We start from the raw sequence: 43,329 nt of genomic DNA, 5'->3' as shown, positions 1-43,329 counted from the left end.
TCCGCACGGATGGACATCAGGCCGGGCATCTCGTGCTCGGCCAGCTGGATCTCCTTGCGCCCGAACGGCGCCAGGGAAAGGTCGGCAACCTTGAAGTCACCGGTGATGTCGGTCGACATGCGTCTGCTCCTCGCTGATGGGGTGGGGCATGGCCAAGGTCCTCAGGGTGCGTCACAGCACGGCGGGCCGCACGGGTGCGCGGCAACGCCGGATCGGCCGTCCGCGGTGGGACCGGCTCCCTGCTGCTCGGCACATACCGTCGGAGGACCTCTCTCCCTCGACCGGCGCGCACCCTCGCGGGCACGGGACCACCGATCGACCGCCATCAGCAGCGACGTTCTGGCTCTGGTGACGAATCTACACCGGCGGCCCCGCGCACCGGCCCGGTACGACCGGATTCGGCCGCCGCACCCCGGCTCGAAGGAGCCTGTGCGTGCCGGGTTCAGTGCGCGCCCGGCACCGGACCGCCGGGGGTGGCGTACGGGTCGTCGCCCGCGGCCTCCTTCTCGGCGCTGTAGATGTCCGGCTCCAGGTAGATGACGCGGGCGATCGAGACGGCCCGCCGGACGCGCACCTCGGCGGCGTCGATCGCGGCGGCCACCTGCGCCGCGGTGTCCTCCGCGTTGACCGCGATCTTCGCGGCGACCAGCAGCTCCTCCGGGCCGAGGTGCATGGTGCGCATGTGGATGACGCGGGTGACGGTGTCGTGGTCGACCAGGGCGTCGCGGATCTCGGCCACCACCTCGGGGTGGGCGGACTCGCCGATCAGCAGCGACCTCGTCTCCAGCACCAGCACGATCGCGATGGCGATCAGCAGCACACCGATGGACAGGGTGCCGATGCCGTCCCAGACGCCGTCCCCGGTGATCGCGGTCAGGCCGACGCCGAACAGCGCCAGCACCAGGCCGATCAGCGCGCCGGTGTCCTCCAGCAGGACGACCGGCAGCTCCGGCGCCTTGGCCCGGCGGATGTAGGCGGGCCAGCCGTGCACGCCCTTGTCCTTGACGGCCTCGCGGTAGGCGGTGAAGAAGGACCAGGCCTCCAGGCCGATGGCCAGGAGCAGCACGCCGACCGGCCAGTACCAGTTGTCCAGCTCGTGCGGGTGGGCGATCTTCTCGTAGCCCTCGTAGAGGGCGAACATGCCGCCGACGCTGAACAGCACGATCGAGACCAGGAAGGCGTAGATGTAGCGCTCGCGCCCGTAGCCGAACGGGTGCTCCGGGGTGGCCCTGCGCTGCGAGCGCTTGCCGCCGACCAGCAGCAGCACCTGGTTGCCCGAGTCGGCCAGCGAGTGGACGCCCTCGGCCAGCATCGAGGACGAGCCGGAGAACGCGAAGGCCACGAACTTGCCGACCGCGATGCCCAGGTTCGCGGACAGGGCCGCGACCAGGGCCTTGGTACCGCCTTCGGTGCTCATGCTCGGGTGGGTCCCTCCGCCGGGGGCCGTTCAGCCCGCGCTCAGTCGTTGTCGAGCGCATACGGTACCGGGCCTCCGCCCCCGGGCTCAGGACTGCGCTGCCGCGAGCCCCAGGTACACGGCGGCGAAGTCGGTCAGCGCGACCAGGTCTGCGAGCGCATGCAGCGGGTCGGGCCGGGCGCTGGCGTACTCGGTGAGCCGGACGCCGTGGGCGGCGGCCAGCCGGTGCGCCCGGGCGGCGCCGAAGCTGCGCGGGCCCTCGTCCTCGGCCGGCACCTCGGCCGGGCCCGTCTCCTCGTCGGGCGGCCCGCCCGAGGTGCCGGGGACGTGCCGCAGCAGCAGCACCTGGAGGTGCAGCGGGTCCGGCTCGTCGACCCGGTCGCGGAAGAAGTCCTCGGGGTCGGCGCCCGCGCCGAGCTGCCCGGTGAACATGCCGCGGTGCGCGGTGAGCACCTGCGGCAGCTGCCCGGCCAACGCCGGACGGCCGGCCCGCTCGGCCAGCTGGGCGGCGAACCGGGCGGCGACCGCCCCGGCCACCGGGCCCTCGGCCCAGAGCAGCGGGACGGTGCCGGCCAGCCGGGCGGCCAGGCCCTTGGCCGGGTTGGTGTACGCGGCGGCGTCCGGCCGGCAGCGGACGGCGGCCGCGTCCAGCAGGTCGGCGGTGGCGGCGGGCGCGTCGTACGGGAGCTGGGTGACGCCGAGCTTCTGGGTGAGCGCGAGCAGCGGGGTGAGGTGGGCCCAGAGCGCGGCCGGGTCCTCGGCCGGCAGGTCGGGCTCGGCGGCCGGGCCGGGCGGCGGCGTGCCGTCGTCGGGCAGGTTCGGCGGGACGTACGGCAGCGGCAGCGCGCGCACCTGGAGGGCGGCCTCGGCGAGCGGGCTGCCGGCCGGGGCGGTGACCACGATGGCGCAGCCGCGGGCGTACGCCTGCTCGGCGAGCGCGATCAGGCCCTGCTCCCCTCCGTCGGCGGAGCTGACGACCAGCAGGTCGAGCGGCCCGGCCCAGCCGGGGAGCTGCCAGGCCAGTCCGGCGGTGAAGACGGGCGGGGCGGCGGCCCGGTCGGTGCGCGGGACGTACGTGGCGTCGGTGGGCCCCAGCGGGGAGACCAGGACGGCGGTGCCGGCCAGGACGGCGAGGATCTCGGCCGCCGTCAGAGCACTGCCGTGGCCGGCGACCAGCACCGCGCGCGGGCGCCCGTCGGGACGCAGCCGGTCGAGGCCGGCCGTGTCGGCGAGCCGCAGCGCGGTGCGCACCCGGGCACCGGCACCGGCCAGGGCGAGCAGGGCGCGGTCGTGGTCGGCGCGCTGGAGGGCGGCCGGGTCGTCGAGCAGGGTGTCGTCGAGCATGCGGCGGGCCTCCGGCTGCTGGCTGGGCGCTGAGGGCTGCGGGGTCGGGGTGCGGGTGCGGGTGTCCGGCCCAAGGATCAGGCCGGGCGGCGGGCCTCGTCCACCAGCAGCACCGGAATGCCGTCGCGGACGGGGTAGGCCAGGCCGCAGCTCTCGGCGGTGCAGACCAGCTCGGGGTGGTCCTCGGTGCCGCCCTCGGTGAGCGCGGCCCGGCACTGCGGGCAGACCAGGATCTCCAGCAGGAAGGATTCGAGCTTCATGGCGTTCGGGCTCCCAGTCTCGGGTGGCGGGGTCGGAGGGTGGCACGGCGGTGCCCCGGCCGAGAGGAAACCCTACCGGCCGGGGCACCACGGGCGTGCGTCAGGCGCGTGCGCGAGGTCGCGTACGTCCGGGCCGCGCCCGGACCGCGTCCGTCAGGCGCGGACGATGGCGAGGACGCCGTCGCGCAGCTCGGCCATCCTCGCCGGGTCCTTGGCCTCGACGTTGAGGCGCAGCAGCGGCTCGGTGTTGGAGGCGCGCAGGTTGAACCACCAGTCCGGACCGGCCACGGTGAGGCCGTCGAGCTCGTCCACCGTGGTGCCCTCCAGGCCGGCGTAGGCGGCGCGGACGGCGGCGGAGCGGTCGGCCTGGTCGGCGACGGTGCTGTTGATCTCGCCGGAGGCGGCGTACCGGTCGTACTCGGCGGTGAGCGCCGAGAGGGTGCCCGGCTGCCCGCCGAGGGCGGCCAGCACGTGCAGGGCGGCCAGCATGCCGGTGTCGGCGCGCCAGAAGTCGCGGAAGTAGTAGTGCGCGGAGTGCTCGCCGCCGAAGACCGCGTCGGTCTCGGCCATCTCCTGCTTGATGAAGGAGTGGCCGACCCGGGTGCGGACGGGCTTGCCGCCGAGCTCGCGGACCACCTCGGGGACGGTCCAGGAGGTGATCAGGTTGTGGATGATGGTCGGCTCGTCCTCGCCGGCGGCCCGGGCGCGGGCGATCTCGCGGGCGGCGACCAGCGCGGTGATCGCGGACGGGGAGACCGGCTCGCCGCGCTCGTCGACGACGAAGCAGCGGTCGGCGTCACCGTCGAAGGCGAGACCGATGTCGGCGCCGACCTCGCGCACCTTGGCCTGGAGGTCGACCAGGTTCTTGGGGTCGAGCGGGTTGGCCTCGTGGTTGGGGAAGGTGCCGTCCAGCTCGAAGTACATCGGGACGAGCTCGATCGGCAGGCCGTCGAAGACGGTCGGCACGGTGTGGCCGCCCATGCCGTTGCCGGCGTCGACGGCGACCTTGAGCGGGCGGATCGCGGTGAGGTCGACCAGGCCGAGCAGGTGGTCGGCGTAGCCGCGCAGGGTGTCCTGGGCGGACAGCCCGCCGGGCTTGACGTCGAGCGCCGGGACGGTGACGGTGTCGTCCTCGCCGGTCCAGGACTCGACCAGCTCGCGGATCTCGGAGAGGCCGGTGTCCTGGCCGACCGGGGCGGCGCCGGCCCGGCAGAGCTTGATGCCGTTGTACTGGGCCGGGTTGTGGCTGGCGGTGAACATCGCGCCGGGCAGGTCGAGCTTGCCGCTGGCGTAGTACAGCTGGTCGGTCGAGCAGAGGCCGATCTCGACCACATCGGCGCCGTACGCGGCGGCGCCCTCGGCGAAGGCCCGGCTGAGCGACGGGGAGGAGGGCCGCATGTCGTGGCCGACCACGATCGCGGACGCTCCGGTGACCTGCACGAACGCGGCGCCGAAGGCGCGCGCGAGGCTCTCGTCCCACTGGTCCGGGACCACGCCTCGTACGTCGTACGCCTTCACGAGCTGCTTGAGGTCGCGCACTGCGGCTCCACCCTGGTTCTCTGTCTGATCGGCGGGCTGGTCGCCCATGGTCACGATACGTCCGAGTACGGCACCGGTCGGTGCCCGGACAGGGGGGCAGCGTACCGGGAGGCGGCGGACGGCCGGTCCGCGGCAGGGGTGGGGCGGGGTTCGAGCGGGTGGGGCGGGCCCGGGCGGGGCTGAGCGTCGGGGCTGAGTCGTCGGGCTCAGTTGTCGGGCGAGCGCAGCACCCGCAGGTGCCCGCGGCGGCCGGCCTCGGTCGACTCGCCCTCGGGGCCGCGGCCCTGACGGGGGGTCTGCGGGCGGGCGGCCTCGCGGACGGCGTTGGCGAGCGCTTCGAGGTCGTCGCTGCTGCGGCGCAGCGGGCCGGCCTCGGCGGCGAGCCGGACGACCTCCCAGCCGCGCGGGGCGGTGAGGCGTTCGGCGTGCTCGGCGCACAGGTCGTAGCAGTGCGGCTCGGCGTAGGTCGCGAGGGGGCCGAGGACGGCGGTGGAGTCCGCGTAGACGTACGTCAGCGTCGCGACGGCCGGTCGGCCGCACGCGGTCCGCGAACAACGACGTACAGAGCTCACGAGGGTGGACGGTACAGCACTCCTCGCCGGGGAGCGAAGACCGCCTGTCCGGAGGGTGTGCCGTGTCGCGCTCGGCGCGCCTTCGACACCCCCCTCGCCGCGGTCGGCGGGCGCGTCGCGCAAGGCGCACCCCCGGTGATCTGCTCGGTCCGCTCGCTCATGCGCGCCCCCTCCGCCCCGGGCGATTCGGCGCCGGGGTGGTCCACTTCCGACCGTCCAAGGACTACCCTCGGCAGTGATATGGACAGCTCTGCACCGCAGTCATCGACGGGACCTTCGCGCCGTCCCCGGCACCGCGACCGGCACGGCCGGGGTCTGCGCGGCCCGCTGGCGCCTCCGCAGGTGCCGATCTCGCTCACCCGCTCCGAGTTGTTCGACGACTACGTGCGCGAGTCGGTGGAGCGTCTCGAACGGCGCTGGCCGCAGCTGATCGAGGTGGAGTTCGCCGTCCAGGAGGTGCCGCTGCACGAAGCGGACGGCCCGGACGCGGACGGCGGGGTGCCGCTGGGCCGGGTGTCGCCGGGGCAGCAGGGGCGCAAGAGCCAGATCGTGGTGTACCGGCGGCCGGTGGAGATCCGGGCGAAGTCGCGGGAGGACCGCGCGGCGCTGGTGCACGAGGTCCTGATCGAGCAGGTGGCGGAGCTGCTGGGGCTGTCGCCGGACGCCATCGACCCCCGCTACGACGAGGACTGACGCGGCGACGCGCAGGTGTGACGACGAAGGGGCGGTACCCGGAAGCCCGGGTACCGCCCCTTCGTCGTCGGCGGGTCAGCGCAGCACGACGCCCGGGTCCTGGGAGGCCTGCGGGACCTTGACGCTGCTGCGGTCGTCGCGCAGCGCCTGGACGGTGAACATCGGAACGTCCTTCGCGGGGATCGCGAGCATCCGGGCAGCCATGACCGGCCCGCCGGAGACGGTCTCCACGGTGAGCGCGAAGCTGCCGTTCAGCCCGCCGGGCTCGGGCGCCGGGATGGCGACCGTGCCGCCGGCCGGCAGCTGGACGTCCTTGCTGACCGGGGTTCCGCCGCCGGTGCCGGCCGAGGAGGTGACCTTGACCGTGGCGGCCTCGCCGGCGGAGGTGAGGAACAGCGTGCTGGCGCCTCCGCCCCGGTTGTCGGCCACGGTGGCGCGGGCGCCGACCGGGACGGTGCCGGCCAGCCAGGCCGCGTCGGACTTGCCGTTCTGGCCCGCGCGGTCGATCCGCAGGCCGGCCACGACCGGGGTGGGGTGCTTGGTGTCGCTGGGCGACAGCCGCAGGCCGGCCACCTCGTCGCGGGTGATCTTGCCGAGGTCGACGGCGGCCACCATGCCGGCCTTGACGTGGATCGACTCGTTGCCGGCCGGGGTGAACCAGCCGTTCTTGCCGGAGAGCTCGATCTTCAGGTCGGCGTCGTCCTCCGGCGGCGCCCAGACCACCAGGCGGGCGCCGGCGGTGTCGGCGGGCAGCCCGGGGAGCACCTGGGTGGCCGCCGGGTCCGCCGAGGCGGGCACCCAGTCGGCGCCCTTGCTGCCGTCGGCCGCGTGCAGGGCGGCGCCGACCCGGCCGGTGCGGGCCACCACGTGCACGGCGAGGTCGGCGACCTGGCCCTTGCTGATGGTCGGCAGCAGGACGGACTGCGAGCTGCCGGCGGCAACGGTGATGCTGTTGGCCGCGTCGTTCTCGATCAGGCCCTTGTCGCCGTACAGCTTGATGTCGACGACGGCGGCGGTGGCCTCGGGGTTGACGAGGCTGACGTAGTCGGTGCGGTCGCCGGCCGTGCTGGCGCCGGCGAACCAGAAGCTGGTGCCGGCCGGGGTGCAGGTGATGCCGGACAGGCCCAACCCGCGCTGCTCGGTGACGGTGGTGGTCTGGGTGACGGTGAAACCGGGCGCGAGGGCGCCGTTGGCGACCGCGCCGGCGCCGGGCGCGGTGTCGCCGTTGGCCGCGGGGCCGGTGACCGGGGTGCCGGGCTTGGCCAGGGACAGCCGGGCGTCGGAGGGTGCGCCGCCCTTGTCGGGGGCGGGCGCGCCGGACGCGGACGGCGCCGGGGCCGGGGGCGCGGCGGCGGACGGCGGCGCCGAGGGCGCCGCGGTCGGCGGGGTGGCGGGGGCGGCCGCGTCGGTGATCCAGCCGGCCCCGGTGGCCGCTCCGTCCGCGCCGGCCGTGCCGCCGGGCGGGGTGTAGGCGGTGAGGCTGGTGGAGCCGGTCAGGCCCTGGAGCGGCTGCGGGCATACCGCGGCCGTCCGCTCGACCTGCGCCGAGCTGGCGACGCCGCCCCGGTCGGCACCGGCCGGTGCGGCCGGCGGGCGCAGCTCGGCGATGCCGAACACCACGGCGAGCACGGCCGCGGCGGCCAGCAGCGACTGGGTGGTCCTCGTCCCGCCGGACGACCGGGGGGCGCCGTCGGGCCCGGGTGCCGCCGGGCCTGCGGAGAACCCGGCGGCGTCCGCCGGCACGGCGCCGGCCTGGTCCTGCGGCTTCTTCTTGAACGCGGGCTTCTTCATCGCGGGTCAGCTCCCCGATCCGTGGTGGTGCGGGTACCGGCCCGGCCCGTGGGGATGGTCGGGATCCTGCGGGTCGTGCGGGGCATTGGGGTCGTAGTAGACCTCGCCCTGCGGCTGCCCCGGCACCCAGGGCTGCTGACCGTCCTGCTGGTAGGGGTCGTAGCCGTACTGCTGGTCCTGCGGGTACTGCTCGTAACCGGGCTGGCCGCCCTGCTGCGGGTAGGCCTGCTGCTGCGGGTAGCCGTCGGGGCCGTACCCCTGGCCGCCGTAGGGCGCGGCCACCGGCTGCTGGGCGGTGTACGGGTCGTAGCTGTACGGGTCGGCCTGCTGGTAGCCCTGGTACGGGTCGGCGTACGGCTCGCTCTCCTGGACGGCGGCGGCCGCCCGGACCGCCTCGACCGGCGGGTCGCCGGCGGGCTGCGCCGGGATCGCGCCCGGCCGCCCCTCGTACACGCCGCCGTCCCCGTCGCCGCCCTCGCCGCCCTCGCGTTCGGCCATCCGGCGGGCCCGGCGGCTGCCGGGGGCGGGCGCCTGCGCCTGGGCGGCGGCGGCCAGCGCGGCGGCGGCGACCACCTCCTCGGGCAGGTCGTCGTCCTTGTGGCTGCGGCGGCCGGGCAGGGCCAGCACCAGGAGGGTCAGGCCGAGCAGCAGCTGCGCCCAGATCCAGCCGGTGTGCAGGAAGCCGCCCTCGCGGGTGACGACCAGCTTGCCGCCGCCGGCCGGGAGCTTGAAGCCCTGTGCCCAGCCGTCGACGGTGGTGGTCTCCAGCGCGGTGCCGTCCAGAGTGGCCTTCCACTCCGGGGCGGCGGCCTCGGCGAGGCGGAGCACCCGGCCCTCGGGGCCGGCCGGGACGGTGGCGTCGAGGTCGCGCTCGCCGGAGGGGACCACGACCGCCGTGGCGCCGGGGGCGGTGATCAGGGCACGGGCCGCCGGGGCGCCGTTGACCTGCCAGAGTGCGGCGCCGTCGTCCTGGTTGGCCTTGACCAGGCCGGGGGTGGTGTCCAGGACGTCCTTGAAGGCGGCGATCGCCGGCCGGTCCACCAGCACGTAGGCGATGCCGTAGCCGGTGAGCGCGCCGGCCTGGTCGGCGCCGGAGCCGGCCAGCAGGCTGCCGACCACCTTGTTCAGGCCCGCGATGGTCCCGGTCTCCGGGTCCACCGTGGACTCGGCCTGGCCGAGTGTCAGCCCGGCGCCGCGCACCAGGGTGTAGCGGACGGAGCCGCCCTTCGGGTCACCGGTGACGACGAGGGTGCGGGCACGGTCGGTGGTGCCGGCCTCCTCGGCGATGAACGCGGGCACCTGGGCGGCCTGCGACCGGTGCAGCGGGCCGTCGGCGCCGGTGACGGCCCACCAGAGGCCGGTGCCCAGCGGGGCGAGCACGGCGGCGGCCACCACCAGGGCGGCGACCGGCTGGCGCCAGCCGAAGGCGATGCCGGCCACGCGGGCGTTGGCGCCGTCGGCGCCGATCGCGGCGGCGGCGAGCAGGGCGATACCGGCGAGCAGGGAGGCCGGGCCGGCCCAGGCGGGCACGGCCGGGCCGCCGGAGGCGGGGGTCACCGAGGTACCGGCCACGGCGACCGCGAAGACCATGGAGGCCCCGGCGGCGCCCCAGGCGGCGAGCACCGCGCGGCGGCGGTCGGCGCGCAGCAGGGCGGCCAGCGCGGCGAGCACCACGCCTGCCGAGAGCCAGACCGGCGGCACCCCGGCACCGCCCGGGTTGACCAGCACCAGGCCGAGCGCGCTCGCGTCGCCGCCGTGCAGGCCGGGCAGGCCGGCCTCCAGCAGCAGCCGCTGCGGGTGCGACAGCACCTGCAGCGACCAGGGCGCGAGCACCAGCACGGGCACCGCGAGGATCACCAGGACGCGCAGCCCGAGCAGGCGCAGCGCCTGCGCGCCGGAGCCGAACGCCCCGCCGCGCACCACCGCGGCGGCCAGCACGGCCAGGCAGAGCGGTACGGCCAGCGCCCAGACCAGCGGGACGAACGCGGTGGCCAGGGTGAGCAGGAGGACGGCCATCCAGACGGGCCGCCAGCCGGGCCGGGCGCCCTTGGCGGCGCTCTCGGCGCGGATGCCGAGGCCGGCGGAGATGGCGGCCGCGCGGGCCAGCGGCGGCAGCAGCACGGCCAGCACGGCGGTGCCGATCCGGCCCTGGGCGAGCGCGCCGGTGGCGGCGGGCAGCAGCGCGTAGGTGGCGCTGGCCCAGGCGCGGACGAGCTTGGAGTCGAGCAGCGGCCGGGAGACCAGGTAGGCGCTGACGGCGGCGAGCGGCACCGAGAGGACGACCAGCAGGGTGACCGCGAGGTCGGCGTGGTCGAACAGCATCCAGGAGAGCACCGACAGCATGCCGAGGTACGGCGGCGCGGCGGCGGTGGAGCCGGTGCCGACGGGGTGCCAGGCGTCCGCGTACATCGACCAGAGGCCGCCGGCACCGCCGGTGGCGGGCAGCAGCGCGCCGCCGAAGAGCTCGCCGCCGCCGAGCAGGCCGCGGCAGGCGACCAGGGCGAAGACCAGCAGGGCGGCGAAGAGCACCGGTGCCGGGCGCCGGGCCAGCTTCTTGATCAGCGCGAACTGCTCGACGACCAGGTCCTCGGTGTCCTCGTCGCCCGGCCCGGCCTCGACCGAGCCGTGGCGGCCGGCCCCGGAGTCGTCGGCGCCCCCTATGCCGAGGGAGCTGATCACACCCTCGACGGCGAGCCGGGCGGTCGCGCCCGGCGCGGGGAAGAGCGTCCGGTCGTCCAGCGCGTCGGCGGCCCGCAGCCGGGCCCGTCGTTTGCGGGCGGCCAGCAGCCGCGGCAGCCGGACCAGTTCGTGGCTCAGGCCGGCCAGTTCGTCGAAGGCCTGCTTCGGGTCCTTGCCGAGCAGGTTGGTGACGACCCGCAGCAGGGTCCCGAGCACCAGCCGGAGCAGGACGTAGGGGAAGAGCAGGCCCTTGGAGTTGGCGAGGAGGGTGAAGACGGCGCCGGCCTTGTCCACCCGGTGCGGGTGGGTGGGGCCGCAGTCGATGACGCGGCGCTCGCGGCTGGCCGCCTCGGCGTGCCGCAGCACCGCGTCGGGGGCGATGACGACGCGGTGGCCGGCGGCGTTGACCCGCCAGCAGAAGTCGGTGTCGTCGCGCATCAGCGGCAGCGCCTTGTCGAAGCCGCCGAGCTCCTCGAAGACGTCGCGGCGCACCAGCATGCCGGCGGTGGAGACGGCGAGCACCGGACGGACCTGGTCGTGCTGGCCCTGGTCCTGCTCGCGGCGGTCCAGGCCGGTCCAGCGGCGGCCGGAGCGGGCGATGCTGACGCCGACCTCGAGCAGCTGGCGGCGGTCGTACCAGCTGCGCAGCTTGGGGCCGACGACGGCGGCGCTGGGGGTGGAGTCGGCGACCTGGAGCAGCCGGCGCAGCGCATCGGTCTGCGGTTCGCAGTCGTCGTGCAGGAGCCAGAGCCACTCGACCGGCTGGGTCTCGCGGGGGCCGCCGCGGCCGAGGTCGTCCTCGTGGCCGAGCGGGTCGCCGAAGTCGTCCCAGCCGCCGGTGACCGGGTCGTACCCGGAGGGGTCGAGCCGGTACGGCAGGTCCTCGGGCCGCAGCGGCGGGCTGTTGAAGACGGCCTCGCCGACGGCGGTGCCGAAGCCGGCCCGGCGGCCGAGAATGATCGGGCCGCCGTCCGGCATCCCGTCGGCGTGGCCGAAGTCGTCGAGCGCCTTGGCGAGCAGCTGCGGGGAGTTGTCGGTGGAGCCGGTGTCGACGGCGAGCACCCGCTGGACCTGGCGGTCCTGGCCGAGCAGGCCGGCCAGGGCCTGCGGCAGCCAGCGGGCGCCGTCGTGCGAGACGATCACGGCGGTGACCAGGTGACGCGGATAGGCGGGCGGCCTGGCAGCGGTGAAGCCGCTCTGGTGGCTGTAGACGGTCATCGAGTGCGCGGGCCCCAGTTCTCGGTGGACACAGCCGGTGAACGGCAACCGGATGGCGCACCACACTAACGGCTCCGGATGGCGCCTTTGTCCGCGGTGTCCATGGAGAGGCTGTGGACGGCGGACGCCGGGGACGCCTGTACGGGCCCGGGAACACGAAAGCGCCCCACCACCGCGGTGAGGCGCCCGTAACAGCTGTGTGGTTGTCGGAGGGTCAGCAGGGTCAGGGGCCGACCCGCTCAGACCGCGCTCTTCTTGAGCCGACGGCGCTCACGCTCGGAGAGGCCGCCCCAGATACCGAACCGCTCGTCGTTGGCGAGGGCGTACTCCAGGCACTCGGAGCGGACCTCACAGGCGAGGCAGACCTTCTTGGCCTCGCGGGTGGAGCCGCCCTTCTCCGGGAAGAAGGACTCGGGGTCGGTCTGGGCGCACAGCGCGCGCTCCTGCCAGCCGAGTTCCTCTTCTTCCTCCTCGATGCCGTCACCGATCAACAGCTCAAAGAGCTCGCTCATGTGGCGCGCCTCCTCTGCCCCTATTTGGCGTCCCCGTGGTTGCCGTTGCCTCGTGCGGCTGACGACACGAGTGAAATTACAGTTGCGTCACTCTGGCCCAGTCAAGCCGAGCTCTGGTATTGGGGCCAGGATTCACTCCCCGGCACCAAGCCGTTACGAATAGTGTACATATTCGGACACATCAGACTTAATGCCCGGATGGCATCGAACCATTCGCAACCTGCCGCCGAGTGACGCGCAGTCACCGTCACAGGCCGGTCATCGGCGTGCCTTCCCGGCGATCTTCCCATCGAAACATAGAGGGTGATTTATCACCCCATCGGGTACTTCATGACCTAACCCGCCCGAATGCCCCAGCTCCGGGCTTGACACCGGCCTCCCGCATGCGGTCTCCTTTCCCCCATGTCAGAGTTGGCCAGCACCCGGAGCGGTTCCACGCTTCGCCCTGCCGCGAACTCTTGTTGTCGCCTCTGTTCCTGCTGTATCTAGGCGCCCGCGTCCCACCGCGCGCCGCCCAGGAAGCACAGAGGCCGCCCGCGATTCCCGCCCCAGGACATCCCGGATCCGGCTGATCCCCCGACGAACCAGCCGTACTCCGAGGACGACCCCGTGCGAATGACCCGCATCCGCAAGCGGAACCGCGACCGCAACAAGCCGGCCCACCGTGGCCTCGCCCCGACCGCCCCTCCCTCCGCACCCGCCCGCGCCGTTCACCCCGCGCAGACCGTGCACCCCGGTCAGGCGTGGGCCGACGGCCTGAGCGACGTCTCCATCGCCGGCGACCCGCTCGCCTTCCCGCACCTGGCCCGCACCGACCTGCCCAGCCACCCCACCACCGTCGCCGGCTACGCCCGACTGGTCCGCGAGATCGCCGCCGACCGCGCAGGATGGGAGCCGCTGGTCCGCTACGACGCGCTCACCCGCTGGTACTCCCGCCTGGAGACCGGCCCCGGCTACGAGGTCTGGCTGCTCAGCTGGCTGCCCGGCCAGAGCAGCGGGTTCCACGACCACGGCGTCTCCTCCGGGGTGATGACCGTCGTCCAGGGCGAGCTGATCGAGCGCTCCCTCACCCACGCGGGCGAAGGCGCCCGCACCCTCAGGCCCGGCGGGCAGCGGGTCTTCTCCTCCGGTTACCTGCACGAGGTGGTCAACGGCGCGCTGGAGCCCGCCGTCTCCATCCACCTCTACACGCCGGGCCTGACCGAGATGAACCAGTACGGCGGCACCGCCGTCCCCGAGCAGCACCCGCAGGAGCAGGCCGAGGCCCGCTGACGGCGGGCGCGCCGGCGGTCGGTCGAGGGTCGGGCTGACGACCTGTCGGGCCGTGGCAGGATGGGCGCATGCGCATCGTGGCACTGGCAGGCGGGATCGGCGGAGCGCGTTTCCTGCGCGGACTCCGGGAGGCCATCGGTCCGGAGGACGAGATCACCGTCATCGGCAACACCGGTGACGACATCCACCTCTACGGTCTGAAGGTCTGCCCCGACCTCGACACCGTCATGTACACCCTCGGCGGCGGCATCCACGAGGAGCAGGGCTGGGGCCGGACCGACGAGACCTGGTCGATCAAGGCCGAGATGAAGGAGTACGGCGTCGGGCCCGAGTGGTTCGGGCTCGGCGACCGCGACTTCGCCACCCACCTCGTCCGCAGCCAGATGCTCACCGCCGGGTACACCCTCAGCCAGGTCACCGAGGCGCTCTGCGTGCGCTGGAAGCCGGGCGTCCGGCTGCTGCCGATGAGCGACGACCGGGTCGAGACACACGTGAAGATCACGGACGGGGACGGGACCCGGGCCGTCCACTTCCAGGAGTACTGGGTCCGGCTGCACGCCGCCGTCGACGCCGAGGCGATCATCCCGGTCGGCGCGGACACCGCCAAGCCCGCGCCCGGCGTGCTGGAGGCCATCGCCGCCGCCGACGTGATCCTCTTCCCGCCGTCCAACCCGGTCGTCTCGATCGGCACCATCCTCGCCGTCCCCGGCATCCGGGCCGCGGTCGCCGCCGCCTCCGCACCGGTGGTCGGGCTCTCCCCGATCATCGGCGGGGCGCCGGTGCGCGGCATGGCCGACAAGGTGCTCGCCGCCGTCGGCGTCGAGGCCACCGCGGAGGCCGTCGCGCTGGACTACGGCTCCGCGCTGCTGGACGGCTGGCTGGTGGACACCGCCGACGAGGCCGCGGTCGCCGCCGTCGAGGCCGGCGGGATCGCCTGCCGCGCCGTCCCGCTGCTGATGACGGACGTCGACACCACCGCCGAGATGGCCCGGGCCGCGCTGGCGCTCGCCGAGCAGGTCCGCGCGTGAGCGTTCGGGGCACGAGCCCTGCGTCCGGCGAGGCGGGCGCATGAGCCTGCACATCCTGCCGGTCGAGGGGCTGCCCGAGATCGACGCCGGTGCCGACCTCGCCGGGCTCATCGCCAAGGCCGCCACGTACGAGGACGGCGACATCCTGCTCGTCACCTCGAAGATCGTCAGCAAGGCGGAGGGCCGGCTGCTGCACGCCGCCGACCGCGAGGCCGCGATCGACGCCGAGACCGTCCGGGTGGTCGCCCGGCGCGGCCCGGCCCGGATCGTCGAGAACCGCAACGGCCTGGTGATGGCCGCCGCCGGCGTCGACGCCTCCAACACCGCCCCCGGCACCGTGCTGCTGCTGCCCGAGGACCCGGACGCCTCCGCCCGCGCCCTTCGGGCACACCTCCAGCAGCTCACCGGCCGCCGGCTCGCCGTCGTCGTCACCGACACCTTCGGCCGGCCCTGGCGCAACGGGCTCACCGACGTCGCCATCGGCGCCGCCGGGCTGCCCGTCCTGGAGGACCACCGGGGCCGCACCGACTCCCACGGCAACGAGCTGGCCCTCACCGTCACCGCGACGGCCGACGAACTCGCCGCCGCCGCCGACCTGGTGAAGGGCAAGGCCACCGGCACCCCGGTCGCCGTGGTCCGCGGCCTCGGCCACCTGGTCACCGCCGAGGACGGCGAGGGCACCCGGCCGCTGATCCGCCCCGCCGCCGACGACATGTTCCGGCTCGGCACCTCCGAGGCGCTGCGGCAGGCCGTCACCCTGCGGCGCACCATCCGCGCCTTCGGCCCCGAACCGGTCGACCCCGGCGCCGTCCGCCGCGCCGTCGCCGCCGCCGTCACCGCGCCCGCCCCGCACCACACGACGCCCTGGCGGTTCGTGCTGCTGGAGTCGCCGGAGACCCGGACGGTGCTGCTGGACGCGATGCTCGCCGCCTGGCAGCGCGACCTGCGCGAACTCGACGGCTGGGACGACGCCAGGATCGCCCGCCGCACCGCCCGGGGCGACGTCCTGCGCGCCGCGCCGTACCTGGTGGTCCCCTGCCTGGTGATGGACGGCTCGCACGACTACCCCGACCGGCGCCGGGCCACCGCCGAACGCGAGATGTTCACCGTCGCCATCGGCGCGGCCGTGCAGAACCTCCTGGTCGCCCTCACCGGCGAGGGCTACGGCTCCGCCTGGGTCTCCTCCACCATGTTCTGCCGCGACACCGTCCGCGAGGCCCTCGACCTCCCCGCCGGATGGGACCCGATGGGCGCCATCGCCGTCGGCCGCCCGGCCGAACCCCCGCGCGAGCGCCCCGACCGCAGCGCGGACGCCTTCATCGAGGTGCGGTAGGGGCAGGAGCCGGAGCGCGTCCCGGCGGTCGCTCATCTCCCCCGGTGGTCGTTGGGGGTGAGGCGGGGGCCGTAGCGGGGGGCGTGGGTGCCGGTGGCGAGGAGGAGACGGCAGAGGCGGTGGCGATGGGGCCGGTAGGGCTCCAGCAGCGCGAGCATCTGGGCGTCGTCGCTGCGGGGCCGGCCGGCCAGGGCCCAGCCGACCAGGTTGGGCAGGTGGTAGTCGCCGACCGAGACCGCGTCCGGGTCGCCGTTGCTGCGCTGGAGGGTCTCGGCGGCCGTCCAGATCCCGATGCCCGGCACCGCGGTGAGGCGGGCGAAGGCCTCGGTGTGGTCCATCGCGGCGGCCTCCTCCAGCCGCGGGGCCAGCCGGACCGCGCGCACGACCGTCGCCGAGCGCTTCGGGTCCACGCCGGCGCGGTGCCACTCCCAGCTGGGGACGAGCGCCCACTCGCGGGCCGACGGCGCCACCCGCATGCCCTCGGCCGGACCGGGTGCCGGCGTGCCGAAGTCGCGCAGCAGCGTCCGCCAGGCGCGGTACGCCTCGCTGGTGGTGACCTTCTGCTCCAGGATCGCCGGCACCAGTGACTCCATCACCAGCCCCGTCCGGGCCAGCCGGACCCCGGCCACCCGCCGCTGGGCGTCGCGCAGCGGGCCGGGCGGGAGCACCAGGCCGGCCGGGTCGTCCTCCGCGCCGAGCAGGACCGGCAGCTTGTCCAGCAGCCACTCCGCGCCCGGGCCCCAGGCGTTCGCCTCGACCGTGCCCTCGGCGGGGCGGGCCAGCACGCGCAGGGTGCCGATGCCGGCCGGGGTGCGGGAGGCCCGCCAGAGCGCGCCGTCGCCGGTCGTCCGGTACGCCGGGTCGGCGGGGCCGCGGCGCAGCGGCAGCAGGGTGCGGGCCGCGTCCAGGGGGAAGCCGGGGCGCCAGCGGCGTACCGCGCCTTCGCTCGTCGCCGCGGGGGCTGTCACCGCCGTGCACCTCCTTCGCTCTCCGCCGACCATGGGGTTATGAACGATACGCGGCTGCCGGAGCTGTCCCCCGCGGACGAGGGCGCCGTCCGGGCGCTCTACCACCGGGTGCTGGAGGGCTGGAACCTGCGGGACGGCGCGGCCTTCGCCGGGCCGTTCGCCGAGGACGGCGAGGTGATCGGGTTCGACGGCACCCGGCACAGCGGCCGCTCGGTGATCGCCGCCGAGCTGGGGCGGATCTTCGCGGACCACGTCACTCCCGAGTACGTCGCCAAGGTCCGGCGGATCCGGGGGCTGGGGCCGGGGGTGGCCCAGCTGGACGCCGTCGCGGGGCTGGTGCCGGACGACGCCGAGGACCTCGATCCGGCGCTGAACGCCCTGCAGACGGTGATCGCGGTCAACGCGGGGACGGGCTGGCGGATCGCGCTGCTGCAGAACACCCCGGCCCGGTACGACCTGCGGCCGGACCTCGCGCGGGCGCTCACCGCGGAGCTGCGGACGCTGATCGGACGCGGGCCGGGGCCGGTGTAGGGCGCGGAGCCGCCGACGGGCCGGGGTCAGTGCGCCTGGAGGTACACGGCGTGGGAGCGGATGGTGGGGAGGAGGGGGTAGAGGGCGGAGCCGGGGCACTCGGTGGCGAAGGCGTCGCGGTGGCCGGAGATGGCGTCGAAGGTGACCACCGTGTCCTTGGGGTAGAGACTGCCGTCGGAGGTGGAGGTCAGCTCGGTGGTGCCGGCCGGGTCCTGGCCGGTGAGGCCGAGTTTCCAGGCGGCCGTCCGGGCGAGGCCGTCGAGCAGGGCCAGCGGGGGGAGGTCGGTGACGTAGGTGCCGATCGCGGCGACGCCCGCCGAGTCGGTGTTGAAGCCGAGGGTGTGCGCGCCGTGCACCGGCAGCTCGGCGCCGCCGGCCCGGCCCTCGTAGACGGTGCCGCAGCGGTCGACCAGGAAGTTGTAGCCGATGTCCCGCCAGCCGTTGGTCTGCACGTGGTACTGGTAGATGCCCCTGATCACCCGGGGCGCGTCCGCGCAGTCGTACGCGGTGGCGCTGGCGGTGTGGTGGACGAAGACCGCCCGGACCGGGCCGGTGTACTCGAAGTCCGGGTCCCGCAGGGACTCGTCGGCGCCCCAGCCGGCCCGGGTGACGATGGCGGGCCCCGGGGCCTGGTGCCCGTCCGACGGCCTGGCGGGCAGCGTCCGGGCCGTGGCGGGGGCGGCGCCCTCGCCGGGGTCGACCAGTTCGACCCGCAGGCCGGCCGGCAGTCCGCCGGGGCCGGGGGTGACCTCGACGGCGACACCGTCGCTGCGCCCGGTCCAGAGCGGGGCCGTCGCGCCGTGCGGCCCGGCGTCCGTCGAGGCCGTGTCCGGCCCGTCCTCGCCGTCCGCCTCCAGGGTGTGCCAGCCGGTCCAGATCCCGGTGGCGGCGTCCCTGGTGCGGACCCGGACGGAGCCGCCCGCGAGCGCGCCGGCCGGGCCGTCCCAGCCGACCCCGAGCAGCTCGAACGGGCGGGTGGTGCTCGGGGGCATGGCCCTGCCGCCCGGCAGCGGCAGGGCGGTGACGGAGCCGCCGCCGGCCGAGGTGCGGTACCGCGGGGCCGGGCCGGCCGGGGCACCGGTGGCGGCCGGCTGGAGGAGTAGCACGGCGGTGCAGCCGGCGAGGACGGCGGCGGGGAGGGCCGCCGGGAGAGAGATGCGCATAAACGGATGTTCACGGTAAATCTCCGTGCCCGCCACGCCGCCCCGCACCCTCCCGGGCACCCCTCCCGGTCGCCCACCCGAAGGCCGTAGGCTGGGGCGCACCATGACTGCGCCTTTCGCTGCCGATGCCCGAACCCCCGTCGAGCTGCTGCACGCATACCTGCGAGGTGGCACTCCTTCAGTCGATCCCGCGGCCCCGCTGGTCACCTTCTACGACGACGCCACCGGCGAACGGGTGGAGCTCTCCGCCCGGACCTTCGACAACTGGGTGGCCAAGACCGCCAACCTCCTCCAGGACGAGCTGAACGCCGGCCCGGGCGACCGCGCCGCGCTGCTGCTGCCCGCCCACTGGCAGAGCGCCGTCTGGCTGCTGGCCTGCTGGTCGGTCGGGGTGGCGGCGGTCCCCGGCGGCGAGCCCGCCGACGCCGACCTGGTGGTCAGCGGCCCGGACGGCCTGGAGTCCGCCCAGGCCTGCGAGGGCGAGCGGGTGGCCCTCGCGCTGCGCCCGCTCGGCGGCCGCTTCCCGCAGCGCCCGGACGGCTTCCTGGACTACGCCGCCGAGGTGCCCGGCCAGGGCGACCGGTTCGCGCCGTACTCCCCCGTCACGCCGGACGCGCCCGCGCTGGAGACCGGGGTGGACGGCCTGCCGCTGAAGCTGACCGGTGACCAGACCGTGCAGCTGGCCCGGGAGGGTGCCGACCGGCTCGGCATCAAGACCGGCGACCGGGTGCTCTCGACCCTCTCGTTCGACGACTGGTCGGGCCTGGAGGCCGGCCTGCTGGCGCCGCTGGCGGCCGGCGCGTCGGTGGTGCTCTGCCGCAACTCGGAGGGCCTCAGCGCCGAGCAGTGGGAGAAGCGGACCGAATCCGAACGGGTGACACTGCGCCTCGGGTAACTCCCGGTCCCGGCCCGGCGGGTAGGGATCCCTGCCATGGCCGAGGACGACACCGAGCACCCCCCGACCGACAACCCCCCTCCCCGGGACGCCGCCGAGGCCCCGGACACCCCGACCGCACCCGGACGACGGCGCCGGCGGTGGCTGATGATCACCGCCGGCGTCCTCGCCTTCCTGCTGGTCGCCTGCGGCGCGCTGCTCTGGATCGCCTACCGCAAGCTCGACGGGAACATCCAGACCGACTCCACCACCGACCGGCTGCTGGCCCGGCTGGAGGCCGAACGGCCCAGCCGCACCTCCGGGGCCAAGGGCGCCGAGAACATCCTGCTGATCGGCAGCGACGACCGCACCGGCACCAACGCCTCGTACGGCGAGGCCGGCGGCCAGCGCTCGGACACCACGATCCTGCTGCACCTGGCGGCGGACCGGAGGCACGCGACGGCGGTCTCCATCCCCCGCGACGTCATGGTCACCGTCCCCGCCTGCGAGAAGCCGGACGGCACCCGGAGCCGGCCCGCGCTGCTGCAGTTCAACGCGGCCTTCGAGACCGGCGGCCCGGCCTGCTCGATCCGGACCGTGGAGCAGCTGAGCGGCATCCGGATCGACCACTACGTGATCCTCGACTTCACCGGGTTCAAGTCCATGGTCGACGCCGTCGACGGGGTCGAGGTGTGCGTACCGCAGGCGATCCACGACAAGGACGCCAAGCTGGACCTCCCGGCCGGGCGGCAGACCCTGCACGGCGAGCAGGCGCTCGGCTACGTCCGGGCCCGGGAGACCCTCGGCGACGGCAGCGACACCCAGCGGATGGGCCGTCAGCAGCAGTTCCTGGCCGCGCTGATCCGCAAGGTGCAGTCGCAGGGCGTGCTGCTCAACCCGGCCCGGCTCTGGCCGGTGCTGGACGCGGCGACCTCCTCGGTCAAGGCCGACGGCGGGCTCTCCTCGCTGGGCGCGCTCTACGACCTGACCCAGGACCTGCGCGGGATCCCCTCCTCCGACGTGGTGTTCCTGACCGCGCCGCGCCGCCCGTACCGCTTCGACTCGGACCGGGACGAGTTCGTGCAGCCGCAGACCACGCAGCTGTTCACGGCGCTGCGCGACGACCGTCCGGTCGCCGTCCGCCCGCCGGGGTCCGCCGCTCCGACCACGGCGGGACCGAGCGCGGCGGCAGCGAGCGCGCGGCCGAGCGCAGGGCCGAGCACGGGACCTACTTCGACATCGAGCGCGACCGCCGCGCCGAGTGCGACTGCCGGGGCGACAGCGCCGGCCGGGGCGGACCGGGCTGCCGGGGCGTCACCCTCCGCCACGGCGCCGCCCTCCTTCGAGGGGCGCACCGCCGACGTGGACTCCTGCGCGATCCATTGACCGCGGACCGGGTCACCCTTTTGTGTACAGATCATGAGGCTGCCAGGCATTCCCCGGGAATTCCCAGGCACCTGATTGCCTGGTGAATTGGGGGTTCCGGACATGGCGGAGATCACATCAGGAACAATTCCCCCATGCGGCTCGTCTAGTGTGTCCGGGTCGGTGCGCGGCACGCGCGCCTTCCCGTGCAGACCGGTCGGAGGGAGGGAACCCCCGTGCAGCAGAGCAGGCAGGAGGTCGACCCCGCCGACCAGTGGGTGCTCGACCCCGGCACCGGGCAGTACCGGCTCGACCCGGGCGCGGGCACCCCCGCTCAGCGCCGCCGGACGGCCGCCCCCGACCCGGGTTCCGCGGCCGCCGCACCGGAAGCCGCCACCGAGCCCGGTCACCCCGGCGGCCGGGCCGGACACCGCCGTAGGGGCGCGGCCAGGCGCAACCGGCGGCGCCGGGCACTGAAGTGGACGGCCGGGGTCGGCGCGCTGGTCCTGGTGGCCGGCTGCGGCGGCGCCTACTACGCGTACCAGCACTTCAACGACAACATCACCGCCGTCAAGGTGCAGCTGGGCAGCGAGGAGGAGCGGCCCAAGCCGGCCGGTGACGCGCTGAACATCCTGGTGATCGGCACCGACAGCCGGGAGGGCCTGGGCCGCGAGTACGGCGACGAGGGCAGTGCCGGCCACGCCGACACCACCCTGCTCTTCCACGTCGCCAAGGACCGCAGCAACGCGACCGTGATCAGCATTCCGCGCGATCTGATGGTGCCGGTCCCGGAGTGCGACACCGATACCGGAAAGAAGATCCCCGGCTCGGCACGGGCGATGTTCAACGAGAGCCTCGGGCAGGAGGGCCGCGATCCGGGCTGCACCTGGAAGACCGTCGAGAAGATGACGGGTATCCGGGTCGACCATTTCGTCATGGTCAACTTCGATGCCGTGAAGACGCTCTCCACCGCCGTCGGCGGAGTCGAGGTGTGCGCGGCCAAGGACATCAACGACCCGGACTCCCACCTGAAGATGACCAAGGGCCGGCACGTGGTGCAGGGCGACGAGGCGCTGGCCTTCGTCCGCACCCGGCACGCCGTCGGCCTGGGCGGGGACCTCACCCGGATCCCGCTCCAGCAGCAGTTCATCAGCTCGATGATCCGCTCGGTCAAGAGCAGCGACACCCTGACCAGCCCGACCAAGCTGTGGAAGCTCGCCGACGCCGCCACCAAGGCGCTCACCGTGGACTCCGGCATCGGCAGCGTCGACAAGCTGAAGGACCTGGCGCTGGACGTCAGCAAGGTCGACACCAAGAACATCACCTTCGCCACCGTGCCGGTGCTGGACGACCCGAAGGACGAGAACCGGCTGGTGCTGAAGCAGCCGGACGCCGGGCAGGTGTTCTCGCTGGTCGCGAACGACCGCTCGCTGACCGAGACGGCGGCCCCTGCCGCCCCGGCCACCCCCGGGGCCACCGCCCCGGAGGCCGCGGCGGCCCCGGCACCCTCGCCGACGGCCACCACCCCCGCGGTGGACACCAAGGACGTCCGGGTGATGGTGCGCAACGGCAGCGGGACGCCCGGGCAGGCGCAGCAGGCCGTCGACAGGCTCCAGGCGAAGAGCTTCTCCAAGGCCGCGACCGCCGCCAACGCACCTGCCACGCCCACCACTTCGGTCGCGTACCCGGCCGGGAAGGCCGCCGAGGCCGCCGCGCTGGCCGCCGCCCTCGGCCTGCCGGCCGATGCGGTCAGGGAGAACCCGAAGGCGGGTGCCAGGGACGCTCTGGTCCTGGTGCTCGGCAAGGACGTGCTGGCGGCGCCGGCCACCCCGAGCGCCGCGCCGACCGAGGCGCCCAAGGACCTCCAGCGCGTCCAGGCGGACGACACCGACGTCTGCGCCAAGTAGCGGCCGGGACGTCTCCAGGTCCTGGCCGGTCGGTCGCGCGCCCGGCAGGACCGGCCGGCCGAGACCTAGAGCGGCGCGAGGGTGCCGTCGGTCTCGCGGTACCGCTCGCCGGTGCGGGGGCAGCGCCAGTGGTCCGGGCCGTCCGGCTCCAGCGGCTCGCCGGCCCGGCCGACCCACTTGATCCGGCGGGCCGGGACGCCGGCCACCAGGGCGAAGTCCGGGACGTCGCGGTGCACCACGGCGCCTGCGGCGACCAGCGCCCAGCGGCCGACCGTCACTCCGGCGACGAGGACGGCGCGGCCGCCGACCGAGCAGCCCTCGCGGAGCGTCACCCCGCGGGCGTGCCAGTCGTCGCCGCGCTTCAGCTTCCCGTCGACGTCGACGGAGCGCGGGTAGAGGTCGTTGGTGAGCACGGCCGCCGGGCCGACGAACACGCCGTCCTCGACCACGGCGGGCTCGTACACCAGCGCGTGGTTCTGCAGCTTGACGCGGTCCCCGATCCGCACGCCCGGGCCGACGTAGGCGCCGCGGCCGATGATGCAGTCGGCGCCGACCACGGCGTCCTCCCGCACCTGGGCGAGGTGCCAGACGGTCGTCCCGCAGCCGAGCACCGCCCGGTCGTCCACGTCCGCGGTCGGCTCGACGCGGGCACCGGCGACGGGCCCGCCCTCAACTGTCCCCATGGCGCCCGACGATAGCGCCGGCGCAGGGGGCACGAGGGCGGGTCGGCGGGATTGGCCGGATCGGGTCAGCCGACCTCGGCCACGATGTCGGTGGCGGCCGGGGCGCGGCTGCCGATCACCCGGCGCGCCAGCGAGCGCGGCGAGGTGAGGAAGCCGAAGCCCCAGCTGAGGTGCATGGTCGCGAAGGCGACCGGCAGCAGTGCCTTGGCCTTCGCCGGGAGGCCGCGGCCCACGACCACCGCGCCGCCGAGGATGCCCAGCAGGTAGGCGGCGGGCACCGCGAGGAAGGCCGGGTGGACGGCCGCGCCGAGCACCAGCCCGAGGGTGACGCCCAGGAAGGCGGCCGGCGGGGCGAGGTAGCGGAAGTTGACCGAGCCCCGGTGGTAGCGGGTGACCACCCGGCGCCAACGCCCGTAGTCCTTGTACTGCTTGGCCAGCGCCCGCACGGTGGGGCGCGGGCGGTAGGTGACCCGCAGCTGCGGGGTGAACCAGACCAGGCCGCCGTCCTGGCGGATGCGGTAGTTGAGCTCCCAGTCCTGGGCGCGGACGAACTCCTCGTTGTAGCCGCCGAGCCTCTCCAGCACCTCGCGCCGGAACACCCCGAGGTAGACGGTGTCCGCCGGGCCGGCCAGGCCGCCGGTGTGGAAGGCCGCGTTGCCGACACCGATCTTGGAGGTCATCGCGGCGGCGACCGCGTTCTCCCAGTCGGTCTCGCCCTCGGCGTGCATGATGCCGCCGACGTTGGCGGCCTCCATGTCGCCGAGCAGCCGGACCGCCGTGGTGATGTAGCCGGGGGTCAGCAGGCCGTGACCGTCCACGCGGACCACTATCGGGTGGCTGGACCCCCGGATCGCCGCGTTCAGACCGGCGGGCGTGCGGCCGGTGGGGTTCTCCACGGTACGGACCCGCGGGTCCTCGGCGGTCAGCTCGGCGGCGATCTGCGCGGTGCGGTCGGTGGACGGGCCGAGGGCGATCACCACCTCCATCGGCCCGGCGTAGTCCTGTTCCAGGATGTGCCGGACGGCCGTACGCAGGTGTCGTTCCTCGTTGAGCACCGGCATGATCACGGAGACCGCCGGCAGCTCCTCAGCAGCCTTGGTGTTCATCGGGGCCAACCGTACCGGTGCCGAAGGGTCGCCGTCTTGTCCCGGTTCGGGTACCTCCGCACACCCTTCACCGGAGGAACGTTTCATCGACGAGGCCCACCGTACTCCTCACCCCCGGCGCGCCCTCACCCAGCCCGGAGCGGGCCGCCCCTACCATCCGAGAGATGCCCGTCTCCCCCCTGCACGCCCCGCCCGGGCGGCGCCGCGCCTGGCCCCGCCGGCTGGCCGCCGGCATCGCCTTCAGCATCCTCGCCACCTCCTGCGGCGGCTGGGCGGTGCTGCACGGCCTCCGCTCGATCGACCGGGTCAACGCCTTCAGCGGCGACCAGGCCCGGCCCGCCGACGACGGCTCCACCACCTTCCTGGTGGTCGGCACCGACGAACGGGACGGCATCCCCGAGAGGACCCTCAAGGACGTGCTGCACGCCGGGGGCGAGTCGTGCCACTGCACCGACACCATGATGATCGTCCAGCTCGCCGGGGACGGAGCCCGGGCCAGCGTGGTCAGCATCCCCCGTGACTCGTACGTGGACATCCCCGCCCACCGGGACCAGATCACCCGCAAGGAGGTCCCGGCCGCCAAGGGCAAGATCAACGCGGCGTACGGGATGGGCGGGCCGCGTCTCACCGTCGCCACCGTCGAGCAGAACACCGGGTTGCGGATCGACCACTACCTCCAGGTCGACTTCGCCGGGTTCGTCTCCGCCGTGGACGCCGTCGGCGGGGTGAAGGTCTGCACCGCCAAGCCGCTCAAGGACGAGTACTCCGGCCTCGACCTGCCGGCCGGCACCAGCACCCTGGACGGCGCCGGGGCGCTCAAGTACGTCCGCGCCCGGCATGTGGACGCCAGCTCCGACCTGGGGCGGATGCACCGGCAGCAGAAGCTCGTCGCCCAGCTGCTGCACCAGGTCACCAGTGGCGGCACCCTGCTCAACCCGGTCCGGCTGGCCCGGGTGACCGACAGCCTGCTCGGCTCGGTCAAGGCCGACAAGGACCTCACCGCGGACGACCTGATCACCCTGGCCACCCGGATGAAGGAGCTGTCGACGGGCCGGGCGGACTTCGCGACGGTGCCGCTGGCGCAGGTCGACCACCCGGTGAGCGGGTGGGGCTCGACGGTGCTCTGGGACCAGGCCGGGGCGCGGGCCCTGTTCGACGCGGTGCGGGCCGGGCGGCCGCTGGGGGACGGGACGGCGGGGACGTCGCCCTCGGCGGTTCCGGCTCCGGCGCCGGCCGGGGCTGCCGGTCCGACGCCGGCCGGGGCCGCCGGTCCGGCCGCTGCCACCGCAACCGCCGTCGCGCCGGAGCAGGTGCACGTCCAGGTGTTCAACGCGGCCGGGGTCGTCGGGCTCGGCGCGCGAGTCGACGGCGACCTGCGACGGGCCGGCTTCGCCACCACCGGCGCGCCGTCCAACGCCCCCGCCGGGACGGCGCCCGGCCGGACGGTGGTCCGGTACGACCCGCGCCGGGCCGAGTCGGCGCGGACGCTGGCGGCCGCCCTGCCGGGCGCGGAGCTGGCGACCGTTCCGGGGCTCGGGCCCACCCTGCAGGTGTTCGCGGGCGCGGACTACCCGGCGGCCCCGGGTGCGTCGGCGAGCGCTGGTCCGAGCGGGGGGCCTGGCCCGTCCGGTCCGCCCGCGCCTCCGCCGCCCCCGGCCTCTTCGCCGGCTCCGGGCTCTCCGGCCGCCACGGCGGCGCCTTCCGTGCCGGTGACGGCCGAGCGGGCGACGGACATCATCTGTCCCTAGGCCCTGATCTTCCGGACAGGACCCGGCCGGCGCGGGTACGCGGCAGGGGCCGGGTGCTGTCGCGCACCCGGCCCCTGCCGTCCCCCGGTCCCCCGATCCGGGGGGTCAGTCCGTCGCGATCGCCGCGAGGACGTTCATCCGCCCGGCCCGGAAGGCCGGGACGAGGGCGGCGACCAGGCCGATGACCACCGAGGCGACCAGCGTGACCACGATCGTGCCGGTCGGCACGGCCAGCGTCGCCAGGCCCTGCTCCTTGAGGACCTGCTGCCCGGTGATTCCCCAGGCCAGGCCGAGGCCGGTACCGAGGATCGCGCCGAACAGGGCGATCACCACGGACTCCAACCGGATCATCCGGCGCAGCTGGCGACGGGAGAGCCCGATCGCCCGGAGCAGGCCGATCTCGCGGGTCCGCTCGACCACCGAGAGCGCCAGGGTGTTGATCACACCGAGCACCGCGACCACGATCGCCAGGCCGAGCAGGCCGTAGATCATGTAGAGCAGGGTGTTGATCTGCTGCTGGACGAGGTCCTTGTAACCGGCTTGGTCCCGAACCTTGAGCTGCGGGTAGTCCTTGAGCGACTCCTCCAGCGCGGCGAGCGTCTTGGCGACGTCGGCGCCGGCCGCGGCCTTGCCGTAGATCTGCTCGTCGAGCGGCATCTCGGCCGCCGGAATGGCCTTGGCCACGGTGTCGATGCCCACGAACGTGGCGCCGTTGAAGAGCGAGTCGCCCTTGGACATCACCACCCCGACCGGCACGGACTGGGCCCGCCCCTGGCCGTAGTCCAGCTTGACCGTGTCGCCGACCTTGAGGCCGTAGTCCTTGGCGAGGTCCTCGCCGACCGCCAGCGAGCCCTGGTTCAGCGAGCCGGCCGCGCCGGACTTGACCGGGAGCCGGAAGTCGTCGGTGAAGTCCGCCGAGACCGCGGAGATGCCCGTGGTCACCGTCCGGCCGTCCGGCACGGTGATCTTCACCCCCCGCAGTTCCTTCTGCTCGGTGACGTGCGCCACGCCCGGGGTCTTCTTCGCCGCCTGGACCATCGCCTCGCCGATGATGCCCTGGCTGCTGGAGATGACGTAATCAGCACCGACCGACTTGTCGATCTGCTCGTTGGTCGACTTGACCATCGAGGAGGTGAAGACGGAGGCGCCGATCACCAGCGCCAGCCCGATCATCAGCGCGGCCGCCGTGGCCCCCGTACGACGCGGGTTGCGCATCGCGTTGCGCTGGGCCAGCCTGCCGGACGGGCCGAACAGGGCCGGCAGCACGGCGCCGAGCCCCCGGACCACCGTGGTGGCCAGCAGCGGGCCGAGGACGACGAAGCCGATCAGGGTGAGCAGCACGCCGAGGCCCAGGTACTGGCCGCCGGTGGCGGCCTTGCCGGCCTTGGCCGCCAGCACCAGCAGGCCGCCACCACCGGCGGTCAGCACGAGTCCGACGACGGTGCGGACCACGTTGGAGCGGGCCTCGGCCGGGGTGCCGTGGTCACGCAGGGCCGCGATCGGAGCGATCTTGCTGGCCCGGCGTGCGGGGATCCAGGCGGCCAGCACGGTGATCACGATGCCGACCGCGTACGCGGCGACCGGCACGTTCAGCCCGATCTGCAGATCGGTCGCGCTGAGGTTCATCCCGACGGCCTTCATCAGCTGGATGAGGCCGGTCGCCAGGCCGAGGCCGGCGCCGAGGCCCAGCGTCGAACCGAGCAGGCCGAGGATCAGCGCCTCCACCAGCACCGAGCGGTTGACCTGCTTGCGGCTGCCGCCGATGGCGCGCAGCAGGCCGATCTCACGGGTGCGCTGGGCGACCAGCATGGAGAAGGTGTTGATGATCAGGAAGCCGCCGACCAGCAGCGAGATACCGGCGAAGCCGAGCATCGCGTACTTCATGAAGTTGAGGAAGGAACCGACGCTCTTGTTGTTCTCCTCCTTCTGCTCGGCCGCGGTCTTCACCTGGTAGCCGGCGCCCAGCTTGCCGAGCGCGTCGGCCTTGAGCTGGTCGTTGGAGCGGCTGCCGTCGCCGAAGACCTCGACCGACGTGAACTCGGCCTTCCCGAGGAGGTCCTGCTGCGCCGTCGGGGTGTCCAGGAAGGCGAGCGCCGCACCCGGGTTGGTGGTCTTGAAGGTGGCGATTCCGGCGAGGGTGAAGTCGTGGTTGCCGTTGGTGGCGGTGATGACGCGCACCTTGGCACCGAGGCCGAGCTTCGCCTTCTTCGCCGTGTCGGCGTCCAGCACGATCTGGTCGCCGCCCTGCGGCACGTGGCCGCTGGTGATCTCGACCGAGTTGCGCGGGGTGTCGGTCCAGTTGCCGGTCAGTGTCGGGGCGCCGCCGGTCGGGCCGATCTGCTTGTTGGTGAGCGGGTCGACCAGCACGGCGCTGCCGACGAAGACCTGGCCGAGAGCCTGCTTGACCCCGGGCGTGGCCGCGGCCTTCTGGATCACGTCGGCCGGCACGGTGGCGACCCTGCCGGCCGGCTGGTCCGGCTCGTCACCGTCGGCCTTGGCCGGCTGGACGGATATGTCGGAGGCGGTCGAGGCGAAGAGCCTGTCGAAGGTGCTGGTGGCGGTGTTGGAGAACACCAGGGTGCCGGACACGAACGCGACCGACAGCACGACCGCGATCAGCGAGAGCACCATCCGCCCCTTGTGGGCGAAGAAGGTTCTCAGTGACGTCTTGAGCAGCATGAGTCTGTATCCCGCCCGATCAGCTGGTGCGCTTGCCGTCGAAACGGCGCATGCGTTCGAGGACGGAGTCGGCGGTGGGGGCGTGCATCTCGTCGACGATCACGCCGTCGGCGAGGAAGAGCACGCGGTCCGCGTAGCCGGCGGCGACCGGGTCGTGGGTGACCATGACGATGGTCTGGCCGAGCTCGTCGACCGAGCGGCGCAGGAAGGTCAGCACCTCGGCGCCGGAGCGCGAGTCGAGGTTGCCGGTGGGCTCGTCCCCGAAGATGATCTCGGGGCGGGCGGCCAGCGCCCGGGCCACCGCGACGCGCTGCTGCTGTCCGCCGGAGAGCTGGGCCGGGCGGTGCTTGAGCCGGTCGGCCAGCCCCACCGTCTCGACCACCTGGTTCAGCCAGGCGGTGTCCGGCTTGCGGCCGGCGATGTCCATCGGGAGCGTGATGTTCTCCAGCGCGTTCAGCGTCGGGAGCAGGTTGAACGCCTGGAAGATGAAGCCGATCTTGTCCCGGCGCAGCTTGGTGAGCTGCTTGTCCTTGAGGCCGGTGATCTCGGTGTCACCGATCCGGATCCGGCCCTCGGACACGGTGTCCAGGCCGGCCAGGCAGTGCATCAGGGTCGACTTGCCCGAACCCGAGGGGCCCATGATCGCGGTGAAGCGGCCGCGCTGGATGTCCACGTCCACCGCGTCCAGCGCGGTGACCCTGGTCTCGCCGGTGCCGTAGGCCTTGGTCACCTGACGGGCCGAGGCGGCGACGGCGGCCGCGCCGCCGGGAAGCTGGGGGTCGTACACGGCTGCTGCCGTCGTCACTGGATTCTCCTAAGAAGTGGGCCCACCCGTTGCCCCCCAGCCTTGCCGCTGCCACCTGTGCTGCGACAGGGTGCAGGAGAGAGTCCTCGACCGGGAGTCAGCCCCACCCTTCCGGTGGACCTGGCTGCCGACCCGACAGAACCGGACCCTCCTCGGACGGGCGGGGATGTGATCCACGTTAGGAGCGGCGGCACGATCGCTCGTCATCCGCCGGTATGAAGCGCCTCAACCGTAGTTGTACGGGGCGCGGCGCCCCTCCCCCTAGGGGTAGCCGCCACCCGGGTCGGGGTCGGCCCGTACGGGGCCGCTCCCGGAGGCCGTCAGCCGGTGAGCGCGGGCACGGCGAGCCGCTCCAGCGCGGCGGCGAAGGCCTCCACCACCGGCGACAGCAGCACGTCCGTCTCGCGCTCGATCGCGGTGCCGCCGTCCTCCCGGACGGTGATGTGGCGGTCGAGCACGAACCAGCCCTGGGTGATGTGGCCGGCGCCCATCGAGCTGAGCACCGGGCGCAGTGCGTAGTCCACCGCCAGCACGTGCGCGGTGGAGCCGCCGGTGGCCAGCGGCAGGACGGCCTTGCCGGTCAGCGCGTACTGCGGGAGCACGTCCAGCAGGGTCTTCAGCAGGCCCGAGTACGCGGCCTTGTAGACGGGGGTGCCGATGACGATGCCGTCCGCCCGGGCGAACAGCTCCAGGGCGGCGACGATCTCGGGGTGGGAGAAGTCCGCCGAGAGCAGCGCGTGCGCGGGCAGGCTGCGCACCTCGAACGGGACGACGTGGTGTCCGCGGGCTTCGAGCTGCGCGTCGACGTGGCGCAGCAGGCGGGTGGTGCGGGACGTCGCGGACGGCGAGCCGGAAACGGACAGGACGGTGGCCATGGAGTTCACCTCTGGGGCGGGAAGCGGGGACGGCGCTACGGCTGCGGGGCGCACGCTGCGCGGGCAGCGGCGGAGCAGGGTGCGGAGCGGTGCGGGAGCTGGAGAGGGTTCGACGGGCGCGCGTCAGCCACGACAGAGCGAACAGGACACACGCTGAAGGTCGACGTGCCGCCGACGCGTGAGGGTCCATCGCTGATCCATGGCAGTCATGCAAACACGCAGCGTTCCGGCCGGTCAAGGATTGTTCCGGCAGGTGAACCAGGGGCGAGACGGATGGCGGGACACGGGAGTGGGACGCGGTGGTGCGCGCTGGGCTCGCCCGCCGCGGCGCCGGCCGCCTGGGCCGCCCCGCGCGAACGTGCGGCGGAACGATCCGGCACGTGCATCAAAACTGCTACAAGGCGCCTGGTGGGGGCCCCGGGGGGAGTCACCGCACCCGGCGTCGGGCATCCTCTCCCACATGAACACGTGGCAGGAGGGCCGCCCGGGCGGCGGCGGGAACCCTTCCCCAGCCTTTGGCTGGGGGGACCCCCATGGCGGCGGCAGCGGCAACGGCGGCTCGTACGGACGCAGCGAAGGCGGTACGGCGGCCGAACCGCCGCTGCCGGCTTCGCTGAACCCGCGCGGGCCCGGAGCCCCCGCGCAGCGGCAGCCACAGGAGTACGGGCAGCCGTCCGGCGGGCAGGCGCCGGTTCCGGCGCAGGCCCCCGGGTACGGGCCGTCCCAGGGATACGGGCAGCCGCCGTCGCACGGGCAGCCGGGCACTCGGCCCGGGGTGCCCGCGCAGGGGCCGGGGGCGCCCGGTGGCGCCGGTGGCCCCGGCGGGCCGATAGCCCCGGGCGGCACCCAGCCGCCCTCGGCCGCCAGCCCGTCGCGCTGGCCGCGGCGCCGGATCATCAAGTGGTCGGTGTTCGGCGTCCTGATCGCGATGATGGTGACCGCCGTCTCGACCTGGTTCTGGGCCGGCTCCAAGCTGAACCACGAGAACGTGCTCACCGACTACGCGGGCCGCCCCGCCGCCGGCAAGGGCACCAACTGGCTGATCGTCGGCTCCGACAGCCGCAACGGCCTGTCCGACTCGCAGGAGGAGGACCTGCACACCGGCCACGCGGGCGGCAAGCGCAGCGACTCGATGATGGTCCTGCACATCGGGGACAACGGGAACACCCTGATGAGCATCCCGCGTGACTCCTGGGTGCCGATCCCCGAGCACCCCGGCGACAACGGGAAGACCGTCAAGGCCACCACCTCGAAGATCAACTCGGCCTTCGCGGCGGGCGGCGGCAAGCTGCTCGCCCAGACCGTCGAGCAGAACACCGGCATCCGCATCGACCACTACGCCGAGATCGGCTTCGCCGGGTTCGTCGGCATCGTCGACTCGGTCGGCGGCGTGGACATGTGCATCGACCAGGACGTCAAGGACAAGGACTCCGGCCTCGACCTCAAGGCCGGCTGCCAGAACCTCACCGGCACCCAGGCGCTCGCGTTCGTCCGCCAGCGCCACCAGATGGCCGACCAGGACCTCGGCCGGATGCGCAACCAGCAGAAGTTCCTCGGCGCACTGGCCAAGCAGGCCGCCTCGCCCGCCACCCTGCTGAACCCGTTCACCTTCTACCCGCTGGTGGACTCCGGTCTCGGCACCCTGATCGTCGACGACGACGCCGGCCTGACCGACCTCGGCTCGCTCTTCCTCGCCATGAAGGACGTCAACGGCGGGGGCGGCAAGAGCATCACCGTGCCGATCGCCAACCCGGACTTCAAGACCAACACCGGTGAGTCTGCGGTCAAGTGGGACAGCGCCAAGGCCAAGCAGGTCTTCGACGCGTTCAAGAACGACACGGCCGTCCCGGACACGAAGTAACCCCCGCGACCGCACGTGACGCGGCGTGACTCCATCGGCACAATGGGTGGATGTCACTCGTCACCGCGCTGATCTACCGCCGCCGTCACCGCCTCCTGGGCCGCCTGGTCCAGGAGGCGCTCGCGTTCTACGGGATGGAGGTGCCGGCCGCCGCCGAGATCGGGCCCGGGCTGACCGTCTTCCACCGCGGCTTCGGCACCGTCCTGCACCCGTACACCACGCTCGGCGCCGGCGTGACGCTCTACAACGGCGTGACGATCGGGCGGGCCGACCCGTGGGTGCCGCAGGAGCGGAGCGCGATGCGGCGGGTGGTGGTGGAGGACGGCGCGGTGCTCTGCGCGGGCGCCAAGGTGGTCTGCAAGGAGGGCGTGCTGACCGTCGGCGCGGGCACCGTCGTCGGCGCCAACGCCGTCCTCACCCGCTCGACCGGCCCCGGCGAGATCTGGGCCGGCGCTCCGGCCCGCAGGGTGGGGCTGCGTGAGGGCTCGTGGGCGGCGTCCGCAGCGGCTCCGGACGAGCTGACGCCCGGTGAGGCTCCCGGTGAGGTGGCTGCCGGCGGGGTGGCTGCCGGCGGGGTGGCTGCCGGCGGGGCCCCCGGCGAGGCGGGGCGGGCCCCGGCCGACCTGCGCTAGCCGGCCGGCCGGGTGCGCTGTTCCGCGCACCCGGCCGGCCGGTCCGACTCCCCTCCTCCGGCCACCGGCTTCCTGCTACCGCGGGTGCAGCACCGTGGGGAGGCGGTCCAGGGCGATGCCGAAGAGCGAGCGGTAGGCGGCCAACGCCGCGGCCTCGTCGAGGAGTTCCTCGGTGCGCCCGCCGTCGGCGCCGGTGCGGATCAGACGGGTGCCGCTCAGGGTGACCCGGCCGCCGTCCGGGGCCGGCAGCGAGCAGGTGGCCGAGTGGGTGAAGTGCGAGTCCGGCGAGGTGGCCTGCCACCAGCAGGTCGGCACGAAGTCGGCCGGCTCGTACGGGCGCAGGCCGAGCCGGTACTGCGGCTCGCCGTCCATCCGCACGTCGAGCTCGTCGCCGCCGTACGGGGTGATGGTGAACTCCCCCGCTGGGTCCGACTGTTGCCCGCGGTCGTCCAGGCGCAGCGGGAGCCGGCTGAACCGTCCGAACCCGACGTCGGCGAGCCAGGGCCCGTCGAGGTCCACCCGCAGGGCGAGGTGGTCGAACGGCGGCCCGAGGCGGTCCCCGTCGAAGACGCGCGCGCCGAGCAGGCTCACCCGGTAGCCGAGTGCGCGCAGCAGGGCCGCGAAGGAGGCGTTGAGTTCGTAGCAGAATCCGCCGCGGCGCCGGGTGACGATCTTCTCGAACAGCGCGCCGGTTCCGAGCAGCACGGGCTCGCCGAGGTGCACGCCCAGGTTCTCGAACGGCACGGCGCCCAGATGCGCGCGCTGCAGCTGTGCCAGGGCGGCCTCGGAGGGCCGTCCGGGCCGGACCGCGCCGATGCGGGCGAGATAGGCGTCCACCTGCGCGGCGGTCAGCCCGCCGCCGGTCGATGAAGGATGATCCACACCACCCATTCCATCGCGCCGGGCTCCGTTCGGCCATCGGTCCTTGGCCCTAGGGCGCGCTTCGGGGCCCGGAAACGGCGAGGAGCAGGAAGTCGGCCGGGCCGACGTCCTGCTCCACAGCGCCTCGGGGAGGGCGGAACTACTCCACGATGCCCGAGTCGGCGATGGTGATCTTCGCCTTGGTGCGGCCGCTCTGCGAGCCGAGCGACTCGATCTTCGTCACCAGCTCCAGGTTCTCGACGACCTCGCCGAAGACGACGTGCTTGCCGTCCAGCCAGTCGGTCACGATGGTGGTGATGAAGAACTGCGAGCCGTTGGTGTTCCGGCCGGCGTTGGCCATCGAGAGCTGGCCCGGCTTGGTGTGCTTGAGCTGGAAGTTCTCGTCCGCGAACTTCTCGCCGTAGATGCTCTTGCCGCCGGTGCCGTCACCACGGGTGAAGTCGCCGCCCTGGAGCATGAAGCCCGGGATCACACGGTGGAAGGACGAGCCCTTGTAGCCGAAGCCGTGCTGGCCGGTGGCCAGCTCGCGGAAGTTCTGGGCGGTCTTCGGGACGATGTCGTCGAAGAGCTTGAAGACGATCCGGCCGGCCGGCTCGTCGTTGATGGTGATGTCGAAGTAAACGTTGGAACCCATGCAGGGATCATGGCATGCCGCCCCCCGCGACGCGCGACGACCCCGGCCTGCGGTCACGGGGCGCCGACGGCCCGGGGCAGGCGGCACCGGCGTCAGGCGGCGGCCGGCTCGGCGGCGAGCACGGGGTAGTCCGTGTACCCCTCCGCGCCGCTCGCGTACATCTGGGCGCCGCGCACCGGGTTGAGCGGCGCGCCGGTGCGCAGGCGCTCGACCAGGTCGGGATTGGCGAGGAAGCCGCGGCCGTAGGAGATCAGGTCGGCGCCGGCCGCGAGCAGCCGCTCGCCGGCCGAGCGGCCGCCGTCCGCCGGGAGGGGCTCGCCCCAGCCGAGGACCGGGTTGGCGATCAGCGCGCCGTCCCAGGCCTTCCGGATCTCCCGGAAGACGGGCGACTGCGGGTCGGCGAAGACCACGTGCAGGTAGGCCAGGCCCTCCCCCGCCAGCTCGCCGAGCAGGGTCCGGTAGATCTCCTCGGTGTCACCCTCCTCGATGCCGTTGACGGTCAGGCCCGGCGCGATCCGCACGCCGACCCGCTCGGGGCCGATCGCCTCCGCGACCGCCCGCACCACCTCGACGACGAACCGGACGCGGCCGGCGGCCGCGCCGCCGTAGGCGTCGGTGCGACGGTTGGTGTTCCGGGCCAGGAACTGGTGCAGCAGGTAGCCGTTGGCCGCGTGCACCTCGACGCCCGCGAAACCCGCCTCGACCGCGTTGCGGGCGGCGGCCGCGAAGTCGGCGACCGTTTCGTGGATCTCGGCGACGGTCATCTCCCGGGGCACCACCGCCTCCCGGTGGCCGCCCGCGGTGTGGATGGTGTCCGGCAGGGCGACGGCCGAGGGCGCCACCAGGTGCAGTCCGCTGTTCTCCGGGTGGCCGACCCTCCCGCCGTGTTGCAGCTGCAGGAACATCCGGCCGCCCGCCGCGTGCACGGCCTCCGTCACGAGCCGCCACCCGGCCACGTGTTTCTCCGCGTGGATCGCCGGGATGTCGGCGTAGGTCTGCCCGACGGCGTTCGGGGTGGTGGCCTCGGCGATGATCAGGCCTGCGGAGGCCCGCTGGGCGTAGTAGGTGGCCATGATCGGCTGCGGGACGCCGTCCGCGGTGGCGCGGGTACGGGTCATCGGGGCCATCACCAGCCGGTTCGGCAGCTCCAGCGCACCGAGGCGGGCCGGCTGGAAGAGCGCGGTCGGCTGCGTGGTGGCCGTGGTCCCGGCCGGGCTCGTGGTCTTCGTCGCGTTCGTCGTGTTCGTCATGCGCAAACCGTAGAAGTTGACATCAGTGTCAGGTTCAAGTCCGTCCTCGAACCCTGTGGCCCACACCGGGGCGGCCCCCCTGCGACCGGACGGCCGCCGACCCCGCCCACCCCGGCCACGGGCGCTGCACCCCACCCGGCGCCGCCGGAGGGGCCCGCCGGCGCACCCTAGGATCATCACAGAGCAACTGACCGAGGGGGAACGGGACATGGGCGTACTGAGGGTCGGGGTCTATCTGGCACATCCGGGGCCGGGGAGCTTCAACCACGCACTGTTCGAGGCCGTGGCGGACGAACTGCGCGGCCACGGCTGCGAGGTGGTGGCGCACGACCTGTACGCGGAGGGGTTCCAGCCGGCACTGACCGCCGGGGAGACGGAGACCGTCGCCGCGGCCGGTGAGTCCGCCGACCCGCAACTCGCCCTGCACCGGGCCGAGGTGGCGACCCTCGACGCACTGGTCCTGGTCCACCCGAACTGGTGGGGCATGCCGCCCGCCGTCCTGGCCGGCTGGGTGCAGCGGGTCCTGGTGCCCGGGGTGGCGTACAAGCTGGGCACGGCGGACGGCGAGCCGGCCGGGCTGCTCCGGGCCGGGCGGGCACTGGTGCTGAACACCTCCGACACCCCGGAGGAGCGCGAGCACGGCGAGTTCGGCGATCCGCTGCAACGGATCTGGGCGGCCTGCGTCCTGCCCTACGTGGGCGTGGACGACGTGCGGCGGGTGGTCTTCCGGACCGTCACGGACTCGACGGAGGCCACCCGCGCGCAGTGGCTGCAGCAGGCTCGGCGGGAGGCGGCGGCGCTGCTCGGCTGAGACCCGGGGACGGCCGCACGGACGGATATGGCCGACGGACGGGCGTCCGGTGGCGGGTAACCGCTCCTGCCGTCCGGCGGGGGTGCGGAGATCCACATGAGCATGCTAGAACCAGCGGCGGGCACAAAACCTTGCCCAAATCACCGTGCGACCTTCACACCACCGGCCACCCCTTGGGAGACCCATGTCCGCCGCACGCACCGCCCGCACCGGCGCCGTCCGCCTGGTGCTCGCCGCCCTCTCCGCCCTGGCACTGCTGCTCTCCGGCGCCGCCACCGCGACCACCGCCTCCGCCGCCACCACCGCCGTCACCAGCCTCGACGGAGCCTGGGCGTGCGACGTCCCGGCCGGCTACGTCTACGACCAGGTGTCCATGAACCGGACCTGCAGCTCCGGTAGTTGGAACGCGCCGCAGTTCCACCTGCGCACCCCCGTCGACGGGCTGACCGCCTGTAAGAGCGCGCCCGGCTTCGTCTACGACGCCATCACCTGGGGCAGCGCCTGCAGCCAGATGCCCGGCGTGACCTCCAACGCGTACCACCTGCGGACTCCGGTCGACGGCCTCACCGCCTGCATGGCCACCCCGGCCTTCACCTACGACCGGATCACCTTCACGAGCCAGTGCAGCCTCAACCAGGGCGTCCAGGCCACGACCTTCCACCTCCGCAAGCCGGCCAACGGGATCTGGGCGTGCACCATCCCCACCGGCTTCACCTACAGCCAGACCATCCAGAACACCGACTGCAGCAACATCCAGGGAAGCGTCCTGTCGACCAAGTACCTGCTGCTGGGCTGACGCCCGGCGCACCGGTGGAGCAGGAGGTCGGCCGGACCGGCCTCCTGCTCCACACGCGTCCGGCCCGTCCGGGCCGCCCGGACGGGCCGGGGTCAGTCCTCCGGCAGAGCGAGCTCGGCGACCTCCTGGTCGCCGCTGAACTCGCCGGTGGGGCGGAAGCCGAGGCTCGCGTAGAACCCGGCCGGCCCGTGGTCGCCCGGCACGTAGGTGACCGTCACCCGGCGCCCGCCGCGGCGGCGGATCTCCGCGCAGACCTGCTCGACGGCGAAGCGCCCGTACCCGCGGCCCTGCTCCTCGGCACCGATGTTGAGGCGCCAGAGGCCGGAGCGCGGCTGGTCACCGGGCTGGTCGGGGTTGAAGCGGATGCCGAGGAACGCCATCACGAACCCGACCGGCCGGTCCCCGTCGAAGACCAGCCGGGGCCAGGCGGTGTCTCCGTGGGCGTAAGCCTCGGCCAGGGACTTCACCACCGGCGACACCAGCCCCTCCTGGTCGGGCCGCACCTTCAGGGCGAGCGCGGCGTCGATGGTGGCGGGGGTGATCGGCTCCAGGCGCAGGGCCGGCGAGGGCGAAGGCGACGACGTTGACATGCCGGTCACCCTAGTGAGGGCCGGCGGCACGGTCGCCCGGTTTTCAGGACACCGGCGCTCGAGGCACCGGCTTCCCGGGTGCCGCATTCAAGGTGCCCGCATCCGAGGCACCGGCACTCAGGGCGCCGGGGTGAAGACCAGGGACGCGTTGTGGCCGCCGAAGCCGAAGGAGTTGGTGAGCGCGGCGGTCAGCGCACCGCGCCGCGGGGCGCCCGCCACGACGTCCAGCTTGACCGCCGGGTCCAGGGTCTCCAGGTTCCGGGTGGCCGGCACGACGCCGTCGCGCAGTGCGAGGACGGCGGCCAGCGCGCCGACCGCACCGGCGGCCCCGAAGAGGTGGCCGGTCATCGACTTGGTCGCCGTGACGGCCGGGTGCAGGCCGATCGCCTCGGCGACCGACTCGGCCTCGACCAGGTCGCCCAGCGGGGTCGAGGTGGCGTGGGCGTGGACGAGGCCTATGTCGCGCGGGGCGAGCCCGGCCTCGGCCACCGCCCGGCGCATCGCCCGGACCTGGCCCTCGGCCGCGGCCCCCGTGATGTGGTACGCGTCCGAGGTGACCCCCGCACCCGCGAGGGTGGCGTGCGCGCGGGCGGACCGGGCCGCGGCGAACCCGGCCCGCTCCAGGACGACGACCACCGCACCCTCGCCGATCACGAAGCCGTCCCGGTCCACGTCGAACGGACGGGACGCCCGCCCGGGCTCGTCGTTGCGGGTCGAGTGGGCCTTGGCCTGGGCGAACCCGGCCAGCGGCAGCGGGCAGATGCACGCCTCGGCGCCACCCGCCACCACCACGTCGGCCCGGCCGAGCCGGATCAGGTCCAGGCCCATCGCGATCGCCTCGGCGCCGGAGGCGCAGGCGCTCACCGGGGTGTGCGCGCCGGCCCGCGCGCCCAGGTCGATGGAGACCCAGGCGGCCGGGCCGTTCGCCATCAGCATCGGCACGGTGTGCGGGGAGACCTTCCGCACCCCGGACGCCTCCAGCACGTCGTCCTGGCCGAGCATGGTGAGCGCCCCGCCGGTACCGGTGCCGATCACCACGGCGAGGCGTTCCGGGTCCACCTCGGGCGCCCCCGCGTCGGCCCAGGCCTGCCGGGCGGCGATCAGCGCCACCTGCTCGCAGCGGTCCATCCGCCGGGCCTGCACCCGGTCCAGCACCTCGGACGGCTCGACCCTCAGCCGCCCGGCGATCCGGACCGGCAGGCCGTCGGCCCACTCCTCCTCGATCGCGCGGATGCCCGAGTCGCCGGCCAGCAGACCGGCCCAGGTCGAGGCGACGTCCCCGCCGAGCGGCGTCGTCGCGCCGAGCCCGGTGACCAGCACACCGTTGTTGTCGACACTCATCGAACGAACCCCCTGACTGTTGTGGAGATTGTGAGAGAGGCACAACTCCCCGCGTCGGGTCGACGCGGGGAGAAGCCGCCTCATCTGCCACCTTGCCAGGGAGGTGATGATCGATCAGGTGTGCAGGAGAACCGATTCGACCACGAGGATGTTGTAGGGTTTCTCCATGTGATCAGGCCTGGAAGTCGGTACCCCGGCCGACCGGCTCCCAGTCCCGGAGCTCCTTCTCGGCGGCCTGGAGGTTGCCGAGGACGGCATCGACGGCGTCGTTCCCGAGCGCCAGCCGCAGCGGGGTCCGCTCGGCGTCCAGCGCGGACAGGATCGCGGCGGCCGCCCTGGCCGGGTCGCCGGGCTGCTTGCCGTCGCTCTCCGGCAGGGCCGCGCGCACCGGACCGACCACCGAGTCGTACGCGGGGATGGCGGCGGCCTGGGCGAGTGCGCCGGGACCGGCGAAGGAGGTGCGGAAGGAGCCGGGCTCGACGATCAGCACCTTGACGCCGAACTGGGCGACCTCCTGCGCCAGTGCCTCGGAGAGGCCCTCCAGCGCGAACTTGGTGGCCGAGTAGGCGCCCACGCCGGGGAACGAGAAACGGCCGCCCATACTGCTCATCTGGACGACGGCACCGGAGCCCTGGGCCCGCATGTGCGGCAGGACGGCGCGGGTGAGCGCGGCCGGGCCGAAGAAGTGCAGCTCCATCAAGTCCCGCAGCTCGCGGTCGGTGTACTCCTCGACGGCGCCGATCAGCCCGCGCCCGGCGTTGTTCACCAGGACGTCGATCCGCCCGTACCAGAGCAGGGTGTCCGCCACCACGGAGGCGATCCCGGCCGGGTCGGTGACGTCCAGCCGGACCGGGACGACCCGGTCGGGGTGGGCGGCGGCCAGGGCGTCCAGCGTCTCGGGGCGGCGGGCGGCCGCCACCACGGTGTCGCCGGCGGCCAGCGCGGCCTCGGCGATCGCCTGGCCGAAGCCGGAGTTGGCGCCGGTGATCAGCCAGACCCGGCCGGCCGCGTTCTTCTCAGGGGTGGTGCTGGTCATCCGGAGTGCCTCCGTAAGCCGTTGGAAGACTTGCTAGTTGACGCACTCAGTTATGTCAGCCGGGCCCGGCGGGCGTCCAAGACAGATGCCTGGTCGCTCGATAAGGATGCTTTATGGCCCACCGCGTGATCACCGTTCCTATGATCACCGGATGGAGCTGCGCCAGCTGCACTACCTGATCGCGATCGCCGACGAGGGCAACCTCGGCCGGGCCGCCGCCCGTCTGTACGTGAGCCAGCCCGCCCTCTCCTACGCCCTGCGGAACCTGGAGACCGAATTCGGCGTCCGCCTCTTCGACCGCCACTCCGGCGGGGTCACCGCCACCGCGGCCGGGCTCGACGTGGTGGCCGAGGCCCGTCGCACGGTCGCCCAGGCGAAGCGGATCACGGCTGCCGCCGAGCGGCACCGGCGGGCGGCGAGCGGGGTGCTGCGGGTGGGCTTCGAGGCCAGCGGCGCGGGCGAGTTGACGACCCGGGCGCGCGCCGAGTTCGCGCGCCGGCACGCGGGCGTACGGGTCGAGCCGAAGCGGTTCGACTGGGGCCAGGAGGCCGACGGGCTGCGCGACGGCCGGGTGGACGTCGCCTTCGTCTGGCTGCCGGCCGACCTCACCGGGCTGCACGCGGAGATCGTCCACACCGAGCCGCGGGTCGTCGGGCTGCCCGCCGGCCACCGGCTGGCCGGGCGCGCGGGCATCTCCGTCCTGGAGGTCAACGACGAGCCGCTGATGTGGACCGAGCGCGCACCCCGCGCCTGGGTCGACTGGTGGGCGGTCAACCCGCGCCCGGACGGCTCGGCGCCGCGCTGGGGGCCGACCAACGACAACGTCGAGGAGATGCTGGAACAGGTCGCCGAGGGCGCCGCCATCTGCTTCGCCCCGGCCGGCCTGGCCCGCTACTACGCCCGCCCGGACCTCGTCTGGGTCCCGCTCACCGACGTCGAGCCGCTGCGGGTCGCCCTCGCCTGGCCGGAGGGCGCGGACAACCCGCTGGTGCACGGATTCGCCGCCGTGGTGCGCGAACTGGCGGGCCCGCCGAGGGAACCGGCCCCCGGCGGGCCGAACTGACCGGGGCCGAAACCCATGACGCAGCGGAGCGTCCGACAGCGGCCGGGTTACGGCAGGTTGCGGGCCATGACGATGCGCTGGATCTGGTTGGTGCCCTCGTAGATCTGCGTGATCTTCGCGTCCCGCATCATCCGCTCCAACGGGTAGTCCCGCGTGTACCCGTACCCACCCAGCAACTGCACCGCATCCGTCGTGATCTCCATCGCCGCGTCCGACGCGAAACACTTCGCCGCCGCCCCGAAGAACGTCAGATCCGCATCCGTCCGCTGCGACCGCGCCGCCGCCGCATACGTCAACTGCCGCGCCGCCTCCAGCTTCATCGCCATGTCCGCCAACATGAACTGCACACCCTGGAAATCACCGATCGGCTTCCCGAACTGCTGACGCTCACGCACATAGCCCTTCGCGTAGTCCAACGCCCCCTGCGCGATCCCCAACGCCTGCGCCGCGATCGTCACCCGCGTGTGGTCCAGCGTCTTCATCGCCGTCGCGAACCCCGTACCCTCCGCACCGATCATCCGGTCCGCCGGAATCCGCACATCGTCGAAGTACACCTCACGCGTCGGCGACCCCTTGATCCCCAGCTTCTTCTCCGGCGCACCGAACGACACCCCCGCATCGCCCTTCTCCACCACGAACGCCGAGATCCCCTTCGAACGCTTCTCCGGGTCCGTCACCGCCATCACCGTGTAGAACTCCGACACACCCGCGTTGGTGATCCACCGCTTCACACCGTTCAACACCCAGAAGTCCCCGTCCCGCACCGCCCGGGTCTTCATCCCCGCCGCGTCCGAACCCGCATCCGGCTCCGACAGGCAGTACGAGAACATCCCCTCACCCCGGGCCAACGCCCCCAGGTACTTCGCCTTCAACTCCTGCGACCCCGACAACTGCACCGGCAGCGAACCCAGCTTGTTCACCGCCGGGATCAACGACGACGAGGCGCACACCCGCGCCACCTCCTCGATCACGATCACCGTCGCCAGAGCATCCGCCCCCGCACCACCGAACTCCTCCGGCACGTGCACCGCATGCAGGTCACTGCCCTGCAACGCCTCCAACGCCTCCTGCGGGAACCGCCCCAGCTCGTCCACCTCCGCCGCGAACGGAGCGATCTTCGCCTCGGCCAGCGAACGCACCGCCTCACGGAGCATCTCGTGCTCCTCGGAGATCCGGAAGAGATCGAAGTCCTGGCTCATGATCGGCACTCCTGTTTCACGACGGTACTCAGTACCCTTCATTATGCATGCGCGCAGCAAAAAGGGAACTCAGTGCCTTCACAGGGCGGCACTGAGTTCCCTATCCTTTTTGCAGTTCCGGCAGCCAGGTCCGAGCGCAGGGAGATGACACCGTGGTCCACTCAGCCATCGACGCCGATACCGAGAGCACCCCGCTCTACTTCCAGCGCTGTACGTGGTGCAACAACCCCACCTTCCAGCGGCTGCTCTGCCCCACGTGCGGCTCCACCGACCTGCGGCTGGAGCGCAGCGAGGGCACCGGTGTGGTGCGCCGCTGCGCGGTCGAGCAGGCGCGGACGCCGCTGGCCCGGCAGAAGTCGCTGATCAGGATGGCCGAGGGGTTCGACGTCTGGTGCATCGTCAACGGGCTGCGCAGCACCGTCCCGGTGGGCACCAAGGTGCGGCTGACGCCGTCGGCCGACTCCGACCAGCCCGAGCTGACGCTGCTCCCCCAGGAGGAGGCCGAGCGGGTCCAGCCGGCCGAGCCGCGCCCGCTGCCGCCGAACCAGGGCGGCTTCACCCAGCACCTGGCGGCCTTCGCGGAGTAGGAGCGGGGCGGTGGCCGCGGCCGCCGCACCAGTACGCCGGAGGGCGTGGCACCCGGGTACTCGGTGCCACGCCCTCCGGCGTTGTGCGTCCTGCTCTGCCCTGCTCCGGCGGATCAGCCCTTGCGGGCCTTCACCTCGCCGGTGAGCTGCGGCAGCACCTCGAAGAGGTCGCCCACGACGCCGTAGTCGGCCAGCTCGAAGATCGGGGCCTCGGCGTCCTTGTTGACGGCCACGATGGTCTTCGAGGTCTGCATGCCGGCCCGGTGCTGGATCGCGCCGGAGATG

At 73.7% G+C, this 43,329-nt stretch carries 39 protein-coding genes and 1 pseudogene; 15 read left to right on the top strand and 25 right to left on the bottom strand.

All coding sequences use genetic code 11. From position 1 onward, the window contains the following. The 6 genes from ACZ5WK_RS37870 to ACZ5WK_RS37845 form a co-directional block, all read right to left on the bottom strand. Nucleotides 1–119, bottom strand: a 119-nt coding sequence (locus ACZ5WK_RS37870; protein WP_465554711.1) for an adenosylhomocysteinase, incomplete at its 3' end; no start/stop codon positions are given. 323 nt (nt 120–442) lie between these two features. Next, nucleotides 443–1,417, bottom strand: a complete 975-nt coding sequence (locus tag ACZ5WK_RS37865; RefSeq protein WP_465554706.1) for a cation diffusion facilitator family transporter — start codon at nt 1,415–1,417, stop codon at nt 443–445. Between the two features lie 87 nt (nt 1,418–1,504). After that, a complete protein-coding gene (locus ACZ5WK_RS37860) occupies nt 1,505–2,761 on the bottom strand; it encodes an SIS domain-containing protein (protein WP_465554704.1) in 1,257 nt (418 codons plus the stop codon). Between the two features lie 77 nt (nt 2,762–2,838). Further along, on the bottom strand, nt 2,839–3,021 hold the full coding sequence (locus tag ACZ5WK_RS37855) for a Trm112 family protein (RefSeq protein WP_396325779.1): 183 nt from the start codon (nt 3,019–3,021) through the stop codon (nt 2,839–2,841). 153 nt (nt 3,022–3,174) lie between these two features. Beyond that, the gene (locus tag ACZ5WK_RS37850) at nt 3,175–4,608 is read right to left on the bottom strand and encodes a phosphomannomutase/phosphoglucomutase (protein ID WP_465554702.1); all 1,434 of its coding nucleotides are present in this window, start codon (nt 4,606–4,608) and stop codon (nt 3,175–3,177) included. A gap of 158 nt (nt 4,609–4,766) precedes the next feature. Next, nucleotides 4,767–5,132 (bottom strand): DUF3499 domain-containing protein, encoded by a 366-nt coding sequence (locus ACZ5WK_RS37845; RefSeq protein WP_360192635.1) that lies wholly within the window; start codon nt 5,130–5,132, stop codon nt 4,767–4,769. Between the two features lie 240 nt (nt 5,133–5,372). On the opposite strand from ACZ5WK_RS37845, the gene ACZ5WK_RS37840 reads away from it, so the two are divergent. Beyond that, nucleotides 5,373–5,825, top strand: a complete 453-nt coding sequence (locus ACZ5WK_RS37840; RefSeq protein ID WP_396325781.1) for a metallopeptidase family protein — start codon at nt 5,373–5,375, stop codon at nt 5,823–5,825. 75 nt (nt 5,826–5,900) lie between these two features. Here the strand turns inward: ACZ5WK_RS37840 and ACZ5WK_RS37835 are convergent, their stop codons facing one another. From ACZ5WK_RS37835 to ACZ5WK_RS37825, 3 genes are all read right to left on the bottom strand, one after another. After that, nucleotides 5,901–7,616 (bottom strand): DUF5719 family protein, encoded by a 1,716-nt coding sequence (locus ACZ5WK_RS37835; RefSeq protein WP_465554699.1) that lies wholly within the window; start codon nt 7,614–7,616, stop codon nt 5,901–5,903. A gap of 6 nt (nt 7,617–7,622) precedes the next feature. Beyond that, the gene (locus tag ACZ5WK_RS37830; RefSeq protein ID WP_465554697.1) at nt 7,623–11,513 is read right to left on the bottom strand and encodes a glycosyltransferase family 2 protein; all 3,891 of its coding nucleotides are present in this window, start codon (nt 11,511–11,513) and stop codon (nt 7,623–7,625) included. Nucleotides 11,514–11,752: 239 nt separating this feature from the next. Further along, complete coding sequence (locus ACZ5WK_RS37825; protein ID WP_148644569.1) at nt 11,753–12,025, bottom strand: WhiB family transcriptional regulator; 273 nt, start codon at nt 12,023–12,025, stop codon at nt 11,753–11,755. A 756-nt stretch (nt 12,026–12,781) separates the two neighbouring features. Here ACZ5WK_RS37825 and ACZ5WK_RS37820 point away from each other — a divergent pair. The 3 genes from ACZ5WK_RS37820 (at nt 12,782) to ACZ5WK_RS37810 (ending at nt 15,658) form a co-directional block, all read left to right on the top strand. Next, nucleotides 12,782–13,297 (top strand): cysteine dioxygenase, encoded by a 516-nt coding sequence (locus ACZ5WK_RS37820; protein WP_465554709.1) that lies wholly within the window; start codon nt 12,782–12,784, stop codon nt 13,295–13,297. A 68-nt stretch (nt 13,298–13,365) separates the two neighbouring features. Then, a complete protein-coding gene (gene cofD, locus ACZ5WK_RS37815; RefSeq protein ID WP_396325784.1) occupies nt 13,366–14,325 on the top strand; it encodes a 2-phospho-L-lactate transferase in 960 nt (319 codons plus the stop codon). Nucleotides 14,326–14,365: 40 nt separating this feature from the next. Beyond that, the gene (locus ACZ5WK_RS37810) at nt 14,366–15,658 is read left to right on the top strand and encodes a coenzyme F420-0:L-glutamate ligase (protein ID WP_465554695.1); all 1,293 of its coding nucleotides are present in this window, start codon (nt 14,366–14,368) and stop codon (nt 15,656–15,658) included. Between the two features lie 32 nt (nt 15,659–15,690). On the opposite strand, the gene ACZ5WK_RS37805 is transcribed toward ACZ5WK_RS37810, so the two are convergent. Then, entirely contained in the window at nt 15,691–16,659 is a 969-nt protein-coding gene (locus ACZ5WK_RS37805; protein WP_465554693.1) for a DNA-3-methyladenine glycosylase family protein, read from the bottom strand. Nucleotides 16,660–16,665: 6 nt separating this feature from the next. On the opposite strand from ACZ5WK_RS37805, the gene ACZ5WK_RS37800 reads away from it, so the two are divergent. Continuing rightward, on the top strand, nt 16,666–17,157 hold the full coding sequence (locus ACZ5WK_RS37800) for an SgcJ/EcaC family oxidoreductase (RefSeq protein WP_465554691.1): 492 nt from the start codon (nt 16,666–16,668) through the stop codon (nt 17,155–17,157). A 26-nt stretch (nt 17,158–17,183) separates the two neighbouring features. On the opposite strand, the gene ACZ5WK_RS37795 is transcribed toward ACZ5WK_RS37800, so the two are convergent. Then, on the bottom strand, nt 17,184–18,320 hold the full coding sequence (locus ACZ5WK_RS37795) for a peptidoglycan recognition protein family protein (protein ID WP_465554689.1): 1,137 nt from the start codon (nt 18,318–18,320) through the stop codon (nt 17,184–17,186). A 103-nt stretch (nt 18,321–18,423) separates the two neighbouring features. On the opposite strand from ACZ5WK_RS37795, the gene ACZ5WK_RS37790 reads away from it, so the two are divergent. The 3 genes from ACZ5WK_RS37790 (at nt 18,424) to ACZ5WK_RS37780 (ending at nt 22,466) form a co-directional block, all read left to right on the top strand. Then, the gene (locus tag ACZ5WK_RS37790; protein WP_465554687.1) at nt 18,424–19,215 is read left to right on the top strand and encodes a TIGR03089 family protein; all 792 of its coding nucleotides are present in this window, start codon (nt 18,424–18,426) and stop codon (nt 19,213–19,215) included. Nucleotides 19,216–19,251: 36 nt separating this feature from the next. Further along, the gene (locus ACZ5WK_RS37785; protein WP_465554685.1) at nt 19,252–20,580 is read left to right on the top strand and encodes an LCP family protein; all 1,329 of its coding nucleotides are present in this window, start codon (nt 19,252–19,254) and stop codon (nt 20,578–20,580) included. 215 nt (nt 20,581–20,795) lie between these two features. Continuing rightward, the gene (locus ACZ5WK_RS37780; RefSeq protein WP_465554683.1) at nt 20,796–22,466 is read left to right on the top strand and encodes an LCP family protein; all 1,671 of its coding nucleotides are present in this window, start codon (nt 20,796–20,798) and stop codon (nt 22,464–22,466) included. A 65-nt stretch (nt 22,467–22,531) separates the two neighbouring features. On the opposite strand, the gene ACZ5WK_RS37775 is transcribed toward ACZ5WK_RS37780, so the two are convergent. Beyond that, the gene (locus ACZ5WK_RS37775) at nt 22,532–23,149 is read right to left on the bottom strand and encodes an acyltransferase (protein WP_465554681.1); all 618 of its coding nucleotides are present in this window, start codon (nt 23,147–23,149) and stop codon (nt 22,532–22,534) included. Nucleotides 23,150–23,214: 65 nt separating this feature from the next. Beyond that, nucleotides 23,215–24,255, bottom strand: a complete 1,041-nt coding sequence (locus ACZ5WK_RS37770; RefSeq protein ID WP_465554679.1) for a glycosyltransferase family 2 protein — start codon at nt 24,253–24,255, stop codon at nt 23,215–23,217. A 164-nt stretch (nt 24,256–24,419) separates the two neighbouring features. Between ACZ5WK_RS37770 and ACZ5WK_RS37765 the strand changes: the two genes are divergently transcribed. Then, nucleotides 24,420–26,003, top strand: a complete 1,584-nt coding sequence (locus tag ACZ5WK_RS37765) for an LCP family protein (protein WP_465554677.1) — start codon at nt 24,420–24,422, stop codon at nt 26,001–26,003. Between the two features lie 105 nt (nt 26,004–26,108). Here the strand turns inward: ACZ5WK_RS37765 and ACZ5WK_RS37760 are convergent, their stop codons facing one another. The 4 genes from ACZ5WK_RS37760 to ACZ5WK_RS37745 form a co-directional block, all read right to left on the bottom strand. Beyond that, nucleotides 26,109–28,682 carry an ABC transporter permease gene (locus tag ACZ5WK_RS37760; protein WP_465554675.1) on the bottom strand — a complete coding sequence of 858 codons (2,574 nt, stop codon included), beginning with the start codon at nt 28,680–28,682 and terminating at the stop codon, nt 26,109–26,111. A 19-nt stretch (nt 28,683–28,701) separates the two neighbouring features. Next, on the bottom strand, nt 28,702–29,487 hold the full coding sequence (locus ACZ5WK_RS37755) for an ABC transporter ATP-binding protein (RefSeq protein ID WP_465554673.1): 786 nt from the start codon (nt 29,485–29,487) through the stop codon (nt 28,702–28,704). A gap of 320 nt (nt 29,488–29,807) precedes the next feature. Next, the gene (ssuE, locus tag ACZ5WK_RS37750) at nt 29,808–30,362 is read right to left on the bottom strand and encodes an NADPH-dependent FMN reductase (RefSeq protein WP_465554671.1); all 555 of its coding nucleotides are present in this window, start codon (nt 30,360–30,362) and stop codon (nt 29,808–29,810) included. Nucleotides 30,363–30,485: 123 nt separating this feature from the next. Continuing rightward, nucleotides 30,486–30,563, bottom strand: a complete 78-nt coding sequence (locus tag ACZ5WK_RS37745) for a putative leader peptide (protein WP_359810240.1) — start codon at nt 30,561–30,563, stop codon at nt 30,486–30,488. Between the two features lie 259 nt (nt 30,564–30,822). Between ACZ5WK_RS37745 and ACZ5WK_RS37740 the strand changes: the two genes are divergently transcribed. Together ACZ5WK_RS37740 and ACZ5WK_RS37735 are read left to right on the top strand one after the other, a co-directional pair. Continuing rightward, nucleotides 30,823–32,223, top strand: a complete 1,401-nt coding sequence (locus ACZ5WK_RS37740) for an LCP family protein (RefSeq protein WP_465554670.1) — start codon at nt 30,823–30,825, stop codon at nt 32,221–32,223. Nucleotides 32,224–32,273: 50 nt separating this feature from the next. After that, a complete protein-coding gene (locus ACZ5WK_RS37735; RefSeq protein WP_465554668.1) occupies nt 32,274–32,855 on the top strand; it encodes an LbetaH domain-containing protein in 582 nt (193 codons plus the stop codon). A 75-nt stretch (nt 32,856–32,930) separates the two neighbouring features. Here the strand turns inward: ACZ5WK_RS37735 and ACZ5WK_RS37730 are convergent, their stop codons facing one another. The 3 genes from ACZ5WK_RS37730 to ACZ5WK_RS37720 all read right to left on the bottom strand — a co-directional run bounded on the left by ACZ5WK_RS37730 (nt 32,931) and on the right by ACZ5WK_RS37720 (nt 35,621). Beyond that, nucleotides 32,931–33,746, bottom strand: coding sequence for an arylamine N-acetyltransferase family protein (locus tag ACZ5WK_RS37730; RefSeq protein ID WP_465554666.1), 816 nt, complete (start codon nt 33,744–33,746; stop codon nt 32,931–32,933). A 130-nt stretch (nt 33,747–33,876) separates the two neighbouring features. Then, nucleotides 33,877–34,371, bottom strand: a complete 495-nt coding sequence (locus ACZ5WK_RS37725; protein ID WP_396325802.1) for a peptidylprolyl isomerase — start codon at nt 34,369–34,371, stop codon at nt 33,877–33,879. 92 nt (nt 34,372–34,463) lie between these two features. Further along, on the bottom strand, nt 34,464–35,621 hold the full coding sequence (locus tag ACZ5WK_RS37720) for an alkene reductase (RefSeq protein ID WP_465554663.1): 1,158 nt from the start codon (nt 35,619–35,621) through the stop codon (nt 34,464–34,466). A gap of 208 nt (nt 35,622–35,829) precedes the next feature. Between ACZ5WK_RS37720 and ACZ5WK_RS37715 the strand changes: the two genes are divergently transcribed. After that, on the top strand, nt 35,830–36,432 hold the full coding sequence (locus ACZ5WK_RS37715; protein ID WP_465554661.1) for an NAD(P)H-dependent oxidoreductase: 603 nt from the start codon (nt 35,830–35,832) through the stop codon (nt 36,430–36,432). 184 nt (nt 36,433–36,616) lie between these two features. After that, a complete protein-coding gene (locus tag ACZ5WK_RS37710; RefSeq protein ID WP_405360052.1) occupies nt 36,617–37,228 on the top strand; it encodes a hypothetical protein in 612 nt (203 codons plus the stop codon). Between the two features lie 92 nt (nt 37,229–37,320). Here ACZ5WK_RS37710 and ACZ5WK_RS37705 read toward each other — a convergent pair whose 3' ends face one another. The 3 genes from ACZ5WK_RS37705 to ACZ5WK_RS37695 all read right to left on the bottom strand — a co-directional run bounded on the left by ACZ5WK_RS37705 (nt 37,321) and on the right by ACZ5WK_RS37695 (nt 40,195). Further along, the gene (locus ACZ5WK_RS37705) at nt 37,321–37,818 is read right to left on the bottom strand and encodes a GNAT family N-acetyltransferase (protein WP_465554659.1); all 498 of its coding nucleotides are present in this window, start codon (nt 37,816–37,818) and stop codon (nt 37,321–37,323) included. Between the two features lie 117 nt (nt 37,819–37,935). Then, nucleotides 37,936–39,159 carry a beta-ketoacyl-[acyl-carrier-protein] synthase family protein gene (locus ACZ5WK_RS37700; protein ID WP_465554657.1) on the bottom strand — a complete coding sequence of 408 codons (1,224 nt, stop codon included), beginning with the start codon at nt 39,157–39,159 and terminating at the stop codon, nt 37,936–37,938. Nucleotides 39,160–39,331: 172 nt separating this feature from the next. Further along, on the bottom strand, nt 39,332–40,195 hold the full coding sequence (locus ACZ5WK_RS37695; protein WP_465554655.1) for an oxidoreductase: 864 nt from the start codon (nt 40,193–40,195) through the stop codon (nt 39,332–39,334). 151 nt (nt 40,196–40,346) lie between these two features. Here ACZ5WK_RS37695 and ACZ5WK_RS37690 point away from each other — a divergent pair, with 151 nt between their 5' ends. Further along, entirely contained in the window at nt 40,347–41,258 is a 912-nt protein-coding gene (locus ACZ5WK_RS37690; RefSeq protein ID WP_465554653.1) for a LysR family transcriptional regulator, read from the top strand. Nucleotides 41,259–41,305: 47 nt separating this feature from the next. On the opposite strand, the gene ACZ5WK_RS37685 is transcribed toward ACZ5WK_RS37690, so the two are convergent. After that, the gene (locus ACZ5WK_RS37685; RefSeq protein ID WP_465554651.1) at nt 41,306–42,457 is read right to left on the bottom strand and encodes an acyl-CoA dehydrogenase family protein; all 1,152 of its coding nucleotides are present in this window, start codon (nt 42,455–42,457) and stop codon (nt 41,306–41,308) included. 152 nt (nt 42,458–42,609) lie between these two features. Between ACZ5WK_RS37685 and ACZ5WK_RS37680 the strand changes: the two genes are divergently transcribed. After that, the gene (locus tag ACZ5WK_RS37680) at nt 42,610–43,044 is read left to right on the top strand and encodes a PhlB family protein (RefSeq protein ID WP_465554650.1); all 435 of its coding nucleotides are present in this window, start codon (nt 42,610–42,612) and stop codon (nt 43,042–43,044) included. A gap of 113 nt (nt 43,045–43,157) precedes the next feature. Here the strand turns inward: ACZ5WK_RS37680 and ACZ5WK_RS37675 are convergent. After that, a pseudogene (locus tag ACZ5WK_RS37675) lies at nt 43,158–43,329 on the bottom strand (electron transfer flavoprotein subunit alpha/FixB family protein); the annotation flags it as partial.

This window comes from Kitasatospora sp. NPDC032757 (assembly GCF_055579305.1).
This window is presented reverse-complemented; position numbering and strand designations above follow the sequence as displayed.

What these genes read in the sequence shown, in the direction of transcription:
- ACZ5WK_RS37705 (WP_465554659.1), bottom strand. Translation starts at nt 37,818, where the DNA reads ATGTCAACGTCGTCGCCTTCGCCCTCGCCGGCCCTGCGCCTGGAGCCG.
- ACZ5WK_RS37700 (WP_465554657.1), bottom strand. Translation starts at nt 39,159, where the DNA reads ATGAGTGTCGACAACAACGGTGTGCTGGTCACCGGGCTCGGCGCGACG.
- ACZ5WK_RS37760 (WP_465554675.1), bottom strand. Translation starts at nt 28,682, where the DNA reads ATGCTGCTCAAGACGTCACTGAGAACCTTCTTCGCCCACAAGGGGCGG.
- ACZ5WK_RS37865 (WP_465554706.1), bottom strand. Translation starts at nt 1,417, where the DNA reads ATGAGCACCGAAGGCGGTACCAAGGCCCTGGTCGCGGCCCTGTCCGCG.
- ACZ5WK_RS37685 (WP_465554651.1), bottom strand. Translation starts at nt 42,457, where the DNA reads ATGAGCCAGGACTTCGATCTCTTCCGGATCTCCGAGGAGCACGAGATG.
- ACZ5WK_RS37770 (WP_465554679.1), bottom strand. Translation starts at nt 24,255, where the DNA reads ATGAACACCAAGGCTGCTGAGGAGCTGCCGGCGGTCTCCGTGATCATG.
- ACZ5WK_RS37825 (WP_148644569.1), bottom strand. Translation starts at nt 12,025, where the DNA reads ATGAGCGAGCTCTTTGAGCTGTTGATCGGTGACGGCATCGAGGAGGAA.
- ACZ5WK_RS37860 (WP_465554704.1), bottom strand. Translation starts at nt 2,761, where the DNA reads ATGCTCGACGACACCCTGCTCGACGACCCGGCCGCCCTCCAGCGCGCC.
- ACZ5WK_RS37830 (WP_465554697.1), bottom strand. Translation starts at nt 11,513, where the DNA reads ATGACCGTCTACAGCCACCAGAGCGGCTTCACCGCTGCCAGGCCGCCC.
- ACZ5WK_RS37810 (WP_465554695.1), top strand. Translation starts at nt 14,366, where the DNA reads ATGAGCCTGCACATCCTGCCGGTCGAGGGGCTGCCCGAGATCGACGCC.
- ACZ5WK_RS37800 (WP_465554691.1), top strand. Translation starts at nt 16,666, where the DNA reads ATGAACGATACGCGGCTGCCGGAGCTGTCCCCCGCGGACGAGGGCGCC.
- ACZ5WK_RS37715 (WP_465554661.1), top strand. Translation starts at nt 35,830, where the DNA reads ATGGGCGTACTGAGGGTCGGGGTCTATCTGGCACATCCGGGGCCGGGG.
- ACZ5WK_RS37690 (WP_465554653.1), top strand. Translation starts at nt 40,347, where the DNA reads ATGGAGCTGCGCCAGCTGCACTACCTGATCGCGATCGCCGACGAGGGC.
- ACZ5WK_RS37745 (WP_359810240.1), bottom strand. Translation starts at nt 30,563, where the DNA reads ATGGATCAGCGATGGACCCTCACGCGTCGGCGGCACGTCGACCTTCAG.
- ACZ5WK_RS37790 (WP_465554687.1), top strand. Translation starts at nt 18,424, where the DNA reads ATGACTGCGCCTTTCGCTGCCGATGCCCGAACCCCCGTCGAGCTGCTG.
- ACZ5WK_RS37835 (WP_465554699.1), bottom strand. Translation starts at nt 7,616, where the DNA reads ATGAAGAAGCCCGCGTTCAAGAAGAAGCCGCAGGACCAGGCCGGCGCC.
- ACZ5WK_RS37855 (WP_396325779.1), bottom strand. Translation starts at nt 3,021, where the DNA reads ATGAAGCTCGAATCCTTCCTGCTGGAGATCCTGGTCTGCCCGCAGTGC.
- ACZ5WK_RS37785 (WP_465554685.1), top strand. Translation starts at nt 19,252, where the DNA reads ATGGCCGAGGACGACACCGAGCACCCCCCGACCGACAACCCCCCTCCC.
- ACZ5WK_RS37775 (WP_465554681.1), bottom strand. Translation starts at nt 23,149, where the DNA reads ATGGGGACAGTTGAGGGCGGGCCCGTCGCCGGTGCCCGCGTCGAGCCG.
- ACZ5WK_RS37735 (WP_465554668.1), top strand. Translation starts at nt 32,274, where the DNA reads ATGTCACTCGTCACCGCGCTGATCTACCGCCGCCGTCACCGCCTCCTG.
- ACZ5WK_RS37725 (WP_396325802.1), bottom strand. Translation starts at nt 34,371, where the DNA reads ATGGGTTCCAACGTTTACTTCGACATCACCATCAACGACGAGCCGGCC.
- cofD (WP_396325784.1), top strand. Translation starts at nt 13,366, where the DNA reads ATGCGCATCGTGGCACTGGCAGGCGGGATCGGCGGAGCGCGTTTCCTG.
- ACZ5WK_RS37720 (WP_465554663.1), bottom strand. Translation starts at nt 35,621, where the DNA reads ATGACGAACACGACGAACGCGACGAAGACCACGAGCCCGGCCGGGACC.
- ACZ5WK_RS37765 (WP_465554677.1), top strand. Translation starts at nt 24,420, where the DNA reads ATGCCCGTCTCCCCCCTGCACGCCCCGCCCGGGCGGCGCCGCGCCTGG.
- ACZ5WK_RS37850 (WP_465554702.1), bottom strand. Translation starts at nt 4,608, where the DNA reads ATGGGCGACCAGCCCGCCGATCAGACAGAGAACCAGGGTGGAGCCGCA.
- ACZ5WK_RS37710 (WP_405360052.1), top strand. Translation starts at nt 36,617, where the DNA reads ATGTCCGCCGCACGCACCGCCCGCACCGGCGCCGTCCGCCTGGTGCTC.
- ACZ5WK_RS37730 (WP_465554666.1), bottom strand. Translation starts at nt 33,746, where the DNA reads ATGGGTGGTGTGGATCATCCTTCATCGACCGGCGGCGGGCTGACCGCC.
- ACZ5WK_RS37840 (WP_396325781.1), top strand. Translation starts at nt 5,373, where the DNA reads ATGGACAGCTCTGCACCGCAGTCATCGACGGGACCTTCGCGCCGTCCC.
- ACZ5WK_RS37740 (WP_465554670.1), top strand. Translation starts at nt 30,823, where the DNA reads ATGAACACGTGGCAGGAGGGCCGCCCGGGCGGCGGCGGGAACCCTTCC.
- ACZ5WK_RS37695 (WP_465554655.1), bottom strand. Translation starts at nt 40,195, where the DNA reads ATGACCAGCACCACCCCTGAGAAGAACGCGGCCGGCCGGGTCTGGCTG.
- ACZ5WK_RS37795 (WP_465554689.1), bottom strand. Translation starts at nt 18,320, where the DNA reads ATGCGCATCTCTCTCCCGGCGGCCCTCCCCGCCGCCGTCCTCGCCGGC.
- ssuE (WP_465554671.1), bottom strand. Translation starts at nt 30,362, where the DNA reads ATGGCCACCGTCCTGTCCGTTTCCGGCTCGCCGTCCGCGACGTCCCGC.
- ACZ5WK_RS37805 (WP_465554693.1), bottom strand. Translation starts at nt 16,659, where the DNA reads ATGGTCGGCGGAGAGCGAAGGAGGTGCACGGCGGTGACAGCCCCCGCG.